Genomic DNA, 57,671 nt, shown 5'->3' on the forward strand with positions numbered 1-57,671 from the left:
ATAACAATGCACAAATTACTATAGTATTATTTGTCGGTTTTATAAATGGATTGAATAAATCTACCATTAAATTTCCACCAGCCCATAACAACATTATACAAGCTAAAAAAAAATATTTCTTTTCTTTGCTACTCTCAATAATGTCTAATGTTATAGAAGTGAAATATGAAAATGTTCCAAAATTAATTAAAATAAAATTAATTTTAATTAGAGTATAATTATTTAATATAATGAGGTTTATTGTACAAATCATTAATAAAGATAAGCTAAGTAAAATAATTTTTTTATTACTTAACTTATTAATTAACTGTGTTAAGGCAAAGCCTGCGATTATCGAACCTATAAATTTAGTTTGATTTATATGATTTATTTGTTCTCCGCATAGATTTTTATTTATCAGTAAAAAGATTTTAAAATTATAAAAATTGATAGCATTGATACAGGAAAAAATCAATATTCCCAAAAGCGAGCAAAAAATAGTTTTATAATCGTTTTTTAAAGTCATAAATTAAGTGTTTGCTAAACATAAATACATGGTATATAACTCATAATTATAATGATCAAGATTATTATCTTAAAAATTAAAGAGATTTGTAATTCCATTATTTAAGTACATGTGGATAGTTATTAGATTATCAGCTTTTAATCAAGTATGGTAGTCTTAATTTATAATTTGTATATAATTTATTGTTTAATTTACAAAAAAATTAATGAATTAAATAATATGAAAATATTTTAATGTAAGAAAAATAATAATATATTTTTAGTATTTTAAAGAGGTGTTATTTGAAATTTATCTAGAATGTACACTTTTGCTCTTTAATCATAGATAAATTATCTATTTAAATAAATTAATACAAGATAAACAATGATTGTTCTTAAGATACAGGCATTATATTAATTATTTGTTCTTCAAGTTAGTGAGCAAGATAAATGAATAAAAAGATTATAATTGATGCTAATTTTCCAAGTGAAACAAGAGTAGTTTTATTAGGACAAAGCAACAATATAGAAGATATTGAATTTCAAACAACCGTAAGACAACAAAACAAAGGTAACATTTATTTAGCAAAAGTTACAAGAATAGAGCCATCGTTACAAGCTGTTTTTATAGAGTATGGAATGGAAAAAAGCGGTTTCTTACCGTTTAGTGAAATCCATCCTAACTATTACAATTTGCCTACCTCGGAGAGAAATTTTCCGGTTAATGCTTTTCCTGAAATAGCTCTTTCAAATATTACGGTTGAGGATGATAAAGAGAAACCGGCTGTTATATATGATTCTTTCGTTGATAGTGAAGAAATTGACCTAAAAACTATAGAAGATTTAGTAGAGAGTAAATTCCAGTCAGAACTTAATTTAGAAGCGGCTGATGATATTGAAATTATTCAAAGCGGTACCACTGAGTCAAATATTCCGCAATATAAACAATATAAAGTGCAAGAAGTAATCAGAAAAACCCAAATATTATTAGTACAGGTTACTAAGGAAGAACGAGGAAATAAGTGTGCCGCTTTTACTACGTATATATCTTTAGCCGGCAAATATTGTGTTTTAATGCCTAATAAAGGTTTGCAAAACGGCATATCACGTAAAATATCAAACGGGGAAGAAAGAAAAAGACTGAAAGATATTTTAAATAAAATAGTAAGTGGTGACAAAAATACTTATAGTGTGATTGTTAGAACTGCAGGTAGAGGAAGTAGTACCTTAGATTTGAAGAAAGACTATAATTATTTAGCAAGGTTATGGAATAAAATTCGTAAAAGTACTATTAAATTTCCAGCTCCGTGTTTTATCCATGAAGAAGATAGTATAATACGTAAAACCATACGTGATATGTGTGATCACAATGTTAAAGAAGTAGTGATTCAAGGACAAGAAGCCTATGAAGATGCTTCAAGATTTATGCAGGATTTATTACCTTCAGAGCTTGCAAAGCTGAAAGAGCATAAAAATAAAATTCCTATATTTACTAAGTTTCAAGTAGAAGAGCAATTAGTTAAATTGTATCAGCCTGTCGTAACACTACCTTCAGGGGGATATATCGTTATTAATCCTACGGAAGCTCTTATTTCAATTGATGTAAATTCCGGTAAATCAACTTCTGAAAAAAATATCGAAGAAACGGCACTAAAAACTAATTTAGAAGCAGCAAAAGAAGTAGCAAAGCAAGTAAAGCTTAGAGATCTATCAGGTTTGATAGTTGTTGATTTTATAGATATGAGCGAAGCTAAGAATCGTAAAATTATTGAACGATCCTTTAAAGAGTTTTTAAGTCGTGATCGTGCTCGTATACAAACCGGTAATATTAGTCAGTTTGGGCTCCTTGAATTCTCAAGGCAGCGATTACGTTCTTCTTTCTTAGAAACTAATTCGGCTATTTGTTCTCATTGTAACGGTAAAGGAGTCATTAGGGCGAGTGATGCTAATGCTATGTTAATTTTACGTACTATAGAGAATGAAATTTTTGAAGAAAGAATTGATGTAATAAATGTTTTTACCAATATCGTTTCAGTTCTTTATCTACTTAATAATAAACGTGCTGAGATAAAATTTATTGAAGAAAAATATAATATAAAGCTTAATTTTTATTCCGATCCTAATGCTACATCAGATAGTTATTCAATTGAAAAAGTAAAGCTGTTGAAGCAAAACAACAATAATGTTAATCCTGTTAAGCCGGTCATTCAGAATCATAGTGCTGATTATACTGAAGAAGAGCCGAAAACAGAACAGTTGCGCAAAAATAAACATAAATGGAAGACAGCTAATAATAGTAATAATGTTGCTAATGAAGTAAAAGATAAGAGTTTAGAGGCAGCGGAATCGGTAGAGCACACTGTAAGTGTTGTGGAAGAGCTGAAAGTTGTAGAAAGTAATGCTGGTTTAGAAGAAGCACAAGTTGCTCCAAAAAAGATAAAACGTAGATATCGTAATAAAAAATCAAATAAAACATGTCCTCCTAATATCGCCGAAGATACGGAACAGAATGTAGAGTCTTGATTAGGAAGGGCTGCTTCGTCAAAACTTATAGTTTTTCCTCGCAATGACGACTTGCAGTATCCATGCGACAAGATCTTTGCAGGAATGACAAGATAAAAAATATAAACTTAAAATAAAAGTGCGGAAAAGCTTAATTACAAAATGGTTGTTTGTAAGCTGTATAATGGTCATAGCGATGGTTGTTATAGGGGGTATCACAAGGCTTACAGGTGCTGGTTTATCTATAGTTGAGTGGCGTCCTGTAACCGGTATTTTGCCGCCTTTTAGCTTTGAAAGCTGGCAAGCGGAATTTGCGAAATATAAAGCTTTTCCTGAATATAACTCCGTTAATTACGGAATGACTTTATCAGAGTTTAAGTGTATTTATCTGTTAGAGTTTATACATCGATTACTCGGTAGAATGACAGTGTTAATATATATTGTACCTTTAATATATTTTTATTTTAAAGATGTTATAAAAAATTGTGACATGCTACCTTATATAATTGCTTTGTTGTTATTTTGTGTACAAGGTTTTATGGGGTGGTATATGGTTAAAAGCGGCTTGTTGAATAGCCCGTCTGTTAGTCATTTTCGACTTGCTTTTCATTTAATTATCGCCGTAATTATTTATCACATACTTTTTTATCAATTAATAAAAAATCGTTGTGATATTTTGTTAATCCCGTCACAAACAGATTTAAAATTACCACTAATATTTTCCGGTATTGCTATTACTGTAATATATGTGCAAATTTTTTTAGGGGCGCTGGTTGCAGGGCTTGATGCAGGGCTGATATATAATAGTTTTCCGCTAATGGGGGATCATTGTATCCCGATGGAGATAAAAGATAATTTCTTTAATCTTGCAAATTTGCATGATCCAGTTTTTATACAATTTATACATCGTTTAGGCAGCTATAGCGTATTTTTGGTTGTTGTTGTTTTAGTAATTTGCTTGTTAACAATAGAACATCCGAAATTAAATAAGATAGCGTATTTTCTAATGATTGCATTATTGATGCAGATATCTACCGGAATAATTACTCTTTTATATTCTGTCCCTATAATCATTGCATCTATACATCAGCTTTTTGCTATAATCCTTTTATCTATAATAATTTGGTGCTATTTTTTAATAAACAGTAGTTAAAATATTACTATGGTTAAGTCAGCATTGTTGCGTTGATACCAAGTTGTAATTGCAAGGAGCGAAGCAACGCAGCAATCCAGTGATACAAATTCTGTAAATCAGAATTTGTATCACTGGATTGCTTAGTCAAAATTTTCAATTTTTCCTCGCAATGACAAAAAAACTAATACATACAACAACACAATAAAAAGCTCTAAATGAACATTGATGTCAATACTCCTATTTCTTCTAGATTAGATAAATATTTAAAACGTCTATATCCGTTATTGACTCAAGGAGTAATAGAGAAAGCATTACGTCAAAAACAAATTACCGTTAATGCTCAGAAAGCAGAAGCGAGTTTAAGAGTAAATGCCGGCGATAAAATTTTTATTAAAGATAAGTTTAATTTACCTGTTAAGTCACCCGAAAAATTAGTTTTTACCGATGCTGAAATTAAACTAGCGCAGAAAATTACTATCGATTATCTGATATATGAAGATGATAATTTAATAGCTATAAATAAACCTGCAGGTCTTGCTACTCAAGGTGGCAGTAAAATAAATTTATCTATTGACTCTGCATTAAAATATTTGAATTATAAAGGTGCTGATTTTAAGCTAGTACATAGGTTAGATAAAGAAACAAGCGGTTTGCTCTTAATAGCTAAAAATTATTTAAGTAGTGTAAAACTGCATGATGCTTTTAAAGAAAAATTAATTGTAAAAACATATTGTGCTATAACCTATGGAAAGCCAATTAAAAATGTAGGAGAAGTTAGAAGTAATATAGAGAAGAGTAAAGGAAGTACACCTAAAATTACTGATATTGATAGTGAAAATGCTAAACTTGCCATTACTTATTATAAATTACTTAAATCACTTGATAATAACTTATTTTTAATTGAGTTTACGCCGGTTACAGGTAGAATGCATCAATTAAGGTTGCATTCTAAATTATTAGGTTGTCCGATAGTTGGAGATAATAAGTATGGTAATAAAGAAATAATGCCGTATAGCAAATATATGTTCTTGCATTCTAATAATATGTGTTTATCTGAAAAGATTTTTGGTCAAGAGATTAAGTTAGAAGCAAAATTACCGTTTTATTTTACTATACGTCTTACATAGCTTGCTGCTAAAGGTAATTGGTACGTCGAGCCTAGACTTGAATCCTCACGTATGCTTGTGTACGCTGCGGTTCGAAGTGCAGTGTCTCTGTCACATCCCTATTTGTTAGCAAACGTTTGTAAGACGTCTACTGATCAGTTTATGGAGTGTGGAAGTTATGATTCGTAGATATTTTGTATTGCTGCTTTTTTTAATTACTAATAGTATTGGTTGTTTTGCAGATATACAGCAAAGAATCAATGCAGCAGAAAAAGAATATATGAGTAATAGATTTTTAAATGCTGTTTTTATGTTTGCCGATGATTATAAACCTTTATTCACCGGTGCTAAAGGAATTTTTGCTTTAAACGGTGAGCAATTAAAAGCAAATGAAATGATGCCCATTGCTTCTGCTACAAAACCTTTTACAGCAGCAGGAATTTTAAAATTACAAGAACAGGAATTATTAAATATTAATGATAAAATCTATAAATATCTTGATCCGGACATGTGGGGTGGAAAAGTACCAGATTGGGCATATAAAATATCTATTCATAATTTATTAACGCATAGTAGCGGTATTGCTGAATATTTTAGTTTTGTTAAACTTGATTTAAATATGCCTCAGAAAGAGATTCACAAGAAAATATTACAATTTGTTTCTTCTAAACCTTTAGAAATATCTATAGGGACAAAATTTAAATATAGTAATACTAATTTTGTTATACTCGGTATGATTATCGAAAAAGTAGCTAAAAAAGATTTAGGTGACTTTTTTTATGATGAATTTTTTAAACCTCTTGGCATGAAATCTACTAGTTTTGCTTCATATAGTGATGCTGCTAGAATTCAGAAAAATGTTGTTAGTGCTAATTATCCGGTAAGATATTTTTTAACGCCTAATAATAGTAATAAACCTATATTTACTCCTGTAATTGCTGAGTTTTTAGCAGTTCCTTGTGGAGATGGAGGGATCATATCAACCCCAAACGATCTAGTTAAATGGTATAGGGCATTAAATGAGGGGACAATTCTTTCTAAGAAGTCGTATAAACTTATGACTACTAAATATTTTTTAGCAAAAGATACAGAAGGGCGTAAGTCTTATATGGGTTACGGTATTTTTCTTACGGATCTTGATTCTAAGCATTTAATGATTCATTATACGGGAAAAGCCCTTGGCATACAAAGTGAAGCAGGATATGTTTTGCCTGATAATCTTTATTTTGCTATACTTAGTAATACTATGATTAAAATTCCTGAAGAAGAAAAAGATAAAATTGACATGAAAAATCCTTTAAATCAACTTGGAATAATTTATTTCAGAGATGCAATAATAGAGGCAGCTATAAAAAATGATTAAATAAAAACATTAAATGAAGATAGTGACTTGGAATATTAATTCATTGCGTCTACGGATTGACTTATTAAGAAAATTAGTATATGAACATCAGCCGGATATTATTTTACTTCAAGAAACCAAGGTATCGGACTCATTATTTCCTCTTGAAGTTATTAAAAATATAGGCTATGAACATGTAATATATTCAGGGCAGAAGTCATATAATGGTGTTGCTATTATTTCAAAATTTCCTTTGAATAATGTTTTTTCATTAGAGTTATATAATAGTGATAAAAGGCATATAGCGGCTATAGTTAATGATATAGAAATACATAATTTTTATGTTCCTGCTGGTGGTGATATACCTGATATAGATGCAAACTTAAAATTTAAGCATAAGCTCGAATATGTAAGGTTAATGCAGGAATGGCTAACTACTAACCGTACTAGGAACGATAAAATTATCATTGTTGGGGACTTGAATATTGCTCCGCATGAACATGATGTATGGTCTAGTAAGCAGTTGAGAAATGTTATCAGCCATACCGATATTGAACGCTCGTTATTGGTAGAGCTACAAAATTCGTTAAGTTTTATCGATAGTAGCAGGTATTTTGTTCCACTCGACGAAAAGTTTTATACTTGGTGGAGCTATAGAAATATAGATTGGAAAAAATCTAACAGAGGTAGAAGGCTTGATCATATTTGGGTTAGCAATAATTTAAAAGATGCATTATTTTCTATGCATTTACTATCAGAAGCACGTGATTGGTTGCAGCCTTCAGACCATGTGCCGTATTTTGTGACTTTGGATGTCATTCCCGTGGAGGCGGGCATCCAAAAACAGATGTCATCCAGTGGCTCTTGACCACTGGATGAAAATATACTATAGGAGTATAGGAGTAATGAGTGGATATTAAGTTAGGAAAATATAAGCCGATCAAAGAGGAATATTTAAGAGCTTTTAAGGAAGTACTATTAGTGCGTCGTTTTGAAGAAAAATGCGGGCAGCTATACGGAGTGGGAGAAATAGGCGGTTTTTGTCATTTATATATAGGTCAGGAAGCAGGGATTGTTGCTGTAAATATGGTCAGGCAAAAAGGTGATAGTATGATTACTAGCTATCGTGACCATGCTCATATTATTTTAGCCGGAACTGAGCCTAAAGACGTTCTTGCCGAGCTTATGGGGCGCGCTACAGGCTGCTCAAAAGGCAAGGGCGGTTCGATGCATTTATTTGACGTACCGCGCAAATTCTACGGTGGACATGGTATAGTGGGAGCTCAAGTACCTATAGGCACAGGGCTTGCTTTTGCAGAGAAATATAACGGTACGAATAATATCTGTTTTACTTTTTTAGGTGACGGTGCGGTTAATCAAGGTCAGGTATATGAAGCTTTGAATATGGCTGCTTTATGGGGTTTACCTGTAGTTTATATTATTGAAAATAACGAATATTCGATGGGAACATCTGTAGCACGTTCTACCTTTATGTGTGATTTATATAAAAAAGGGGAATCGTTTGGGATTAAAGGATGTCAGTTAGACGGTATGGATTTTGAAGAAATGTATAACGGCTTTAAGCAAGCAGCCGAGTATGTTAGGGAAAATAGCTTCCCGTTGATATTAGAGGTAAAAACTTATCGTTATCGTGGGCATTCGATGTCTGACCCGGCAAAATATCGCAGTAAAGAAGAAGTTGAGAAATATAAAGAGCGTGACCCATTAGTAATAATAAGAAAAACGATACTTGACAATAAATATGCAACCGAAGCGGATTTAAAAGAGATAGAACAGTCAGTTAAGGAAATTGTGAAAGAAGCAGTAGAGTTTTCAGAAAATTCACCGTTGCCTGATGAGTCGGAGTTGTATACAAATGTATACGTTTAGTATTTTCTATGTCATTCCTGCAAAAGCAGGAATGACATAGATATCCACGCAACAATACCATAGGCACTATGTGAATGACACAAACTTTAATCAAATAAAAAAGAAAAATGCAAATAACGGTACGTGAAGCGTTGCGTGATGCGATGCGAGAAGAGATGATAAGAGACGATAAAGTTTTTGTCATGGGTGAGGAAGTTGCAGAGTATCAAGGAGCTTACAAGGTAACTCAAGGATTACTAGAGCAATTTGGTCCTAAGAGAGTAATTGATACGCCAATAACGGAATATGGTTTTGCAGGGCTTGCAGTCGGAGCAGCTTTTGCAGGACTGCGCCCGATCGTGGAGTTTATGACCTTTAACTTTGCTATGCAAGCATTCGATCATATAGTTAATTCAGCTGCAAAAACGCATTACATGTCAGGCGGGCAGGTCAAATGTCCGATAGTATTTAGAGGACCAAACGGAGCAGCAAGTAGAGTAGCCGCACAACATAGCCAAAATTATACAGCTTGTTATTCTCACATTCCAGGGTTAAAAGTAGTAGCTCCTTATGGTGCAGAAGATCATAAAGGGCTTATGCTTACAGCTATTAGGGACAATAATCCCGTTGTTTTTTTAGAAAATGAAATTTTATACGGTCATAGTTTTTACGTACCGGAAACAATCGAGCCTATACCCTATGGTCAGGCAAAAATTTTAAAAGAAGGTAGTAGCGTCACTATAGTCACTTTTTCGATTCAAGTAAAACTTGCCTTAGATGCCGCAAATGTTTTACATGGTGATAATATTGATTGTGAAGTTATTGATCTGCGCACTATTAAACCGCTTGATACGGATACAATAATAGAATCGGTGAAAAAAACTAATCGTTTAGTTGTAGTAGAAGAAGGGTGGTTTTTTGCAGGTGTTGGAGCAAGTATTGCTTCTATTGTTATGAAAGAAGCATTCGATTATTTAGATGCTCCGATAGAGATTGTAAGCGGTAAAGACGTACCACTTCCTTATGCCATTAATTTAGAAAAATTAGCTCTGCCGAGCGAGAGCGACGTAATAGAAGCAGTAAAGAAAGTTTGTTATTATAGTGTTTAGGGGTATTTAGGTTATTCCTGAGACATTGTGGTATGACCTGATGTCATGCCCGTGTAGGCGGGAATCCAGCAAAACCTATAACAACTAGTTTTTAGGTTTATTTTATCAAATATATAGTTCCACGCTTTCGCAGGAATGACAGTGGGATCGCTGCAACAAGGTTACATTTTTCACTAGTAATGTCTTGCTACTTCGCAGCTCTTTTACGGTCGTTAGGGTCAAGTAGAGCTTTACGTAAACGAATAGATTTTGGTGTTACTTCAACCCTTTCATCATCTTGTATATAGCTAATTGCCTGCTCTAGAGTTAAAAGCATTGGCGGCGTTAGTCTTATGGCTTCGTCTTTTCCGGAAGCTCTAACGTTGCTTAGTTGTCTTGCTTTTAGTGGGTTTACCTCTAAATCATTCTCACGGTTATGTTCTCCGATAATCATACCTCTATATACTTTATCGCTAGGGTTTATAAACATTTTCCCCCTTTCTTCTAGATTCCATAGAGCATATGCTACCGCCGCCCCGTCACCGTTAGAGATTAGCACGCCGTTACGTCTTCCCGCGATAGCTCCTTTATAATTAGCGTATCCGTGGAAAATACGGTTCATAATTCCCGTGCCTCGTGTTTCGGTTAAAAATTGGCTGTGATAACCGATTAACCCTCTAGACGGTCCGATAAACGTAACACGGCTTTTACCGCCGCCTGATGGTCTCATATCAGTCATGTCAGCTTTTCTAAGTGCTAAAGATTTTACGACCACTCCAACATAATCGTCATCAACGTCAACCTGGATTTCTTCCATAGGTTCTTGCTTGTTACCTTTCCCATCGGTTTGGAATAATACTTCGGGTCTACTTATAGATAACTCAAACCCTTCGCGACGCATAGTTTCGATTAAGATACCAAGCTGTAATTCTCCTCGTCCCGCAACTTGGAAAGCATTTTTTTCAGCTGCTTCGGTAACTTTTAGTGCCACGTTACTCTCAATCTCACGCATTAACCTCGCTCCAATCAAGCTTGATGTAACTTTTGTCCCTTCACTTCCTGCAAGCGGTGAGTCATTAACGCTAAAAGTCATGGATAAAGTTGGGGGGTCAATAGGTAGAGATGGTACAGCTTCGGTTACTTCAGGTGAGCAGATAGTATCGGCAACATTGGCGTTTTCCACCCCTGCTACGGCAATAATATCACCAGCTATAGCCTCATCTATAGCGATTCTCTCTAAGCCTCTAAAGGCTAATATTTTAGTGATACGTCCGGTTTCAAGTACTTTATTCTCACGATTTAATACTTTTATGTTTTGGTTGATTTTGACAGTGCCGTTTTGTACACGCCCTGTTAGAACTCTCCCAAAGAAAGAATTATATTCTCTAGTAGTAATAAGCATAGAAAACGGTGCTTTATCATCGGCTGCAGGCGTAGGTACATGTGTTACTATTAGGTCGAAAAGCGGAGCTAAATCATCTGCTAAATTATCTAAAGGATTTATTTTATCATCAAAGTTTAAAGATGCTCTGCCTGCTCTACCTGATGCATAGACTATAGGGAAATCAAGCTGGTCGTTATTTGCCTCGAGTGCAACAAATAGCTCGAATACTTCTTCGATAACTTCTTTAATTCTTTGGTCGTCTCTATCGATTTTATTAATAACAACGATAGGTTTTAAGTTGAGCTTTAAAGCTTTAGAAAGCACGAATTTTGTTTGCGGCATTGGTCCTTCAGAAGCGTCGACAAGTAGCACGACACCGTCAACCATACTTAATATGCGTTCTACTTCACCGCCAAAATCAGCATGCCCAGGTGTATCAACGATATTAATACGGATATCGTTCCACATAAGAGCAGTGCATTTGGCTAGTATTGTTATTCCACGCTCACGCTCAAGATCATTAGAGTCCATAGCACGCTCGGCTACTGCTTGGTTAGCCCTAAATGTCCCGCTTTGTTTAAGCATATTATCAACAAGGGTAGTTTTCCCATGATCAACGTGGGCAATAATTGCTATATTACGAATAGGTGTCATCTTTAAAAACTCTCACAAGTGTACAATAGTATTCCGTATTATACACTAAAATACCAAAAAATAGAATCAAGTTCTTGAAAAATAAATTGGTTTAACTGCAGAATAAAAATTACTGAGAATATTTAAACTTTAAAATAAGAGAAATTAATGAACTATAATATAGCACTATTTATATTTGATTTTGACGGTACTTGAGTTAATGGGGCATTCGCATAATTATATAGGGGAGAGGTTAGGAGGCTTAATAGCACGTAATATACAAAATCGCTTTTTTAGCGCATATGAGGACCGTGCTAAAGAAATAGCTAGGCTTGAACCAAAATTCATTATAGAGCTGATGGAGAAATTGCTAGATAGTGATTAATTTAGGTGCGAACAATGAAGAGCAATTAGTAAGTCTTTTTAAGAATATGATATTATCTGGTCATAAAATAGCTATAGCATCATTTAATGATTATCATCATGCTGTAAAATATGCATTAGAAACCTTACTGGGACAGGAAGATGCAGCAAAAATTTATATCAAATCAGCTTGACCTTCTAATAATTTTTAAGAAATACAAATTTTGTACTAAAAAAGAATATATAAGAAAAATAACTAATAATACTGGAGTAACTAATACAAAAAATGTATTTTTCATGGATGATGATATTAAATATGTCAATGCTGCAAAATACTATGGTATTACAGAAGTTTTGGTTGAGAATAAAGGAAAAGAGCATATTCATAAAGCTTTTAATTTTTTATATGAATTTAATGAACAGCATGAAATTTATGTTGAGTGAAATTATCTTGATACTTCATCTCTTCTTAGTGAAAAAGATTTAAAGCAAAAAATAATAGAAAGTATTGGATTTTAACATTATTCTAAGTGATTATTATTCGGAACATACACCACATGGAAATGATAAGGTACTAACGTTAGGTGACGATTAAGTTTTTAATGATAGACAAATCACCTGATGTGATTTATTCTTGGATTAATAGATGGGTTGCTCCAATGTTATTCCCGCGTAGACTGGAATCCAGCGTAAAGCGAGCTTTTAATTTCAAAAATTTGCTGCAGTGATACATTGTTTCTGGATCCACGCCTACGCGGGAATGACATCATTCAATATAGCGCTTAAGTCTAAATTATAGGACCAAAGATGATATACCGCATATTATGTTTATGCATATTCATAATAAATTTCTCAATGATTACGGAGGCACAAAATGTGCCGATTAAAGAAGATAATTTTAAAGTTAGAGTAGCTGTTGCTGATGTCCAATCTATATTGGAAGGTTCGATAGCTATAAAAGATTTACGTAATAAAATTGAAAAGCTTAATAATAAAATTCAAGAGGATATTGCAGCAAAAGAAGCAGAATTTAAACCGCTGGAAGAGAAGTTGCTAAATGAGCGTTCTAATTTAAGTGAAACCGAATTTGAGCATAAAGTAAACGAATTTAATGCAAAAGTTAGCCACGTTAGAAAAGAAATTCAGATTAAGAAAACAAAGCTTGAACAAGCACACGCTGAGGCTATGAGTATAGTCCATGAAACAACTATCACAATAATTAGTGAACTTGCCGAGAAATATAACCTTAATTTGGTAATTCCAAGTGCTCAAGTCTTATATGCCAAAAATAATTTGAATATAACTTCCGAAGTAACTTTTATGTTGAATGAAAGGTTAAAAGAAGTAATGATAAACTATTGATTGTATTGTATATGTCATTCTTGTCTACGCTGGGATAACATAGGACATAACAACACTATTATTTAACAAGAGTATTTAATATGGCAGAATTTACACCGATTACAATTGCATACGGGGACGGTATAGGTCCTGAAATAATGGAGGCAGTGCTTTATATATTACGTAAAGCTGAGGCTCGTATTCGCTTAGAAACCATTGAAGTAGGTGAAAAGCTTTACAAGAAGCATTATACTGCAGGCATAAGCGAAGAAAGTTGGGAATCAATACAACGTACCGGTATTATACTTAAAGCCCCGATTACTACCCCGCAAGGTGGAGGATATAAAAGTTTAAACGTCACGATTCGTAAAACATTACAGCTTTTTGCTAATATTCGTCCTTCTGTTTCGTTTCATCCTTTTACTAGAACTCTGCATCCAAATTTAAATCTAACTATTATACGTGAGAATGAGGAAGATTTATACGCAGGTATAGAATACCGCCAAACGCATAATATTTATGAATCAATAAAGTTGATAAGTCATACTGGTTGTGAAAAAATTATTAGATATGCTTTTGAATATGCAGTAAAAAATAACCGTAAAAAAGTCACGTGCTTAAGCAAAGATAATATTATGAAATTTTCCGATGGTGTCTTTCATAAAGTATTTAATGAGATTGCAAAAGAATATCCACAAATTAGTAACGAGCATTATATTATCGATATCGGAACTGCAAGGCTTTCTACCAAACCGGAAATATTTGACGTTATCGTGACTTCTAATCTATACGGTGATATCATATCCGATGTAGCTGCTGAAATTTCAGGCTCGGTAGGTTTAGCCGGTTCTGCAAATATTGGGCAGCATTATGCGATGTTTGAAGCAGTACATGGAAGTGCTCCCAATATTGCCGGTAAAGATATTGCAAATCCGTCAGGGCTGTTAAATGCTGCTATAATGATGCTAGTACATATAGGACAGGGTGATATCGCTACATTAATCGAAAATGCTTGGAAAAAAACTATAGAGGATGGAGTTCATACAGCCGATATATATAATCAGCAGAATTCTAGTAAAAAAGTTGGTACAAAAGAATTTGCTGAAGAAGTAACGAAAAGATTAGGAAAGATACCGACAAAGCTACCTAGAGCAGATTATCCGTTAATTGCCGAGAAACAAGAAAGTAATATAGACTATAAAATTGATACTAAAGAGGTTAAGAAATTGGTTGGTACAGATATATTTGTGAATATTAATGTATCTTCCGCTCACGATATAGCAGATACAGTTAATAAGCTTGAGCTTGGTAATGTTGAGTTAAAAACAATCTCGTCAAAAGGATTAAAATTGTGGCCCCGTGATACAAGGTTTGAAACTGTTTCCGATCATTGGTGTTGTCGTTTTATGAATAAAGACGGCACAGAAATAAAGCATTTAGATATAACAAGATTGCTTGAAGCTTTAAGCAAAGCAAATATCGATTTTATCAAAGTAGAGAATTTATTTGAGTTTGACGGGGTGGCAGGGTATAGTTTGGCTCAAGGTGAGTGATATACTCGATCAACTTCAAAAATTGGCTACGTAATCCTACAAGTACTGAGGTGCTCACGTGTTAAGTATATGCTCAGCTCCTCGTCTTGTGGATTCCTTGCTCTTTTTGAAGTTGATCGAGTATATCAATGCTAAATAATTAATAAGATTAACAAAAATGATATTATATTATATCGGAATTTTATTAGTAATGATTGGATTATTTGCTATATTTTCAGGGATAATCGGTTTTTTTAGATTTCCTGATTTTTATACTAAATTACATGCAGCAAGTGTTATTGAGAGTTTTGGAGTGCCTGTTTGCTTAATAGGTTTTGCGTGCATTGAATCAGATATTGTTAACTCTGGTAAATTAATTTTAGCGGCTTTGTTGATTTTTCTACTAAATCCAGTAGCAACCCATGCACTCGGTAAAGCATCGTTACTTTCGATGTCATTTCTGCGAAAGCAGGAATCCAGAAAAAAATTTAAAAAGACTGGATTCCCGCTTTCACTGGAATGACATTAGACTATACAGTTAACCCCTTATAAAACTAATGAAAACAGCTTTAAATTTTGATCTCGGCAATTATCTACTTAACTTAATTGCTTTTTTATTGATTTTAATATCCATAAAAATAATTTTTGCTAAAGATTTACTAAACTCAGTGATTGCTACTTCTATATTTAGCTTATTAATCAGTGTATCTTATCTTATGATGGATGCTCCTGATGTCGCTATGACTGAAGCTGCAATAGGAAGTTGCTTATCAACATGCGTATATTTGAATTTGTTACGCAAATTACCTTCTGATTTAAAGAATATAGAGAGAACTAATGTTATTGCCACAAGTTTAATATGTTTATTATTTGTAGTAATTCTTACTTATATTGGGTTAGAATTACCGAGTTACGGTGATGATAATGCTCCTCTTCATATATATTCAAGTAAATATTATATAGAAAATACCTCTAGAGATATAGGAATACCTTCCCTTGTTGCAGCTATTCTTGCAAGCTATCGTGGATATGATACTTTATGTGAAACTAGCGTAATTTTAATTGCAGGAATTGCTGTGCTGTTAGTATCCTCACAGGAGGGTGTCATCCCGTGGCTTGACCACGGTATCTCAGGACACGGAATGAAATACAGGATTCTGCGATCAAGTCGCGTGATGACAAATCCGATAATAAAATATATAACTAGTTTTATAATACCTTATATAATTTTATATAGTATATATATTCAGCTTAACGGTGAGTCTTCGCCTGGTGGTGGGTTTCAAGCAGGTGTTATATTTGCATCTAGCCTTATTGCGTATGATTTAGTTTACGGTCATCGAAAATTAAGCAGATATTTTCCTCCTAACGTGCTAATTTGTATTGCTGTTTTAGGTGTAGCAATATATGCAATTGTAGGAACAATATCGCTATTTTTTAACGATAATTATTTAAATTATGATTCGTTAACAAATTTTATCAATGATCAGTTACTTGCTCATCATATCGCTATAGTTATTGTTGAAATTGGTATCGGTTTAACTGTCGCAGCTATTATGTATTTAATTTACAACGTATTTAACTGTATACTTGATGAACTTTAAGGATTGGCTACGTCGTTTTATAATCATCAATGATGTTCACTAGTTATACGCTCCGCTCATTGACTTATCAACTCCTTGCTCTTTTTAAAGTTGATCTTCGTCTACTAAATAGAGAGTAGAATATGTTTTTATTAATTAAGCGTGAATTTATAGTGCAGAATCGTATTAATAATATAATTAAATATATAGTTATATTTTGTTTATTTTGCATAATTAGTACTGTTTTAATTAACAGCGAGAAAGATATTAACAAATTCGGTTTAATTTTTTCAGTAATTTGTTTATTAATTTCATTAATAGGTTTTTCTGCGGTGATCTTTAAATATGATTTGGAAGACGGGAGCTTAGAGTTATTATTATCAATTGTTAGTTATGAAAAAATTATATTAGCTAAATTTTGTGCTATATTTATCAGTAGTACGGTAGGGCTGCTTTTTGTTTTACCAATTATTTATGTTTTTTTTGATCAAACTTTGCTTGAGATAATATTTTTCTTTATTAGCGTATGGATTATGTTAGTTTTATCAAGTAGTTTAGTAGTTTTATCCGGTAGTGTGCAATGTTATTTTAGGAAGAATGCTAACTTTGTCGGTACGTTTGTCATGCCGTTATTAATGCCGAATATTATAATGACAGGCTTAATATTACAAGATAATAACTTACAATTAATTTTTATTATGATAGGAATTAATTTAGTATTTTTACCGATTTCATTCTTCTTGAGTGCCTATTTAATTAAAAATATTTATAATATTACGTGATTTTGCTTTATTTTTACTAATGTAGTGATATAAAATAAAGATGAATATGATTAATAAATTTTTTTGAGAAAAATATATGTGGTATGCTTTACGAAGGTTAATTGCAGCAAATCCTATGGGATTTTTTCTGTGGTCTATTATCACTAAATGGTATTTAATTATATCCGTTGCTTCCTTAATTACTTTATATTATACAGTATTGGGCTTAAAAAAAATTGGATTTATAGATTATTTTACTGAAACTACAGTTGAGATATTAGATACAACTAAAGCAGTTGCTCAAAATTGTACTACAAAACTCGGTCCTAATTGGAATTATTTAGTTAGTTTTTGGAATTGCTTAAGTAATCCTGTAGAATATAAGCATGAAGAAGGTACAGGAGCAAAGGTGCTAGAAAATGAAATAAATAAGCTTACACCAAGACAAGCAGATAGTGCTGCAGACGCTGAACGTCCTATAATAAATCCTTATGAAGAACTAGAAAATCCAAATAATCTTAATAATACCCAAAGTGGTAGTAATAATAATCGTTAATTTATGTCACTTTAATATTATATGTCGGATACTGAAGATAATACAAACAAACAAACAACACGTCGTGATTTTATGGTTCTAACTGCTAGTAGTGTTGCAGCAGTTGGGGCTGTTTGTACACTTTGGCCTCTAATGGACTCCTTAAACCCTTCCGCAGACGTGCTTGCTTTATCATCAATTGAGGTTGATCTATCAAATATTGCGGTAGGGCAAACAGTTACTGTTAAATGGCAAGGTAAACCGGTTTTTATCACTAACCGTACTCCTGATAAAATAGCCGAAGCAAGAGCTGTAAAGATGTCGGAGCTTATTGATCCTGAAACAGATGAAGCACGTGTGAAAGCAGGTCATGATAATTGGCTTGTGACGATTGGGATCTGTACTCATCTAGGTTGTGTGCCGCTTGCTGATCAAGGTGAATATGATGGATGGTTCTGTCCGTGTCATGGTTCACAATATGATTCTTCAGGTAGGGTTAGAAGAGGTCCTGCTCCTTTAAATTTAGCGGTGCCGCCTTATAGTTTTATTAGCGATAAAAAAATTAGAATCGGGTAGTTATTTATGAATGAAGATATTACCCCTAAAAAGCCTAATGCTACTAGAGTTCTTTCAAAATTAGCTTATAGAGGAGCATTTGAAGGAAACACAGAACACGGAACCGCAGGGTACAAAAGCGTACGTGAGGATGTGAGTGCCGGATTGACGCATAAATTACCTATAGCAGTAGAGTTTGGGAAGAACTCTATTGTTGAGTGGATAGATTATCGCCTACCGATTTTCTCTTTTCTAAAGCATTTTAGTCATTATCAAACTCCAAAAAATCTTAGCTATTTGTGGAATTTAGGCTCTATTGCCGGTATTGCGTTAGTAATTCAGATCATTACTGGTGTGGTGCTTGCTATGCACTATACGCCGCATGTTGATCATGCTTTCGATAGTGTTGAGAGAATCATGCGTAATGTTAATTACGGCTGGTTACTGCGTTATACTCATGCGGTAGGTGCATCGATGTTTTTTGCTGCCGTATACTTACACATAGCAAGAGGTTTGTATTACGGCTCTTATAAAGCTCCTAGGGAACTGATTTGGCATATCGGTATTATTATTTTTCTAACCATGATGGCTACTGCCTTTATGGGTTACGTGCTTCCTTGGGGGCAGATGAGCTACTGGGGTGCTACGGTAATTACTAATTTATTCTCGGCTATTCCTCTAATAGGGAAATCAATAGTTACGTGGTTATGGGGTGGCTTTTCCGTTGATAATCCAACATTAAATAGATTCTTCTCGCTGCATTATTTATTGCCGTTTATTATGGTCGCTCTTGTGATGCTGCATTTAGTAGCTCTGCATCAGCATGGTTCAAATAACCCAAAAGGTATAGATGTTAAAAGCCCTAAAGATACTATTCCGTTCCACCCTTATTATACCGTAAAGGATTTTGTCGGTTTCGGAGTTTATTTCATAATATTTGCCTATTTTATTTTTTACGAACCGAATTATTTAGGACATCCCGATAATTACGTTCCGGCAAATCCGTTAGTTACGCCTGCCCATATTGTTCCTGAATGGTATTTTCTACCGTTTTATGCGATCCTTAGAGCCGTACCGTCTAAGCTTGGTGGAGTGTTATTAATGTTCGGAAGTATATTCGTGTTATTCTTACTACCGTGGCTTGATATTTCAAAAATCAGAAGTAGCAATTATAGACCGATATATAGAATTGCTTTTTGGATCTTTATTGCAGATTGTTTATTGCTTGGTTATTTAGGCAGACAGCCGGCAGAAGAGCCGTATATTACAATTAGCCGCTTTGCTGCTTGTTATTACTTTGTCCATTTCTTAGTAGCACTCCCGCTGATAGGTAGATATGAGAAGCCACTGCCGCTACCGGAGGGGTTGTAATACTGTTATGATAATCGTCATTGCGAGGAGCGAAGCGACGCGGCAATTCAGAAAAAATAATAAAAAAATTCTGTAAATCAGACTTTTTTACTGGATTGCTTCGTCAATTACTTCGTAATTTTTCTTGCAATGACGGTTTGGATATCCGTGCAGATAATGTTATGCAGTAATGACATCGTCGCTAAGATATAAGAAAAATTTATGCAAACAAAACTACTTATCTCTATCATCATACTACTAACTTCGTGCTTAAGTTTAGCCAACGAAGAAGCATTACATCCTAAAAAGATGCAATGGTCGTTTGATGGCGTATTTGGCACAGTTAATCGTGCAGCAGCACAAAGAGGTTTTCAGGTCTATAAAGAAGTTTGTAGTATTTGCCACGGTTTAAACAATCTATATTACCGTAATCTTAAAGATATCGGCTTTTCAGATGATGAAATAAAAGAGATTGCCAAGGGCTATACGATAAAAGACGGACCTAATGATGATGGTGAGATGTTTGACCGTCACGCTCTTCCATCTGATCGTTTTGTACCTCCTTACCCTAATGAGCAAGCAGCAAGGGCAGCTAATAACGGAGCACATCCGCCTGATTTATCGCTGATAATAAAAGCACGTCATGACGGAGCTAATTATATATATTCTCTGCTTACTGGTTATACCGAACCGCCGGCAGATTTTAAGCTAATGCAAGGGGCTCATTATAATCCGTATTTCCCTAGCGAGCAAATAGCAATGCCGCCGCCGCTTAGAGATGGGCAGGTAACCTATATAGACGGTACTAACGCAAGCGTAGAGCAGATGTCGCATGATGTTGCAGTATTTCTACAATGGGCAGCTGAGCCGGAAATGGAACATCGTAAATCTATGGGTCTTAAAGTTATGATGTTTTTGGTAGTGTTTACTATCTTTTTCTATATTGCTAAAAATCGCATTTGGTCTAATCTGAAGTAGTTATTTAGTGGATCAATTTTCCTATTATTGGCGTTATTGCATGGATCATTAAACATGTTCGATGTCATTCCTTCAAAAGCAGGAATCCAATAATAATTGTCATACCGCTACTTGTGAGCTAGATCCAGTCGTTGTTAGTTTTTTTCTGGACCCACGTGGCCAAGCTACGTGGCGATGCCTAATGTGCTTTTGTCTGGATGTCTGCTTTTAGCTAAGAATGACATAGCCCATGCTGCCATTTTCTTTACTCTGTCTTAGTGCGGTAATTAATTTTTGCTATACTTATAATAAAATTTATAAAGATAGGTATTTATGATTACTTTACTTGCAGTAATAACAGGATTTATTAGTTCAATAATTCCTGAAATTTTAAAAATGTACAAAGATATTAACGACAAAAAACACGAGATAAATATTTTAGATCGTCAAATTACTAACAATAAACTAAATCAATCTAAAACTTGTACAGAGCTTCCCATATCGTAAGAAATGTCAGAGCGATATTCTCTTTATTCAACATATAGATCGGGTCTAAGTTGTGTTGATGCTTTAAACGGTTCGGTAAGACCCGTGCTTGCTTATAGCTTTGTTGCAATGTATGTAGGAGTTAACTATGTTCAATATAATCGGCCATGCTAGTTGAGTATTTAGATATATTATGGAATATTGAAGACCAAACTATTTTTGCATGGATTATTAGCTTTTATTTTGGGCAGCGTACTTTTAGCAAATTATTGAAGTATAAGACTTGAATTTTAAATAGATAATGTTATATATTTAAATATATAACTAATAAATGTGGAGATAGTACTATGTTAAAATATATTCCGGCTATAGGAGCTGTTATTTTATCTAGTAATATTGCAATCGCTAATAAGAATTATGATTCCAGTAGTGCAATGCCGCTGCGTCAGGTAGCAGATTTAATAGATAATCACATTACAAATATTGATCATTTATTTAAAAATAGATTACCGTTTTATGAGTCTAATAGTATAAAAAGCAATTTGATTACTAAAGATAAGCAGTATATTATTATTATGGAAGTACCTGGCTTTGATAAAAGTCAAATTAAGGTTAAAGTGAACGGCAATAGATTATTTATTACAGGGAATATAGAAGCAAAAAATAAAACTGATTATTCAGATAATTATATGAATAAAAATTTTAATTATGTAATATCATTATATGAAGATGTAGATCAGAAAAATATCTCTTCAAACCTTAAGAATGGAATACTTACTATTATTCTACCTCGTACTGAGATTAAAGAACAAGAAGCAAGAGAGATACCGATTAATTAATTGGCATTTAATTTTTCTGAAACAAACCCTTTCTCTACATGGTTAGGTAATTTGAGCAATGCTTGTTTTAAGTCGTTATAAGTGCCTGGGGTTTCAAATTTCCAATCAACTAAAATATTATAGGTTTGGTGTTATGAATAAAGAATAAGTCAAAATACCTGTGAACACGCGGAAAATGATAAGTATGGGCAACAATTGCAATTTCAGCGTTATTTAACTCGATGTTACCGTTTTCATGCTCTTTATATAGAGTTTTAGATTCTCCGGATGTATTAACCTACTCCTCATGTAAAGTGAATATATAAAAATTTTCTTTTAGATAATGGGTAATAATATTTTTAGCAGAAGATTCTTTGAGTCAGCGATTATCATAAGCCCCGCCGTTAAATAAAATTATCGGTCCGTATTTTTGTAATTTTTCATATTATCTATCAATTTATTTTCTAAATCTCATTCTATTATTTTACCTTGAATATCTAAAAATTCTAAATTATATCGGTCTTTTATAATTAATCTTGCTAAATCAGACTGTAATTCAGGTAAAGTATTAGAAAAGTGATTTATACCTTTTTCTCTGACCTTTCATGTAAATTACTTTTAATTTGCAAAGATAATACATTCCTTGACCAACCATTTTCAATGGTTTGTTGTGCATACCCAAATATTTTTTAGTTTTGAAAAAATAACAATATTATGCCCCCAAGGAAATTCTCCAACAGACTTGGAGAATTTGTTCATCGTTATATTCTTCAGCCAATTGCCTCATATAAGAAATATTTTGATATTATAATCCTTTCATTTTAGAAAATGCTTTACGCAAATCATCAGAAATATTTTGAATAACTTTTGCCCCCCATTTCTCTTTATTCTGATGTTCTAAAATTAGTTTTCCTATATTCCAATAAAGAACTATTAATTCTTTATTAACTGCTAAATGGGCTCTAATACTAGCTTTACTGATTTCTTGTTTAAAATTTTTAATTAAGTCAGTATATGATTCATTAATTGCTCATTGATTGTCACTAACTCTTACCGCCCGCATTCATAGCAAGGTTTGCTGAGACGAATTCTTCAAGGTCACCGTCAAGCACTCCTTTAGTGTCGGAAGTTTCGTAATCGGTGCGTAAATCTTTCACCATTTGGTAAGGATGTAGGATGTATGATCTAATTTGATATCCCCAGCTACTATCAGTTTTAGCAGCATTTTGCTCGTTAACGCTGTCTGTGCGTTTTTGCATTTCAAGCTCATAGAGTTTTGCTTGAAGCATCTTCATAGCTTGAGCTTTATTTTTATGTTGCGATCTATCGCTTTGACATTGTGTTACCGTACCGGTCGGTATATGGGTGATACGTACGGCAGAATCAGTAGTATTAACGTGCTGTCCGCCTGCTCCCGATGCTCTAAAAGTATCGATCCTTAAATCTTTATCCTCAATAGTAATTGCTATATTATCGTCAATTGCAGGGTATACCCAGCTACTTGCAAAGCTAGTCATTCTTTTACCTGCAGCATTAAACGGGGAAATACGTACCAGCCTATGAACTCCTGCTTCGGTTTTAAACCAGCCGTAAGCCCTCTTGCCTATTATCCTAATCGTGCATGATTTAATGCCTACTTCTTCGCCGTTAAGCATATTGATTATTTCGGTTTTAAAGCCGAGTCTTTCTGCAAAACGCAAATACATACGCATCATAATAGATGCCCAGTCGTGGCTTTCAGTTCCTCCTGCGCCAGCATTAATCTCTAAAAAACAGTTATTACCGTCCGCTTCACCTGAAAATAAACATTCGGTTTCAAATTTGGCAGCAAGGATGCTTAAATTTTTTAAGTCCTGTTCAATTTGTGAAAGTGTTTCTAAATCGTTTTCGGATGCAGCCATTTCTTCAAGTTCTAAAGCATCTTTTAAATTGGATTTGAGTTTATTAAAAGCATTTAGTTTTTCTTCTAGATTACTTTTTTCTCGCAGTAATGTTTGTGCGTTAGCCTGATCGTTCCATAAACTTGGATCGGCTGTTAATTCTTCTAGTTCTCTTAGTCTTTCAGTTGATGCTTCGACGTCAAAGTGACCTCCAAAGTAGTTCTAAAGATTGCTCAATTTTTTTTACGTAATTTTCTATTTCGGCTCTCATTATTTTTTACTGTTATAAATTTGGAGTTTGTTATATATTATCGTGGTTTAGTGTCATACCGTGGCTTGATCACGATATCTTGTATCACAGTTTGTGTCCTGAGATTCCACGATCAAGTTGTGGGACGGTACCGCTCCAACAAGCAAACGCAAATTATATCACAATAATTATGAAGAATCAAAAATATATACGGAATTTCTCAATAATTGCCCATATCGATCATGGTAAATCTACGTTAGCTGATAGGTTAATTGAGCATTGCGGTGGGCTTCAGGCTAGAGAAATGAGAACGCAAGTGCTAGATTCTATGGATATCGAAAAAGAGCGAGGTATAACTATTAAAGCACAAACCGTGCGGCTTGTATATAAAGCTAAAGACGGTAATACCTATTATTTGAATCTAATGGACACTCCTGGGCATGTCGATTTTGCTTATGAGGTCAGCAGGTCGCTTGCTGCTTGCGAAGGCTCATTGTTGGTAGTTGATAGTACGCAAGGAGTAGAAGCCCAAACGCTTGCCAATGTTTATCAAGCAATTGAGCATGATCATGAAATTGTACCGGTGCTTAACAAGATTGATTTGCCAGCGTCAGAACCTGAGCAGGTTAAGCAGCAAATAGAGGATATAATCGGAATTGATGCAAGTGAAGCTGTGCTAATCTCTGCCAAAAGCGGTATAGGAATTGATTTAGTTCTAGAAGCAATAGTCAATAAATTACATCCACCAAAAGAAAGTAGCACAGATATCTTAAAAGCGTTACTTGTCGATAGTTGGTATGATCCTTATCTTGGGGTAGTTATTTTAGTACGTATTATTGATGGGACTTTACGTAAAAACATGCGGATTAAAATGATGGCTACCAATTCTGTTTATACCGTTGAGAATGTCGGCTTTTTTACTCCGAAAAAACATATTTCGGATGTTTTATATGCAGGTGAAATCGGTTTTGTTACTGCTTCTATAAAGCAAGTAGCTGATTGTAAAGTCGGGGATACTATCACTGATGAGAAGAAACCTTGTGAGCAAGCACTTCCCGGCTTTAAGCCGAACCTACCTGTAGTGTTTTGTGGGCTTTATCCGACAGATAGTTCAGAGTTTGAACATCTAAAGGATTCGCTAGCTAAATTACGTCTTAATGATGCTAGTTTTGAGTATGAAATGGAAAGCTCTTCAGCTCTTGGAGTAGGTTTTAGGTGCGGTTTTTTAGGGCTATTACATTTAGAGATAATCCAAGAACGTTTAAGTAGGGAATTCGATTTAGATTTAATCACTACTGCTCCAAGCGTGGTATATAAAATTCATATGAGGTATGGTGAGAGCTTGGAGATTCATAACCCCGCAGATTTACCTGATTTGCAAAAAATCGAATCGATGGAAGAGCCATGGATTAAGGCAACTATAATGGTGCCTGATGAGTTTTTAGGTGCAGTATTATCGCTTTGTACAGAAAAAAGAGGTGTGCAACTTGATCATAGCTATATAGCGAATAGAGCTAAAATAGTTTATAAATTACCGCTAAATGAGATAGTTTACGATTTTTACGATCGTTTAAAAAGCTGCTCTAAAGGTTATGCAAGTTTTGAATGGCAAATAGATGTTTATGAACCTTCTGAGCTTGTTAAGCTTGGTATCCTGGTTAACGGCGAGGTAATTGATGCATTATCGACAATCGTACACCGCTCACGTGCCGAGCAAAGGGGTAAGGTGTTATGCGTAAGGTTAAAGGATTTAATACCAAGACAGCAGATCGATATAGCCATTCAGGCAAGTATCGGTAGCCGTATTATTGCTCGTGAGACTATTAAAGCACTACGTAAAGATGTTTTATCAAAATGTTACGGCGGTGATATAAGCCGTAAACGTAAACTACTTGAGAAGCAAAAAGCAGGTAAAAAGAGAATGAGACAGTACGGTAATATAGAAATCCCGCAATCTGCATTTATCGCCGCTTTAAAAATAGGTGATGAATAGATGGAAACTATATTTTTAGAAGTAATTTGTACGTCGCTCTGTTACTCGAATGCTCATATACATTTGAGTACGTTGCAGTTCGAAGTGAAGTGTCGGTGTAGGTATTCTTCTCTAAATCTTCGTTTTTGCAGATGTAATAAACTTTTTTTATTTTGTATAAAGAAAACGCTAGACGTTATAGAAAAGATTTGTTATAAGGAGTTGTCTGAAATTTTTTAGATATTTTCACTTATTCCTTATTCCTCGGTAGCTCAGTGGTAGAGCAAACGGCTGTTAACCGTTTGGTCGCTGGTTCGAGTCCGGCCCGGGGAGCCATTCCTCGATTTAAGACAAATTTACGAATGAATCAAACGGCAAATGCAGCACAAAGTTAAGCTTTCTGCCTGTTAATTTAACTATCGAAAACACAGTTGGTACAGCCAAATTTATTTGGGAGAGCTATAGTAGAGAGTCAGGGTTCGGCTATTTAAGCGGCTACAAAGTCGGTACGACTCACCAAATGCCAGTGGATACATTATTATTCGGTAATTTTGCTGATTTAATTATCGGACAATGTGGCGTATTAGACGTACTAGTTGACCATTATGCTCTTGGCACAAGTGGTGGCATAAGAATAAAACTTATGCAAGATACCGACATTGCCATCATACACACTGAATCCTTTGCGGTTGCTCAGAGATAACTAACTTGCTATGCCTAGTTACTGCCATTGTACGAATACGATTTTTAATATGAGGTCATTCGTTACGTTGTGCTAATTTTAAATCATATCTTGCTTGTAAATTGATCAATAACTGAGCTGAAGTTTAAAAATATTGTCTGAGTCTAAGTGCAATATCAGCCGTAATGGTTCGTTTGCCATGCACTATAGCGTGAATACGGCTAGGCGGTACATCAATATCACGAGCTAAATTTAAACTTGTTTGTGCTTTCTCATAGTCGATTATAAATTCTTTATACACAATTAAAGTGTAAAGGAATGTATACTATTAAAATAAAAGTCAATTTGTGCAGTATTGAAAATGCAGTAGCTCAAGAATATTATTGCAAGAATTTACTTATTTGAGAAAGCAGTATTGGGGCAATCATTTTTGGGCTAGAGGTTATATGGCAGTTAATTTAGGTAATATTACTGATGAAATGATACAGCAGTATATTGATGAGCAAGAAGGTGAAACTATTAATGATGACCTATTTCTAATCGATTACACTTCTATTTATAACATCTCAGCTTATAGCTGAGAGTTGTTTAGTTTATGTTATCAATATAATTGAACTAGTTTAAAGTGGTATGTCCGTGTACCTGAGCATTCATCACAAGTCCAAAGCCTATTAGTATGGATGCGATCATTGTGCCGCCGTAAGAAATAAACGGTAAGGGTACACCTACTACAGGAAGCAAGCCCATAACCATAGCTATATTAATAAATACGTGACTAAATAAAATCGAATTAATACCTATTACCATTAATTTACTAAAAATCTCTCGGCAATTTGCGGCAATTAATAAAGAAATAGTTATAAGTGCAAAATATAATACTAATAAAAATATTCCTCCTATAAATCCGAACTCTTCGGCAAAGGTAGCAAAGATAAAGTCTGTTTGATGTTCGGGAAGAAAATTTAAATGACTTTGACTGCCATGATTTAAACCGCGTCCAAATAGGCCACCTGAACCTATAGCGATTTTAGACTGAATAATATTATAACTAGCACCGCGCGGATCATGTTCTGGATCTAAGAAAACCATCACTCGTTTTTTTTGATAATCATACATCATATTCCAAGCAATAGGCAGGCTAATAAGAGCAGCGAGAGCTATTATTATAAAATATTTTATTCTAAAACCTGCAGCAAAAAATATAACGGCCGCAACAATTAAAACAATCATTCCCGTACCTAAATCAGGTTCTCTAATTATTAAAAAAGCCGGTATTAAAACTCCTATAATTGGTATGATAACTTTATGGAATTTTCTTAGATCATCAATTGTTAGTGAATGGAAATACCTTGCAAGCATTAGTACAACGGCAATTTTTATCGGTTCGGAAGGCTGAAGCTTAACGATACCGATATCGATCCATCTTTTTCCGCCCATGGCAGTTGAGCCAAAAAGCTCCACGGCTACTAGTAAAGCGAGTACGCAAAAATAAAAGATATACGATAGCCTAAATATTATTCGCAAATCAAGTAATGCAATAATAATGGCTAAAGGCAAGAATATACAAAAATTTATAATTTGTTTGTAAGCCCAAGGCTGCAAATGGCTATTCGCTGCAGAATAAAGTACAATGAAACTAATACAGCAAATTAAGATGATTAGTAAAATTAAAGTGAGTGGTAATTTTTGTAATTGTTCTAGATAGTTTTTATTCATTGTTTTTTATATTTATTCTGTCATACTGTGGCTTGTCAACGGTATCAAGTCTTGTTTATGTTTTTTTGGATCCCGCGATCAAGTCGCGGGATTACAATAAAATCTTTAAACCTTCACATCAAAGATCTTAAAAATAAATACTAATTCGTCAGTTATCTCTTTCAAATAATCAAAGCGACCGACGGAACCTTTATGCCCTGTATCCATATTTGTTTTTAATAATAAAGGATTATTGTCAGTTTTTAGATCCCGTAATTTTGCTACCCATTTAGCCGGTTCCCAGTAACCGACTCGTGGGTCGGATATACCACAAGTAATGAATATAGCAGGGTAGTCTTGTACTTTTACGTTATCATAAGGGGAATATGATTTAATATATTCAAAATATTCTTTCTCTTTCGGATTACCCCATTCATTATATTCCAAGAGAGTTAACGGTAAGCGTTCATCAAGCATGGTACTCAAAACATCAACAAATGGTACATGAGCGACTGCCGCTCTATAAATTTCTGGTTTTTCGTTTAGTACGTAACCGATTAACATACCGCCGGCACTACAGCCCATTATTACTATATTGTTGTTACTTGTATATTTTTCTTTAATTAAAGCTCTACTACACGCTATAAAATCTTCAAAGGTTCTTTTTTTAGTTAAAAACTTAGCTGATTCATACCAATCATGACCTAAATCATCGCCGCCTCTAATATGCACAACCGCATAAATAAAACCACGATTTGCAAGCGTTACTGCCATGTTGCTAAAATTAACAGGCATGCTAATCCCGTAAGCTCCGTAACCCATTAAATATAAAGGATTTGAGCCATCTTTTTTAAATAAAGATTTTTTATAAAACAAGGTGATAGGTACTTTTACATCTTCATTATCTGCAAATATTCTCTCTACTTTATATTCTTTCGTATTAAATCCTGAAGGTATTTCTTGGGTCTTTAATATCACTAATGCATTGTTATCAAAATCGTAGCTATAAGTGGTATTTGGTATTGCTAGAGAAGAGTAGTCTACTCTGATATCGTCTTCCTCAAAGTTTGTAGAAAAACTATTTGCTTGGAAACTCTCGTCATGAAAGTGAATTATTTTTTCTTGTAAATTGTTAAATTGCTTTATTTTAATTAGCGGTAAACCTTGGTCACGATAATTTAAGATTAAATAATTATTTGTAACATCAAAGCTTTTTAAATATTTGTCCTGTTCTTCTTTAATATAAATATCATCCCAGCTAGTATTTTCAAAATTATTTATCGGCAGTTTTACAGCATGGAAATTTTTAGCTTTATAATTAGTTTTAATATAAAAATAATCGCCATTATGTTCTATGTCATAGAATATTTTATTTTCTGCGGCTCGTACTAATTTAGGCGTAAAACTATCATCCTGCATAGAAATTACGTAAATTTCATTTTCATTATGATCGCCTGAATTTATAAAAATATATTCATGACTTGCTGATTTCTTGCAGCTGATAAAATGAAGAGGGTTTTTTACCTCGAATATTAATTTGTCCTGAGTAATATCTTCCCCTAAACGATGGAACATTATCTTATCCCAGCGTTGATTCTCATTAATAGTAATATAGAAAAAGCCGTTTAGTTGTTCATGCCAAATCACAGTAGGAGCAACATCCTGTACTTCATCAGGTAAGTATTTTTGTTCTTTAAGATTGTATATTTTGATATTGTATTGCTCATTACCTGTAAAATCAACGCTATAAGATATTAAAGTTTGATCAGGTGACATTGCAATCTTAGCAACATCGGTAAAACCACTATTTGAAGCAAGAAGGTTAACATCTAATATTACTTCTTCTTCTGCTTCCATACTATTATGCTTCCGGCAATATATAGGATAATTTTTATTCCATACTACTCTATGGTAATAGTAATAATCTTTTTTCTTAATGTATACCGATTCATCGTCTAATTTGACTCGTCCTCTTAATTCTTCAAAAATCTTTTCCTTATCCTTTTGTAGATCGGAAAAGAAATTTTCGGTATATTTATTCTCGGCTTTTAAGTAATCTAAAATTTTAGAGTCTGCTACATTTGGCCATTTAGGATCACGCAGCCATTGATAATAATCGTTTATTGTTTGTCCGTGGGCTTTAAAGCTGTAATTTTGTTTATTTGCTATGGGTGGTTTCATGTTTTTTATTGTTTTGAGTGTCATACCGTGGTCAAGCCATAGTATGACAGAGTGTTAAAATCAAACCAATTAATAGAAATAATACAATAAATATAGCAGTTTGCTGATTATGCCAAGCAGGTATTTTGCTTGAAATATTATTCCAAATAACCTTAAAATTAAGATATTTTTCTCCATCTTCGTTACTGTCTGTTGTGTATTTATATTTATCGATACTGAAATAGATCATTTTTTCGATATATTGGTATAAGTCAAGATTGATATTTTCTGTTGAAATGCGTGGTATTTGTCTAAAAATTAAAGCCAATAATATTGAGATTGCAAGGATAACTAGTTTAAAATTAGCAGTATGTGATATTTGAACAGGGTAGAATAAACATACAGATAAAGTTATGATGCACGAGGAGAGGTAGGTTATTGGTGTAATACCGCGACTTGATCGCGTTATCCATAAATATTTATTATCATTGTTTATTTTTTTTCTGGATCCATCGACTTGATCGCGGTATGACAAATTGTATAAACTCTCCATCAACAACCCAAATAACACGGTACAAGTTGCTATCTTGGAAAATATAATAATATTATTTGTCTCTAAAAGATTGGCAATTCCGTCTTTGATATAAGAAGAATTAATAGGCAGTATAGATGTATATATTAATATGCTAACTACAAACCCACCTAATAAAATCAAATTAATTTGAGTATTCTGAAGATCTTGGTAATTTTTAATACTGTATTCATCTTCTATATAAGTAAAATATAAAGCAAATAACCCATTATATAGTATATGTATGAATATAAAGCTTGTAATAAGATAAGCTATGTTTGGAGAATTTATACTAATAGCTGCTAATATAAAACCAAGCTGCGAAACTGTAAGATAGCATATTAATCGTTTAAGGTTTTTCTCAATTAGAGAAAATACTAACCCGTAAATAATCATTAATATTCCAAAAAACTTAAGTATCTCAAGACCGCTAAATAATTTTAAAATGATAATTAAAGTAACTTTAGTAGTAAAACTAATTAAATATACAACACCGCTACTTGAAGCTGCAGTATAGCAATTAACCACCCAACCGTTTACAAAGATAATCGAAGCATTGATCACACAACCTGCAAGTATAAATATCGCCGGTAACTCAAAATTATTTACTGATTCAGTTAAAGAAGTAAAGGCAATATTACCTGTTGTTTGGATTAGAAGAGTCATACCGATTAAGATTAGCCCACTGCTGAATAAATGAGTGAGAAAATATTGACGAGCCGGTTTTATCTTTAATTGGTTACAAAAAACAATTATGCAAGCAAAAACCGTCATGAATTCAAGCGAGATTATCATAGAAATAAAATCAGCCGCAAATACGCATATAATAGAGGATAAACAGTATAAACTACCTATTAGCGTCTCAAATTTTCTATTTTGGGAAATTGTATAAAGATTTAAGATAGCAGTGACAATGAGAAATGCTAAGGCTATTAGCTGATTTTGTGGGTTAAAATCAAACATCAGCTCAAAATTAGTAATCGGAAATGTAAATCTGGTATTTTGAATAAACATTTTAATCTTTAGAAGAAACTGTTAAAACCTCTATTCCTTGAACCTTTTTAAAGTCTTTGACATTTAGAGTGAACAAAGGATAACAATGCGTTATTGCCGTTGTATCAATTATCATGTCATTAGTATCGATAGTTATTTTTTCTTTACGTAAATTGTCTATAATTTTTGCATATATACGGGCTTCTTCAGTCTTCAAATGTAATATTATAAGTGAATTGATTATATATGCGATAAAAACTAAACGTTTAATACGTTTATTTTCATTATCGGCTCTATCTGCACCTATTAATAATTCCGTTAAAATATAGGACTAATATAGCATTGTTCATATTCTCCTAGTACCTTATAGGCTAATCTACCTCTCTCTAAATCCACTAATATAGAGGTATCAATCACTACTTCCATGTATCATCTTTTTTAAAATCACACTTTTGACGTGCTTCACACACGACTTTTTTAAATTGTGTGGCATCATCATGATCTAATATAGGCGCATGCTTAAAAAACTCTTTTAACGTTTTTTGTGGTTTGTCAGCTGCATGTACAGCTGTAATTCTTGATACGATATTGTTCCATTTTTAAACATCAAAACTCTCACCTTTATATTAAATTCTGTTCATAATATCTGAAAAAGATCGTACAAATTCTGCTGCTCTAATAATTTGTGCCATATTTATCCTAAAAAAATTGCATACTATGTTATTATATGTCAATACATCAATTATGTAAATACATATTTATGTAATGTAAGCTAAAAATTCTCTAATTAAGATTTGAATAAAATAGAAGAGAGTTACAGCACAGCAGCAAATTATTATACTGATTTGCATAGAGTATGGGAGTTGTTTTGTTACGCTAGATTCTACCAAAGAAGGTTTATAAATAGAGCTTAATATTTTGAGAAGGTAAATGCTTGAGAGTATACTACTAGCTATTACGACAATCATAACGATAATTTGATTTTGTTCGCTTGCGGCAAGTAAGATTGAGAATTTGCTAATAAATCCGCTAAAGATAGGTATACCGATTATCGATAATGAAGAGATCAATATCACAAAAGAAATTAAAGGCAATTCTTTGGATGTGCCATGTAAATTCTGTACTTGATCGGTTTTCTTTAAACTGTAAATACTTCCCATACTATAAAATAAGCAGATTTTTGTAAAAGAATGTGAAACTAAATGTAGTATTGCGGCTCCAAGTGCCTTAGGTGTGAGCATGAAAGCACTAAGTAAGGCAAGGCTTAATTGGTTCATAGTGGAGTAGGCGAGTATTTTTTTAATATTATCCGTGCCTAGTGCTTTGAGTGAGCTATAAAATATGCTGACTATTGGTATGAAAATTAACCAGTTAAACTCGGCAAATATCGTTTGTAAATACGATAAACCGAATATATATAATAGGATTTTGTAAACACAAAATAATCCGGTTTTTACCACTATTACAGCATGCAGTAAGCTACTAACGGGGTAATGTGCAACCATTGCGGCAGGAAGCCATGAATGCACCGGAAAAATTGCAGTTTTGGCAATACCGAAAATAAACATTAATAATAAAATAATTGACTGGTTTTTGGAAAAATAATTTTCTATTAAGCTGCCGCTTGCAAAATCCCCATTACCGGTTTTAGTATAAATAATTATCACTGCCGGTAAAAATAATATTGTGGCATAAATCATCAGAATTTTTATATATTTATATAACCCGCTAAGTATTATTTTATTTCTAGTGTGTCCTATTAAAAAAGCTGTAGAAATAGTTAAAAGCTCGTAGCAAATAAACATCGTGAATAAATTGCTAGATAAAGCAATTAAAACACCGATTAGAATAGTTAAGTTAAAGAAAAATAAGAATCTCGAAGAGTGTTCTATATTATTAACAGCAAGATATTTTGGAGTATAAAGTACAGCACAAATCCATAAAAAGCCTATTAAGCTCAAGAATATGAGCCCTGAGGGTTCAAGATGAAATCCTATAGAGTAATTACCGAATATATTAAATTCAAAGCCTGCTCTAATACCTTGTAAAAACAACAAGTCTATAATTAAAATATTACCGAAGAAAAAAATAGCGATAATAATAAGCAAAAAATTACGTATAAAACTATCTTTTTTAGTGGCATACGGACTGGTTAAGTTTAATGCACAAACTAGCAAAGTTGATAGAATCAAAAGACTCGGAGTAGTAAATTGTGTAATCATGTTTTTCCTTGTTACCTAGTTTGCTTGACCTTATAGTATCGGGCAGTTTTGAAAATCCCTGTCATTGCGAGGAAAAACTGTAAGTTTTGACAAAGCAATCAAGTACACAATTCTGTAAATCAGAATTTTATTGTTGTTCTGGATTGATGCAGCAACTTTGTGGCTTCGCAATGGCTGCCTATAGTATCCACTCAACAACTTCTCCTCGCAATAAGGTTAATTAATTTTTCCAAAAAGTAACTTTCACCATTTTATAATGATAAAATAGTGATCCTACGGAGCTGAGTAAGATTAGAACAAAATCTAATAATAGTTTTTGTCTAAATAATAATTCGAGAATATTTATTTTGATAAAAAATAATGGGCTGATAGGTAACCCGCAGCTGCAAATAATAATAATTATAGTTAAAACTTTGTGAGAATTCTTTTTATAGCTTTCATTATAAGCATCTATCAAAAAAAGAGCTATTTTATTTATACTGTCTGCAAGTAATAAACTTGGTAAAATTATTATACCGCACTCAGTAACATATAATAGAAATACATAACCTATTTGAGTGAAACATGAATAAATGATAATATTCTTGAAGCCTTCTGCTCGGTAAGCAAAATACGGAGCTATAATAAGAGTAGCTAAAGCAATAGGTTTTATAAAATTTGTAATAGAAGTTTTAATCGTCTCATAGCCTATAATAATATAAGTAAATTTGTATATTATATATATTCCTATTATAGTGGAAATCCCTGCTAAATATACTAAAATAACTGAAGCCGTGTTATTATAAGCTCTCATCATCCAAAAGTGCATAGGGAAAAAAGCAGTTTTTAAAATAGCTCCTGTTAAGAAAAAACCGATAGCTATAGTGATTATGCGGGAATTAGTATGTTCCTGTAAATAAGCTGCAACATCATACATATTTAAGCTACCCGTAATGCTTAGTAAAAATCCTATGGCTATAAGAATAAGAGTTGCACTAATACTACCCATTATCAAGTAATCAAAAGCTCCAATTAAAGATTTTGGATTATTACCTGAGGCTATCAATACATAGCTACTAAGTGCCGAAATTTCTATAAACACATATAAATTAAAGAAATCATTAGTAGCAATCATTCCTAAATAGCCCGTATGAGCGAATAATAGTATACCGTAAAATAAAGATTTTCTATTATTGTTGATATATTTTAAGATTGTTCTATTAGTAATCTTATGACAACAAACTAAAAAGAATAATAAAACCAAGTTAAGATAAATAATAATCGCTTGGTTTAGTGAATTTAGCCGATATTCTATTCCTACTTTTGAAGTCCATCCTCCCATAGTGTAAGATAATTCCGTATTTTGTACAATACTATATCCATAAACACTGACCAAAATGCTAGATAAAATGCAAATCGTAGTAATTACTCGTGCAAAGGTAATAAAGCGAAAAGATATTATTGAGAGTAAAGCCCCAAATAAAGGGAATAATATTTGTATGATAGGGAAATGGTTAGCTATGATCATTTATCAAAATTAATTTCATTGTCTGATATTGTACCAAAATGTTTATAAATTTGATATATTAAACTTAAAGCTACGCTAAGAGTAGCAAACCCAACTACTATAGCAGTTAGCATTAATACATGAGGCAACGGGCTATTATAAGTAGTTAGCCCATCTTGTAAAATAGGTACACCGCCTGTTTTAATTTTTCCGATACTTAAATAAAATACTAATACCGAACTTTGAAAAATTCCAAGCCCGATAATTTTATGAATATAATTACGGCTTGTAAGCATTATAAATAAGCCGCTAGTTAGTAAAATCAAAGTAAGAAAGTATATTAAATGCGACATAATTATATTGTTATTGTAAGAAAAGCATTGTTACGTGAATCAGTTTCATCGTCATTGCGCGAAGAAATTGTAAGTTTCGACAAAGCAATCCAGTAAAAAATTTTGTACATCAGAATTTTTTTTAATTATTTTTTGGATTGCTTCGTCGCTTCAATCCTCGCAATGACGTTGGTAGACATTAATATGCTTTGAAAGACTGATTAAATACACATGTGATTTTCTTCCCCTTACGTATAGCGAGCTTAGGAAAAACCTGTTCAAGTATCACCATATTAGGATTATCTTGAGCAAGGCGATAATTTACTAAAGATTCTCGCAGTGAATCATCTACAGCAAAAATACCAGAAATTTCAGCGTTTTTATCTCTAAACTGTAGATAAGTAAATTCGCCGTCATCAAAAATTTTAACAGGCGCTATTTCTTCATTGCCGCTAATATAGTAATTAAAGTTATATTTTTCAGGATGAGTAAGATCGGGACTTGCTAGGGAAGTAGAAAAAGTTTGCATATGACCGCTCATGTTGTCATTTTCGTCATCCGGATAAAGAAATTTTACGTTAAAGACCATTTCAGGATCACGCATATCAAGAGTTTCAGCGGCGTATAGTTCAAAGAAATAAGTCCGTTTATTAGTAATTAAAGTCATATTAGTAGTAGCATCCGGTTCCATCGGTTTAATAAAAATCCTATGACCGGCAGGTACTATTTGCCATGAAGTAGTATCTCCCATAGAAATACTGACTATTTCCTCATCTCTTGCTAGTTCTATACTTGCTTGATAGCCGTAATATCCTGTGAATTTGAAAACATCGTCAGGGTTATAAGTCATAACTCTTAGACGCGGGTCTCGACCTAGAGGTCGTGATATAGTAAGAGCAAATACATCTAATGTCAGTATTATAAAAGTACAAAATATTATTAGTGGCTTCATATTATTTCTGATTTTTATTCCTTAATAACTTTAGCTTGTAACTAGTAACGGTAAAATTGAATGGCATATCAGGTGATGTACTTGCACTGATAGAATCCATTATAAATCCGATTCTTGCTTCCCATACCATATTTTCTAAAATTTCACCCGTACTATTTTGGGCCAATGATTCAAAAGTAACAACTGCCTCGGTATCGTTTATATTGTTAATTGATAATACATTAATTGAGCGTCTATATAATTTTTGATATCTTATGACCGGTGATAATGAGTTATCAATATTCATAAAATTAGCAAATTGCATATAAACAATACTCGTAGAAGCATTTTTGATAAAGGTAAATTGTTCTTTTAATATATCGTAATTGTATTCTTCTCGTTGTTTTACATAATTCTGAAGCATAATATTTGCGACAGAAATATAAGGATTGGCGAGTGTTGAATGTTTAGTATTAGTAACGGTAGCGTGTTTTTCGGCATCATCTTTTATTAAATAACTTACTTTTTTATTTATTGGTAACAATATGTTAATATTTATACAAATTAAGATTAATAATAAGGTAAAAAGCGTGCATATTAAAATCAGAAGACTTCTATGACTTAATGGTAAGATATACTTAAAATTATACCATTTTCTTGCATCAATAAAATATTCGCCGGATTTTATATATTCTTGTATTGCGTTGGTTAATGGGTCCATAATTACTAGATTAATATCTAATTTTATTCTGTTCTAACTCTATCATAATTATTATAATATGATTATGATTTGTTAATTTAATGTTATTTACGCCATAAAATAAGCTTATATTGTTGCTACAATACCAAATATTGTTTAACTTTAAAATTAAAATAAATAAATTATAAATTAAAATTATACAATAACAATTATTGATGGTAGTTATTATGCTATACTAGTCCCACTTGAAAAATTGGCGACAATATCTTTAATAAGTTCGCAGATAGACACGTATTAAGATACGCTCTGCTCCCAAGTGGCACTTCGTATAACTACTCTTTATTTACTGCAGAGTATAATAGTTTACAGTCTTTTTAATATTTTTTTCTATTTATAAATAGATTTTTTTAAAAAATGCTTGTGAACTATTGTATAGTAAGGTAATTTTAAAATAGTAACAAGAGAATTTAATAATGTATTTAGAATGTTAAAATCATTAAAGTTTCTATTAGTATTAACTATGCTTGCTCAATTACTGTCATGTACCCCTTCCGCTCCTTATGAAATTAAAAGTCCGTGTGTTTCTGCTGATATAGATGATGGATCGAGTTTAAGCGTAAATCCTTGTATAAGAAGACCGGTTAATTCAGTAAATATGGCATAATAAGTAATAGTTTTATACAGTCACAATGTAATAATAAAAATACCTTTGATATGAATAATATATTTGGCTTCTTTAAATCAAGTAACAACTCGAAAAGCGGTTCAGGAGATACACAAAATCAAGAAAGTATTAAATCGGCTAATCCTTTAAAAATTACTCAGAATTGGTATGAAGAGCGATCTGATAAGTTAATGGTTCAACGTAACTTACTTATCATATTAGTAATACTACTAACCATTTTTATGGTTGTGGCAACTTTAGTAATAGCATTTGTAGTAAAATCTAAACAGTTTGACCCTTTTGTTATTCAGCTTAATAGTAATACGGGGCATGCTTCGGTGGTAGAACCTATTTCATCGCCGGTATTAACGGCGGATGAGTCTCTTACAAGGTATTTTATAAAGAAATACATAACGGCGCGGGAAACATATAATCCGGTTGATTTTACGACGATAGCGCGTACGATAATAAGATTATTTTCAACAAGTGGTGTTTATTATAATTATCTTGGCTATATAAGAAATAAAGATTTTGATCCTACGATAAAATATAAAGAAGATAACACTACATTTTTAGTAATAAAATCATGGTCAAAAATCGCAGCAGATAAATATATAGTTAGATTTTCTGTAAATGAAACATCAGGAAGCCAATTAGTTTATAATAAAATAGCGGTAGTAAGTTATGCTTATGTGCCTATGCAATTAACAGATTCAGAACTTGACATAAATCCGGTAGGGTTTCAAGTTAACGGATATAGGGTAGACGATGACAATAGTTAGATTTTATTTTTTAGTTTTTGTATTATTAAGCGGTTTTACAGTACAACGAGAATGTACGCTTGTAGATGATCCATGTAATAATAGTAGCAATAATTATATAGATGATTTATCTATAACTAAGGATAATAGGATAAAAACTTATATATATAATCCAAATGAAGTTTATTTATTAGTTTTGCATTTTGGTTTTCAGTCGCATATAGAATTTGCTAAAAATGAAGAAATTCAAAATATAATTCTTGGGGATGCTTATGCTTGGAAAATAACTCCTTTGGCAAATAGATTATTTATTAAGCCTCTTGAAAAAGATATTCGTACAAATATGACTATTATAACTAATAAAAGAACATATGAATTTGATATTGCTTCTACGGAACTTATGATGGGTAACGAAAGGGATTTAGTATATGTAATTAAATTTTACTATCCTAAGAAAAATAGTAATTACATGGCAAGGTTTTAATTGATGTGATTGCTGTGTGAGTGGGACTTGTCCGCACTGCTCGTCTTATGTCATTCCCGCGTAGGCGGGAATGACATCTGGTAGTTTGCGATCCACGCGGGCAATGACAATAAAAACACTTTAACTAATATAATTTAGATAGATATGGCTGAAGAGCAAAATAATAACGATAATAATAATAGCGGTTCTTTATCAGGAGCAGATGCTCCTGAAGTACAAAGAGAATTATCAAAAGTTTCGGTTGGCTTTAATAAGAGTATTGCGATAGTAGTCGTAATTTGCGGTATTTTTATCTATATTTTTTATACTCTTTTTTTCGCTACTACAAAAGAAGAAATCCCAGAGACTCAAGTGCCGACTAATATTGTAAAACCTGTTACTGATGTTGATGATAATATTCCGGAGATTCCAAAGTTACCTGATCCGCCTAAGCTTGAGACGCCTACTGCTCCTCCACCACCACCTCCTCCGGTAGTAGAAGTTCCGCCGGTCTTGCCTCCGACTACTCCTGTGGAAGGTAAGACAGACAAAACGCTTCCATTGCCGCCGGTTTCGTTGCCTTCCACTTCAGGAACATTAGTTGAGAGTGATGCAGAGAAGAAACGTCGTGAAGCAAAAAGAAAATCAGCTATAGTGTTAGTTGCTGGTGTAGAGCCTAAAAAAACACCGGAACAGATTACAGCAGAAGCGACATTTAAAGATCGCGGTGATATGTCTTTGGTTCTCGGACGCGGTAAATTAATTGATGCAGTACTTGAGACGGCAATAAATAGTGATCTCGGCGGTGAAATAAGAGCCATTATTAGTAGAGACGTATTTTCTGAGCAAGATAAAGTTATATTGATACCGAAAGGATCAAAAATATTCGGTAAATATGCAACCTCAACGTCGTCAGACAGTTACGGTAGAGTTTCTGTAATATGGGATAGAATTGATTTAACTAACGGTTATACTATAGAATTCGACTCACCTGCAGTTGATAATTTAGGTAGACCAGGACTACAAGGGAGAGTTGATAATAAATATAAAGAACAATTTGCAAATGCCGTATTACAATCCGGCTTTAATATAGGTCTTGCTAAAGTCCTTGATAGGTTAGTGCCGCCTCCTATAGATTCGCAGGCAGCAGCTACCAATACTGCTACGGCAACGCAATTGTTAAATACTACTCAAACTATTGCGTCTAATACCGCTATGGATGCAAATACTAGGATAGTTACAATTTGTACTAATATACTTGCTGCTATTACCGATAAGACTTCGACTGCTTATACTACTATGACTCAAGCATGTACAACAGCACAGAATGCTTCTTCAGCGAATACTGCTGAGCAGAGACTTCAAACCTTAGTACAGGCAGTTAATACGGCGGCTTCAAGTTTGCTTACTACTACCTCTATAGCATCAACTCCGACGCAAGCACAACAAGCTTCCACTCAAGCTTTTGCGGATGTGACGAATGTTGTACAAAATATGATAACTCAGCAGCAGTTCAAGCCGACGACAACGGTTAATCAAGGTACGCCGGTTAGAATATACGTTAATAAGGATTATAAATTTCCAAAAGCCGTTTTATTAAAATCGAAGGTAATGCAATGAATGAAGAATTTGCAGCTTTAGAGACGTTTTTACTTCCTTTTAAAAATTTATTTGCTGAAGACGGTATTAACGAGATTATGGTTAATAAGCCTGGAGAAGTATGGGTTGAAAAAAAAGGCGATATATATTCTAAGCAAATACCGGAATTGGATAGTGAGCATCTACTTTCATTAGGGCGTTTAGTTGCTCAATCTACCGAACAGATGATTTCGGAAGAAAAGCCTTTACTTTCTGCAACTTTGCCTAACGGTTACCGTATTCAAATAGTATTTCCTCCTGCTTGTGAGATAGGACAAATCATTTATTCTATAAGAAAGCCTAGCGGTATGACTCTAACTTTAGATGAGTACGCTAAAATGGGGGTATTTGATGATACTGCAACAGAGAGTTTAGTAGATGAAGATGTAGTAATGTTAAATAATTTCTTAGCTGAAAAAAAGATTAAAGAATTTATTAGATATGCAGTTGTTTCAAAGAAAAATATCATAATTAGTGGTGGTACTTCAACCGGTAAAACTACTTTTACTAATACAGCACTTACTGAAATACCTGCAAGAGAAAGATTAATTACTGTAGAAGATGCTCGTGAGGTTGTGCTATCAAGCCATCCTAACAGAGTGCATTTACTTGCTTCCAAAGGAGGACAGGGGCGTGCAAATGTTACTACTCAAGATTTAATAGAGGCATGTTTGCGTTTAAGACCGGATAGAATTATAGTAGGTGAGCTTCGAGGTAAGGAAGCTTTTAGTTTTTTGCGTGCTATTAATACAGGTCATCCCGGTTCAATATCAACACTGCATGCCGATAGCCCTGCTATGGCTATTGAGCAGTTAAAGCTTATGGTTATGCAAGCAGATCTTGGTATGCCGCCTGAAGAAGTAAAGAAGTATATTTTAACCGTTGTAGATATAGTTGTGCAGTTAAAACGCGGTAGCGATGGGAAAAGATATGTTTCGGAAGTGTATTATAAGAATAATAAGAACGCTGAAGGTATGGTGTAGCGTACTTACTGTCATCCCCTGATCAAGGCCACGGGATCCATAAAAAAATAAAAAAAGTTGGATTCCGCGATCAAGTTTTGGGATGACACTGGGAAAGTCACTTCACGCAAAAACCCTTCACACAAAAACTAACATATAAGTAAAAACTAGGAAGCTCAGTTCATGGAATGGCATAAGATACTTAAAGTTACTAGAAATATATTTGGTCATGCTATAATTCATCCGGTTGTTATTTTTTGTACCATTTGGCTAAGTGGTGCATTTGTTGCAATTTTTACTAATGAGGTTGGAGCTTTAGGTGGAGATATAAATGCTATAAATATTGCTTATAAGTGGGCTTACTGGCTTATTAACGTTTGGGGGCAGTTAAAAATTGCCGACTATAATTATTTAAAATTGAAGCTACTTGCATCTCTTCTTGGTCCCGCTATTGTTGTAATAATATTTTACATTAAAAATTTTGCACGAATAAAATCATTACAATTTTTTGAGCAACCGGAAAAAGTATATGGAGATGCTAGCTGGGCTAATCCGTCAGATATAGAGGCTGCTGGTCTTAGATCCAAAAAAGGTATGTTAATAGGTGTAGATGCCGGTGGATATTTTGTTGCAGATGGGTTCCAGCATGCTTTATTATTTGCTCCTACAGGTTCAGGTAAAGGTGTGGGTTTTGTGATACCTAACCTGTTATTTTGGAGTGATTCAGTAGTAGTACATGACATAAAGCTCGAAAATCACGGTTTGACGAGCGGTTGGCGTGAAAAACAAGGTCAGAAAGTTTTTGTTTGGGAGCCTTCTAATCCCGACGGTATTACGCATTGTTATAATCCGATTGATTGGGTTAGTACTAAGCCCGGGCAGATGGTTGATGACGTTCAAAAAATTTCAAATCTTATAATGCCGGAAAAGGATTTTTGGAATAATGAAGCACGAAGTTTATTCTTAGGTGTAACTTTATATTTAATAGCTGATCCTACTAAAACTAAATCTTTCGGTGAAGTAGTGCGTACCATGAGAAGTGATGACGTAGTTTATAATCTAGCGGTCGTACTCGATACGCTTGGCGGTGTAATACATCCTGTTGCATATATGAATATTGCTGCGTTTTTGCAAAAAGCTGATAAAGAGCGTTCGGGCGTAATATCTACAATGAACTCATCGCTTGAATTATGGGCAAACCCGCTTATTGATTCGGCTACTGCATCTTCTGATTTCAACATACAAGAATTTAAAAAAGTAAAAACAACCGTATATGTAGGATTAACACCCGATAATATACAGCGTTTGCAAAAATTAATGCAGGTGTTTTATCAGCAGGCGACAGAATTTTTAAGCCGTAAAATGCCGAATTTAAAGGAAGAGCCGTATGGTGTAATGTTCTTACTTGATGAGTTCCCGACGCTTGGAAAGATGGATACTTTTAAAGCCGGTATAGCTTATTTTAGAGGTTATAGAGTTCGGTTATTCTTGATTATTCAAGATACGCAGCAGTTAAAAGGCACATATGAAGATGCAGGGATGAATTCCTTCTTATCTAATGCAACATACCGTATTACTTTTGCTGCTAATAACTATGAAACGGCAAATTTAATATCGCAGCTTGTCGGTAATAAGACGGTAGAACAAAGATCATTTAGTAAACCTTTATTTTTTGACCTTAATATTTCTACTAGAACCCAAAACGTTTCTCAAGTTCAAAGAGCTTTACTTTTACCTCAAGAAGTAATACAGTTACCTAGAGATGAGCAAATTGTTTTAATAGAATCCTTTCCGCCTATAAAATCTCGTAAAATTAAGTATTACGAAGATAAATTTTTTACTAGTAGATTATTACCACCGACTTTTGTACCTACTCAAGTACCTTTTGATCCTAGGGCAAATAATAATGAGGCTTCTGAAGAGACTGAAATAACAACTGCTCCGGAAAATAATGAGTAAGATCCAAAAATGCGTTCAGCTATTATTGATATCGGTTCAAATGCTTTAAGAGCTGTGGTTTATGAAAGTGATGAGCTTGGAGCTCCGGAAATTTTTAATTATAAATTTAGAAATTATCTTACAAATTTACTTAATTTAGATAATTTAGACGTAAAACATCAAACATATTTATCTCTACAATATCTTATCCATGTTTTTACCAAACTGTCCGTTACTAATATTAGATGTGTTGCAACAGCTATACTTAGGGGGCATCCTAAAGCAGATGAATTCAAAGCTATAATTAGAAAGAGATTCAATATTGATATTGAAATTATCTCAGGTGAGCGTGAAGCTTATTTAACAGCTGCCGGATTAATTTCTGGTATTAGTGATGCTTTCGGTATTGTAGCCGATCTTGGCGGCGGAAGTCTTGAGCTTGCACAGATTGGAAATAAAAAAGTAGGTAAATTAAAATCATTGCCGCTCGGTACAAAAATTATTGCTAGTAGCAATTTTGGTGATGTTGGACTGATTACTAAAATGCTAGAGGAAGAATTTGGAGCTGCACATCATCCTAATTTATATTTAATTGGCGGTGCATTACGTCTAATGAGCCGTATATATATGGAGTCTATAAATTATCCCCTTAAGAATTTACATAATTTTGAAATAAATCGTGTAGAGTTCGAGTTATATTTAGAGAAATTATCACAGATTGATAAATTAAAGCTGAGTTATTATGAGCAGAAAGCCATAAATTATAATGCAGTTCTAGTAATAAAAGCAATGATTAAGGTATTTTCACCGGAAAAGATTATTATCTCAAATTATGGTTTAAAAGAAGGAGTAAGATTTGACTCATTGCCGTCTCATGAAACAGAAAAAGATATTATTTATGAGAGAGTGAAGAGATTAGTAAAATTTGATAGAAATATATGTAATATTGAAAAATATATTAAAGCAGTACAATATCTTTTAATTAATTCCGATGCCACGACTCTTATTATTATTGAACTCGCTATAATGTTAGCACAATATAATAAAAATATTGATAAAACGCTCAGAGCAAATTTTGTTTCAGAATTTATATTATCTTCAGACATTCCTTTCAGTCATAGACAGCGTCTAATGCTCGGCATTGCTCTTACTGTTACTTATACTGCTAAAACTGATATGCAGATTAATAAAATAGCTAAGAAAATGATTAGTAAAAGTGATTATTACAACAGTCATATAATCGGTTATTATATAAAAATTGCTAGAGAAATTGATGGACCAGAATTCCAAGAACCTTCTTTTTCGATTAAATTAAAAGACGATAAATTTTTACAAATTAATGCTTCAAATATCTTGCCTAAACAAGTTTTTGAAAAGGTTTGTGAACGTTTAAAAGATATAAGTGCTGCTAGAAAAAATATTAGTTATAATTTTAGTGATTAATTGTTTTTTGGGTACCGTGGTCAAGCCACGGGATGACATCGAGTGCGTGTTCCGGTCTACACAATAAGACATTCCTGCTTTTGCAGGAATGACATCGAAATCTTTTTAAAAAATGTCCGGTACTTATTTTAAGATCTCTTAGTCTATCTCCCAAATCATTATATAATCCTGAAAACAACAAATATATTAGGATATATGATCAAAAATTATTGGAAAAAGTTTTGGAAGAATAGCACTACCAAATCACAAAATTTTATTGAACTAAATGACATTTCATACGGGAACTTAAAAAGAGTTAAGGTAGGCATAGAAGCTTATCGTGAAAATGTTCTAGTATATAAATGTATTAATTTAATTGCTCAATCGGCGGGACATGTGCAGTGGAAAGTGCTTAACAGTAGAACCGGAGAAGTAATATCAGACCATCCGGTACATTATTGACTAAAAAGCCCGAATCCTGAAAAAGACCGAGCAGATTTTTTTAGTGAGCTAATTTCAAGCAAATTATTATTCGGTAATAGCTATTTTTATCAACTCTAGATTCGTATCCTAATAGATTTATTTATTATCGGCAATATGTTATAGAACATAACAATTTAGTTGCTTATAAATATAAAAGTAACAAAGGCGATAGGATTTATAAGATTGATCCTATAGCTAAGATGAGTAGAGTCTTGCATTTAAAAGACTATCATACTTTAGATCAGCATTACTGGTTATCTTGTTTAGAAGTTTCCTCTCTTCCTATAGATTTACATCAGCAATCTTCTTATTGGAATCATTCATTATTACAAAATGGGGCAGAGATCTTCCGGGGCATTAATAGTACAGGATAGTAACGGTTATCTTAGCGATGAACAGTTTGAAAGATTGCAAGCTCAATTATCAGAGAAATTTCGCGGTAATAGTAATGCCGGTAAGCTGCTATTGCTTGAAGGAGGGGCTTGGTTTGCAAGAAATGATCATCAACCCGAAAGATATGGATTTTATCGAATCTAAAAACTCGGCAGCAATGGAAATAGCTTTAGCATTTGGAGTGCCAGCCGCAGCCACTTGGTATTAACGGTGATAATACTTGTAGCAATATGCAGGAAGCACACTTAGAGTTATGGGAAGAAACTCTAATACCTTTACTTGATAAAATTGTGGATAGTATGAGTAATTGGTTTTCATATCTTTTTAAGGAAGACATTATTATTGCTTTTGATTGTGATTCTATATCTGTATTAACCGAAAAGCGTGAAAATTTGTGGGTTCAAATCTCTAATGCTCATTTCATGACTTTAAATGAAAAAAGAGCTTTTGGTGGACTTCCACCGATTACAAACGGTGATAAATTATGACTAAAGATATTAGTGATACTTTAAATAATTTATATGATCTTATAGCAAGACTCATTATTCTGCTCGAAGATTAGTTAGTACGTTAAATAAATTATCTAATAGTCGTACAAGCTCAGAAAATTCAAAAATAGATGAAAAAGATAATAGATAATTTTTTAGAAAATTATAATTAAAAAAATCTTTGTTAAAATATTAAATTAATTAGAAATGTTCACAGCACCTAATATCTTATCTAATTCTAACCTCCTGATTAATATATTAATAGTATAAAAACTGATGTTGTAAAAACACCTCATCAATTCAATCAATATATCATTACTTTATATAAAAATTAATAAATTAAAGGGTTTGAATATTAAGTTATAGTTAATAAAATCAACTATAAGGTTAAGAGTTACGAGGAAACAATTTAGAATATTAAAAAGTTTTCTAGCAACCGTGTCAATATTAGGTATGTCATTGAACATACCGGTAAATGAAATATATACAGCAGCTGTTTGTCAAATGGTTGTGGAGGTTAATCTTAATAATCTGAATACTAATTTTAATCCACAATTTGTTGACGGTAATACTATTGAAGTGATTAATTACGGTAATATAACTGTATCAAATAGCGGTACTCACAATATAGGTGTGCTATACGAGCTAATCAAGAAGTAAATGCAATATTGGTCGGTAGCGGTCGCACGGATCTAGCTATAAATCTTACAATTGGTTCAATGTCCAGTGTTGTAAAGGGTTTGAATATTACAAGATTTGATAATGCTACTAATATAAATATTATTTTAAATGGTAGTGCAGTGGATGGCAATATTCCCACAGTAAATGATTATAGTGCATTACCACAGGTATCATTTATGCAGATGGGTGGCTGGGATAGTGTTTAATTGGTATTAATTTGAATATTAATGCCCCAATGACTCTAAATAGAACCTTTTACACTAGTGTATTCTCAGAAACGATAAATGTAAATGACGATGTTATAATAACTCAGCCTACTAAAGCTAGTGGTGCCGGAAATATGAATTTTAATATTGCTGTAGATAAATCGCTTACTTTATCTGCTCCAAATTCGATTCAAGATGGAACAGGTGCATGGAGAGTAAGCTTTACTTTTACAGGTGCAAATTCTGTCCTAAATATAGATGGTACTAATACTACAATCAGATGGGCAATAACTAACGGAGCAAATGGAACATTAAACGTAAATGCCGGAGTTACTACGGCTACTGATTCAACTGTTACTCCTCTTCAAAAGACGAATATCACCGATAACACTACTTTTAATATTGATAGTGTTAATAGTAACATGAATTTATTAAATAATAGAACAAGTATAGCGTTTAAAGGAGCAAGTTCAGAGTTAGATTTAATAAATACTGGTAATGCGGATAAGCAGTTTACGTTATATTCCAACTTAAATCCATAAGATGCAGAAGATGAATACGGTATAGTACGAGTAGAGGCAACTACAAACAATCTTACTATAGCAAATACTGAAGGACCTTATACGGTATGGCAGGACAATACCCATCGTCTTAAAGAATTTGAAGTTAAAGGAGCAGGTAATGTTATAGTTGATAAGTGGGTGTTTACAAAGCGATTTAACATGAATAGTACCGGACAAGTAATCTCGTAATCAAGTATTAGATTTAGGAGTGGATGGAGAGGTAATATATAATCAGCCTGGTACATTAAATGTTAGCGGTGATAATCCTATTATAGGGAAGGTTAACTTTCAAAATGTTGATGATATTCTTAAGGTAAGTATAGGTTCTAATCAAGTTTTCGGAGCTAATATAGATAATATAAATAATGCAGATAATAATGGTTCAGTTATTATATCGCAAGGAGGAAGTAATATAGCACAACTTTGACTATACAAGCTGGGAATGTTACCGGTACGATCGGTACTAATGAGAAAAGTTTAAAATGAGTAAATATCTGAGCAAATCCTATTACGTTCTCATCTAATGTATTTGCTCCTGTTGCTTTAACTGATCAAAATTCACAATTAACATTAGCAGGCGGTATTGTAGTTACCGACAAAAAACAATACAATAGGAGTATTATCGCGTGGAGTCGGAAGTAGCATAATGAACGGAATAGGAGCAAAGAACTGCAGCTTAGAAAGAGTAGAGCTAAGAGCGAGAGTGATCAGTCTTAGCTGTAATATATATCTGGAGCGGTGAAGCTTATGGCCGATACTTCAGTCTTAACGCTGGAGGATAATGCAAAGGTTTATGGCAGTGTAACAACGACGACGGATACAAAAGGTGTATTAGTACTTGGTCGGAATAACAGCTATAAAACGTATGAAAGAAGAGAAGATAAAGCAGCAGCAAGCAGAAGCTGCTAATCAAGCTTCACAAAATACTCCAACTATGTCTAGTGGTACTATACCGGTACCGCCTCCAATGCCTGGGAGTGGTATTCCTGTTCCACCTCCTCCTCCGTCAATTCCAAATATTGTAAAAAAAGAGGCGCAAGATATTGGTAAACAAATACCTCAGGAAGGAGATAAGCATAAAGAAGGATTGGTAAAAGCTATGGAAGCACAAAGAAAAAAAATAGAAAAGCAAAACTCAGGAAGAGGAATGTAATTATTATAGTATCATAATGGAAATTTCATTATAAAATAAACTATTAACGAATTAGAATGATTTTACAATATGTGGGTACCAAAGTATAGCAAGAGTGTATTAACGTGAAAGGTAGCGAAGAGAGATCTAGAGATTTATTTAGGAGTATTTGTATAGAACATGAAGTACAGATAATTTTAGGCAAAGTAGCTTGTGATCATGTTCATATGTTTATCTAGTATAGACCGCAAATAACACCTAGCAAACTTGTGCAGTATTGAAAATGCAGTAGCTCAAGAATATTATTGCAAGAATTTGCTTATTTGAGAAAGCAGTATTGGGGCAATCATTTTTGGGCTAGAGGTTATATGGCAGTTAATTTGGGTAATATTACTGATGAAATGATACAGCAGTATATTGATGAGCAAGAAGGTGAAACTATTAATGATGACCTATTTCTAATCGATTACACTTCTATTTATAACATCTCAGCTTATAGCTGAGAGTTGTTTAGTGAACGGTAACGTACATTATGAAGAAGATGGTACATTAGCACCTGAAGGTATAATAGGAGATATAGACTTTAAAGGAACTAACGGAACGTTTAATGTAGATGAAGGTCGTGCAATTGATGGAGTTGTACCTAGTACGGGTGGGATTGGCGGTATTTTGAATTTTCAAGGTAACGGTACTGTAAGTAAAAGTATAGGGACGGATGCTTGAAATAGCCATGCTATTATAAATATCCAAGGAGATGATACAACAAAATGTATCTCTAGCAAATGATGTATTTGTAGGTGGTGTTAATTTTACAAATGGTGGGAAACTACAACTTAGTAAGAGTCTCTCGGCAAAGAATGTTGATTTTGGAGCAAAATGCGGTACTTTAGAGTTTAATGGTAATGATCGATATATTGTTCAATGCTATTATAGCAAACGGGCAAACCTGTATATTAAACGTTTTCAATACCTTAACGGCTAATGGGTGCAAGCGTTGGTACGCTTAAAACAATAAATATAGGAGATGCTAATACATGGCAGAGTTTTTTAATTGAAGTAAGTAATGCTAACTTAGCTCTAATCACTAGTTCAAATAGCAGTATTAATTTTGGTAATGCAAATTCACAATTAACTGCTCCTATAGATCAAACTATTACGTTTGCTAATAATTTTAAAGGTGGTGGTATTGTTATTTTAAATGGTAATGGTCATAATTTAATTATAGACGGTATTAAGGGAGTAACGCTCGGTACGGCAGGCAAAGAGTTAGCTGAACTAAATATTAAGGGGGACGTTACTATTACCAATAATTTAGACATCCATAATAGTAATAAGTTAAATATTCAAAAAGGAGCATATTGTCCCGATCAAAGCTTAACTTTTGCTAAGATTGCAGAGATCAATATAGTTGAAGTAGCAGGAGCTGTTAGTTATGCTTTAGATGCCGTAAACGATGATTTTAAGTTAAATACCGGCGGTATGAAGTTTATACATGCAGATTCAGTATTAAATCTTAATAATAGTGCAAAGGCTTATGATCATACTATAAATTTAACCGGACCTTTGTATTCGGGACATGATAAGTTCGGTATAATAAAGTTAACTACAGGCGATAAAAATTTAATAATAGATAATAATGGTAATGATGATAATACACTAGGTATGGAATGGCATAGATTAAAAGGATTAGATTTTGTCAGCACTGGTAACGATACTATAAATTTACAAGCAGGAATAGATGTTGAGAGTATAGTATTAGAGATTCATGCTATTACGTTTAATAAAGTAAATGCAAATATTAGATTTGAAGATGATACGATATATACCGCAACAGGAAATATAAAAGGTGATGTTATAGATTTTTAAGGTAAAGCAGGTTTAATTAATATTGCTGATAATGTAAAAATTGATAGTAGCGTTATAAGTACTGGTGATATGAATGGTGAATTGAATTTTGAATGAGCATGTGAGATTACTAAATTAAGTACTAATATAAAAATGTTAAAAGCAGGTAGCGTTAATGTATCATTATAAGTGAGTGGGTTTTTACCGCTAAATTTACTGTACTTTTTATTTTGCATTGTTCAAGAAAAGCTTTAGGAATCCGTAGGCATCTAGAATTACCGATTTTAATAATTTCTCCATACATATTTATTACTGGTATATATTAATGTCTTAATATTGTAATTATTTTATATATACATATTAAGTAATTTTTATAACTTTAATTTTTTTTTAAATATAGATTGCAATTTTAGATTATTAGATTTTTCTGCTGTTGTACGAATATACTACTGTAAATAACGTTATGTCAGAACAAATAAAGCATTATAAGTTTTTTCAAAAAGCTTTAGAAAATCCTTTCGTCGCTAGATAATTTTTTAATATGCATTTACCGTCGAATATAAAAATTTTATTTGCCCCTGCTACTTAACGTTGGAAAATGATAGCTTTATAGAGCTAAGTTTTAAAGAATCTATCACGGATATTTTATTTTCTGTTAAAATTAATAATAGCGAAAGTTATTTATATCTACTACTGGAACATCAAAGTGGCTACGATCACTTAATGGCTTTTCGCTTGTTTAAGTATATGTTAAATATCGCTGAGCTGCACTCGAATTTTTATCCTAACTCCAAGAAATTTCCGTTTATATATCCCTTAGTATTTTTTAATGATAATCACAAATATACTGCTCATTTAAATTTATGGGATCTTATGAGAAATTAAAAGAAAATCCTTGGTTAGCTGTTTTACAGATTCTAATGAAATATATTAACGAACCTAATTTATTTGATAAATGGCAAGAAATATCCTAGTTATTTGACAATAATTGCTAATGCTAATACCGGTGTTGATTAGATAAAAAGTGCTTTGAGTTACTCTTTGACTCAAATAGATCAAACTGATAAAATAGAGTTAGAAAATATACTTAAATCATGTTTAAATCCAAAAGTAGAAGAGGAAATGATAGGCAGTATTGCACATCATTGGCTTCAAGAAGGTATGGAACAAGGTATACAAATCCAAAAAGCTCAAGATATGGAAATGGTAAAAGCAGAAAAAATTACCTTAGCTAAAAAAATGCTATCTATAAAAGAACCTATAAACAAGATTATAGATTTTACAGGTTTAACCAAAAGAGAGATTGAGAAATTAAAATAACTGCCCTCATTCTTTCAATTTGATACAGCCTCTAATCCCGCTTTGTTTTGGAAAGTAATGTCTATAGTTGATATATTACCGACTTTAAAATACATTTTTTACCTTTTAATTTTCTAGCTACGGGCATGATATTAAAATTCTTTTTAAGTAAAATAAAATCTTCGTGTTAAAGATGAGAGCAAACTAAGTTTTGAGTTGTAAATTCTCCTCTAACTATTTCGCTTATTTTATAAGTATCAATATCTAATTTTCCAATCTTTTGAATTTTATAATTTCTAGACCGAAAGCTGCCAAATTCCAATCATCATTAACTAGCGTTTCAAAATTTTGATAGTTGATAGTCAGAGAGTCTGAATCAAAACTAACAAGGCTTCCTATAAAAGTTCGGTGAGTTAAATTTGCTATTTTTGCGTAATCTCAAGTCAAGTCAAGTATAATACATTGAACTTGTTCATTTATGGTTTTCTCAAAACTGGACCAGATATTTGCAGCATGTAAATAATAAGAAGATAAATTATCTATAACGCATGAAACATAATAAGTTAGAGAAAGTAGTTGTATATTTACTATTCTCATTTGGTATTTAAGTTTGTTATAATGAGGTATCAAGCAATCCCCCTGGCTTAAACTCATGAAAAATTATCGGTATTAAGAATTTAATTACCTTACTTGTCATTACTTATACGTAACAGTAGGAATGATCATCATTATTAAACCTGTCGATAAAATTAATACTAAGCTTGCTAATAATATGTTCGTCAGGTATTTCTGTTTGCTTTAAATAGCTATTATCGCTCAACTTTATTAAGCTCTCACTGCTTAGATATAAATTACCTTTTCCTCGTTTCAGAAATGTAATTTTTTCACAATCGCTTGCTATTATATCAAAAAAGTAAAATCTTCTTAAAGCATTGATAACATCTATTATAGATAAAACTTTATTCAAAATAGAGCCATTTACCACTTCGTCAATAGTAGAAATATCGATTTTTTGTAGGTCAATACCGCTGTTGGCAGATAGCTGAAGGATTATCTAAGCAAAACTACAAGAGCCTAATTTGCCGTTAACTCAATGCCATTTTTCCCATAAATGATTATCGCTCCAAATATTCCCGTGCAGGCCATGCATGGTAGGGGCATGCGTCCCAAGTTCATAAAAACATTTCTTCTATATATTCTTGGGTTTGCTAATATGCTATAAATCCTTTAATAGCCGTACGTTGCAGTGAGCAATCCGTGCCCGCCGAGGAATATTTAGGAGTACCGCCGTTCGTGCATTTAGGATCAAAGAACACGTTTGGTTTATTTGGAGCTTTATCTATTGACGGACAGCTAAACTCGGTAAACCATATTTTTTTTATTTTTGGCTCCCAAGCCGTTCGCTTTCCATCAGGATTATAGTGATGGTTTTTCCACCAATAATCTACGTTTTTCCAAGCATAAGCAGCAGAATAGAGGTTGTTTATTACCAAATAACAATCATATTCTTCGCCGGTGTGGCCACCTTTCATAATTTCTTCTTTAGTTATCTGAGAACTTAAAGAACTAATTAAAGGGAAATAAACATATATACCTACACAATCGATATAAGTGGAGGCAAATAACGGATCTAAATTATACCACCCGCCGCTAGTATGATGATATTCCGAACAATCAGCGGCATAAGTCACTTGTACATTACTTCCTAATATTTCTTTTACTAAACGCGCAAGATTGATAAGTTCTAGCACTGCCAGAAAATTATTTGCTGAATCTTTTATAGAAGTTATACCGATTAGTTCTAAGCCGATTATAAAAGCATCAACGTAACCTTTAACAAGCCTTGCATAGTGCAGAATGACGTTATTATAACCGTCCGCTTTATGAAAAAAATTACTTGCTGCATTTGCAGAACCTGTTACATGCCCACGCCATGGTTGACCTGATAGATTCATGCAAAACATTGGATAAAACATAATTGTTAAATTATGTCTTTTAATCTCTATTAGGTAACGCACTACACTAGCATCATTAACCGTGCCGCCGTAATTAGGGTTGTTATGTTCATCTTTAGAGATAATGTTAGCATTCTCTCTATTATAACGACCTACTTGCCAAGTACATGAATATGAGGTTATGTGGTTGTTAAACTCTATAGCCGGTTTCATACGGCAGTGCCCTATGTTTAAACTATCGCCGAACCAAGAAAATACCGGTGCCATCCATTTAATATTAGGTCAGGTATTTTGTAGTTGATTAAGACTACATAAACTATCTGCAATATTATAATGATAATGGGAATTAATAGCCTCATGGCTTATAACACCGCTGTAAAAACTTGCTTGAGTTTTATATTGTACTTCCGTATTATAAACAAATTCACCTGAGCCGGGTATCATGTTAATTGGTACTGATTAAATTTTCAAGCTTTGTATAATTATTAGGCAGATAAATATTGGGTTTTCTTGTTGCTTCAAATGAAAAATTTGGAATAATATTGCTGCAATCTTCTAGAAGTAGTTCCTCAAATACTATATAGCTAAGAGATCTCAAAGCAGGCGTTTTGTCGCTGCTGAGATAGTTTTCAATTAAAGGATTGGGTGATTGTGTTTCTGAGCTTTTATATAATCTCAAATTATACTTACCTAAATTTATTACCTCATCACATACTAATACTCTGTTAATTTCGGTAATGTATCCCTTGCAAATACTAACTGCAAAAGAAAAGAAAGAGCTATATTCAGTGAAATTAGTAACGGATTTTAAGTTATGAAAATAAGAAAAATATTCTTTATGCGGAGTATTATGTTCTATCTATTTAATTTGATCTGCTCAAATTATTTTTTCGTTAACTCTTGCAGTACCGAAAATTAACGGTATAGCTGCACCGTAATTAGCTGTTACATATTTAAAACTTTCTTTGAAATTTTTAATATTGTCATATTCTATCGGTGCGTGATTTAATTGATCTAAATACTCACCAAGCATTTTACCGGCAAATCTACCTACGCTTGAAAATATACCACCGTCCAATGCATTTCCTATGACGCCGCAAAGCGAACTAAAAAAACTTCTGAACATATTTATCGTATTATAGTTTAATATGGATTGATATTAGCATTATGATGTGGTAACACTAATATATACTCGTTTAATTTGAAAAATTGGCAACGTCGTCCTATAAGTTTTGTGGTGCTCACGTGTTAGGTATACACTCCGCTCATCGCTTTGTAGACTCATTGCTCTGTTCCAAATTACACTTCGTCTATCCTATACAATAATAAAATTTTAAAAATTATGATGATATTCAAAAAATCTTTATTTATCTTTCTATTATTTATTACTTCCTTAGTTAAAGCAGAGATTATCGAAGTAGATAACTTAGATAAAATAAAACAAGATTTTAAAGACAATTACAATAAAAATTATGTACCTCAGGATTTATTAGTAGTAACAGTTTTAGATAAATTTTTGTTTAAGTCTTTAGTGCCTATAGGTGAACAAATTGACAAAGATATTTATCTTACACTAACTCCTCTTGTGCGTAATATTAATAAAAATCCAAAAGCTATTTATATAGACCAATTAATTTTAACTAATGATAGTTATAAGAAAGAACTACAAGAATCTGATTTTCCAAATTTTGTAAATGAAATGAGTAATAGTAAAATCCCTATAATAGCAGTAAATCATGGATTTACCGGTAATTTTAATAATATTCCTAAATTTGAAATATGGTTTGCCGATTATTTAAAGAAAAATTTTGATATTGATTTTTCAAATAGTTTTCCAAACAATAATTATGTTATTTTTAACAATTTAGACAGTTTTTCTAATACTTATCCGGTATTTTATAAGGGTATATTGACGAATAATAATATATCGGAAGCAGAAATGATGCTCAATTTCCTTATTTACATGGGCTTTATGCCTAAAGCTTTTATAATAATTAGCAGTAACATAGAATTATTAAAATCAATGGAGTTTCAACTTAATAGTTATAGTTCTAATATATTATTTATTGGTTATTATTATAATAATAACAATACCCCGAAAAATAAAGATGCTGCATATTATACTAAAATCATTACTGATTTAATACCTCAAATAAATAAGATAAAAAGAAATAATCCGACTCTAAAAACTAACAAGATAAAAGATAAAAATCCTTATGATAAAAATCAATAAAGTGTTATTGAGCTTACTTTGCTTAGTTATTTCGTGTGTAAGTTATGGTCAAATTATTCCTACTTACTCTGTAGATTCGGTAACAATGAAAAATTTATTACCGAAGATAGATGCAGATACGCTGGTACTTATAAATATAGATAATACTATCATAACACCGAAATCCAAATTATTTCGATATCAGGATAATTCTTATATAAATTTTACTAAATATTTATATAGTCTTGCAGCGGATAATGCATCAGTGAATAAAACTATTGCAAAATTGATAGTGCAGCGTCAAATGATTCTTGTTGAATCTAAATGGGTAGATTTAATTAATAAGATGAAACAGCAAGGTGCAACAGTTTTAGGTATTCAAGAAATAACTGCTCCATATAATTTAATTGAAAATTATGAAGGATGGTTATATACCGTACTTTACGGTCTCAATATTAATTTTACTAATAAAGTTAATGATAAAGATGTATTTCGATTTAACCCAAGTGATGCTGGTGCCCCTATTTTTTATTTAGGTATAATATTTACCGGTAATATAAATAAAGTAAAAACGCTTATAGAGTTCTTAAAAATTATACCGAAACAACCTACAAAAATAGTAATTTTTGCGAATAATAAAAAAGATTTAGAAAATATGGACTCTTATTTAAGCATGGTTGACATAGGATATTATGGAATTGAATATTTGGGGTGGCAAATGTTACCTGGATCACCTGATAATCGAATCGCTGAGTTGCAGCAATCTACGTTTTTAAATACCGGTCAGTGGTTAGAAGATGATGTAGCTAGCGAGATGTTAAACATTCCCGATAGCAAATTACATAAGTAATATTTTATTGAGAAATCGT

General features: G+C 32.9%; 60 protein-coding genes, 1 tRNA gene and 6 pseudogenes (1 of these 67 only partly in view). 46 read left to right on the forward strand and 21 right to left on the reverse strand.

Annotation, left to right across the window (positions count from 1 at the left end; genetic code table 11):
• Positions 1-505 carry the start of a hypothetical protein gene (locus A1C_RS01680; protein WP_012149316.1) on the reverse strand. Its footprint begins 644 nt before the window's first position, so the window shows 505 of its 1,149 coding nt (coding positions 1-505); the start codon lies at positions 503-505; the stop codon falls past the left edge of the window.
• A 428-nt stretch (positions 506-933) separates the two neighbouring features.
• Here A1C_RS01680 and A1C_RS01685 point away from each other — a divergent pair, with 428 nt between their 5' ends.
• The 7 genes from A1C_RS01685 to A1C_RS01715 all read left to right on the forward strand — a co-directional run bounded on the left by A1C_RS01685 (position 934) and on the right by A1C_RS01715 (position 9,546).
• On the forward strand, positions 934-3,006 hold the full coding sequence (locus A1C_RS01685; protein WP_012149317.1) for an Rne/Rng family ribonuclease: 2,073 nt from the start codon (positions 934-936) through the stop codon (positions 3,004-3,006).
• 118 nt (positions 3,007-3,124) lie between these two features.
• Positions 3,125-4,138 (forward strand): COX15/CtaA family protein, encoded by a 1,014-nt coding sequence (locus A1C_RS01690; protein WP_041816747.1) that lies wholly within the window; start codon positions 3,125-3,127, stop codon positions 4,136-4,138.
• 197 nt (positions 4,139-4,335) lie between these two features.
• Positions 4,336-5,247 (forward strand): RluA family pseudouridine synthase, encoded by a 912-nt coding sequence (locus A1C_RS01695; RefSeq protein WP_012149319.1) that lies wholly within the window; start codon positions 4,336-4,338, stop codon positions 5,245-5,247.
• A 157-nt stretch (positions 5,248-5,404) separates the two neighbouring features.
• Entirely contained in the window at positions 5,405-6,589 is a 1,185-nt protein-coding gene (locus A1C_RS01700) for a serine hydrolase domain-containing protein (RefSeq protein ID WP_041816748.1), read from the forward strand.
• A gap of 13 nt (positions 6,590-6,602) precedes the next feature.
• Positions 6,603-7,436, forward strand: coding sequence for an exodeoxyribonuclease III (gene xth, locus A1C_RS01705; RefSeq protein ID WP_012149321.1), 834 nt, complete (start codon positions 6,603-6,605; stop codon positions 7,434-7,436).
• Positions 7,437-7,477: 41 nt separating this feature from the next.
• A complete protein-coding gene (gene pdhA, locus A1C_RS01710) occupies positions 7,478-8,458 on the forward strand; it encodes a pyruvate dehydrogenase (acetyl-transferring) E1 component subunit alpha (RefSeq protein ID WP_012149322.1) in 981 nt (326 codons plus the stop codon).
• Positions 8,459-8,565: 107 nt separating this feature from the next.
• On the forward strand, positions 8,566-9,546 hold the full coding sequence (locus A1C_RS01715; protein ID WP_012149323.1) for a pyruvate dehydrogenase complex E1 component subunit beta: 981 nt from the start codon (positions 8,566-8,568) through the stop codon (positions 9,544-9,546).
• 187 nt (positions 9,547-9,733) lie between these two features.
• Here A1C_RS01715 and typA read toward each other — a convergent pair whose 3' ends face one another.
• Positions 9,734-11,563 (reverse strand): translational GTPase TypA, encoded by a 1,830-nt coding sequence (gene typA, locus A1C_RS01720; RefSeq protein WP_012149324.1) that lies wholly within the window; start codon positions 11,561-11,563, stop codon positions 9,734-9,736.
• Positions 11,564-11,744: 181 nt separating this feature from the next.
• On the opposite strand from typA, the gene A1C_RS01725 reads away from it, so the two are divergent.
• The 15 genes and pseudogenes from A1C_RS01725 (at position 11,745) to A1C_RS01790 (ending at position 21,844) form a co-directional block, all read left to right on the forward strand.
• A complete protein-coding gene (locus A1C_RS01725) occupies positions 11,745-11,927 on the forward strand; it encodes a hypothetical protein (protein WP_232279060.1) in 183 nt (60 codons plus the stop codon).
• The gene (locus A1C_RS08400; protein ID WP_012149326.1) at positions 11,920-12,099 is read left to right on the forward strand and encodes a hypothetical protein; all 180 of its coding nucleotides are present in this window, start codon (positions 11,920-11,922) and stop codon (positions 12,097-12,099) included. The genes A1C_RS01725 and A1C_RS08400 overlap by 8 nt, the downstream gene beginning before the upstream one ends.
• Entirely contained in the window at positions 12,068-12,349 is a 282-nt protein-coding gene (locus A1C_RS08025) for a hypothetical protein (protein WP_012149327.1), read from the forward strand. Before A1C_RS08400 ends, A1C_RS08025 begins: the two co-directional genes overlap by 32 nt.
• 363 nt (positions 12,350-12,712) lie before the next feature.
• Positions 12,713-13,267: an OmpH family outer membrane protein gene (locus A1C_RS01740; RefSeq protein WP_041816749.1), complete on the forward strand. Its 555-nt coding sequence runs from the start codon at positions 12,713-12,715 to the stop codon at positions 13,265-13,267.
• A gap of 80 nt (positions 13,268-13,347) precedes the next feature.
• Positions 13,348-14,799: an NADP-dependent isocitrate dehydrogenase gene (locus tag A1C_RS01745; protein ID WP_012149329.1), complete on the forward strand. Its 1,452-nt coding sequence runs from the start codon at positions 13,348-13,350 to the stop codon at positions 14,797-14,799.
• A gap of 157 nt (positions 14,800-14,956) precedes the next feature.
• Positions 14,957-15,301 (forward strand): Na+/H+ antiporter subunit G, encoded by a 345-nt coding sequence (locus A1C_RS01750; protein ID WP_012149330.1) that lies wholly within the window; start codon positions 14,957-14,959, stop codon positions 15,299-15,301.
• 34 nt (positions 15,302-15,335) lie between these two features.
• Positions 15,336-16,382 (forward strand): DUF4040 domain-containing protein, encoded by a 1,047-nt coding sequence (locus A1C_RS01755; protein ID WP_012149331.1) that lies wholly within the window; start codon positions 15,336-15,338, stop codon positions 16,380-16,382.
• Between the two features lie 122 nt (positions 16,383-16,504).
• Positions 16,505-17,143 (forward strand): heme exporter protein CcmB, encoded by a 639-nt coding sequence (locus A1C_RS01760; protein WP_012149332.1) that lies wholly within the window; start codon positions 16,505-16,507, stop codon positions 17,141-17,143.
• A gap of 76 nt (positions 17,144-17,219) precedes the next feature.
• Positions 17,220-17,678 carry a DUF2670 domain-containing protein gene (locus A1C_RS01765; RefSeq protein WP_012149333.1) on the forward strand — a complete coding sequence of 153 codons (459 nt, stop codon included), beginning with the start codon at positions 17,220-17,222 and terminating at the stop codon, positions 17,676-17,678.
• A gap of 21 nt (positions 17,679-17,699) precedes the next feature.
• Positions 17,700-18,233 carry a ubiquinol-cytochrome c reductase iron-sulfur subunit gene (gene petA / locus A1C_RS01770; protein ID WP_012149334.1) on the forward strand — a complete coding sequence of 178 codons (534 nt, stop codon included), beginning with the start codon at positions 17,700-17,702 and terminating at the stop codon, positions 18,231-18,233.
• 144 nt (positions 18,234-18,377) lie between these two features.
• Positions 18,378-19,583 carry a cytochrome b/b6 gene (locus tag A1C_RS01775; RefSeq protein ID WP_052290662.1) on the forward strand — a complete coding sequence of 402 codons (1,206 nt, stop codon included), beginning with the start codon at positions 18,378-18,380 and terminating at the stop codon, positions 19,581-19,583.
• 12 nt (positions 19,584-19,595) lie between these two features.
• Positions 19,596-19,717 (forward strand): annotated as a pseudogene (locus A1C_RS09395) (lytic transglycosylase domain-containing protein); the annotation flags it as partial.
• A gap of 67 nt (positions 19,718-19,784) precedes the next feature.
• On the forward strand, positions 19,785-20,540 hold the full coding sequence (locus A1C_RS01780) for a cytochrome c1 (protein WP_012149336.1): 756 nt from the start codon (positions 19,785-19,787) through the stop codon (positions 20,538-20,540).
• Positions 20,541-20,852: 312 nt separating this feature from the next.
• Positions 20,853-21,026 carry a hypothetical protein gene (locus tag A1C_RS08030; protein ID WP_012149337.1) on the forward strand — a complete coding sequence of 58 codons (174 nt, stop codon included), beginning with the start codon at positions 20,853-20,855 and terminating at the stop codon, positions 21,024-21,026.
• A 326-nt stretch (positions 21,027-21,352) separates the two neighbouring features.
• The gene (locus tag A1C_RS01790) at positions 21,353-21,844 is read left to right on the forward strand and encodes an Hsp20/alpha crystallin family protein (protein WP_012149338.1); all 492 of its coding nucleotides are present in this window, start codon (positions 21,353-21,355) and stop codon (positions 21,842-21,844) included.
• Positions 21,845-22,297: 453 nt separating this feature from the next.
• Here A1C_RS01790 and A1C_RS09210 read toward each other — a convergent pair.
• The 3 genes and pseudogenes from A1C_RS09210 to prfB form a co-directional block, all read right to left on the reverse strand.
• Positions 22,298-22,452 (reverse strand): annotated as a pseudogene (locus tag A1C_RS09210) (PDDEXK nuclease domain-containing protein); the annotation flags it as partial.
• A gap of 176 nt (positions 22,453-22,628) precedes the next feature.
• Positions 22,629-22,850, reverse strand: coding sequence for a DUF1016 N-terminal domain-containing protein (locus A1C_RS09215; RefSeq protein ID WP_332239167.1), 222 nt, complete (start codon positions 22,848-22,850; stop codon positions 22,629-22,631).
• A gap of 16 nt (positions 22,851-22,866) precedes the next feature.
• Positions 22,867-23,974, reverse strand: a protein-coding gene (prfB, locus tag A1C_RS01795; protein ID WP_157211888.1) for a peptide chain release factor 2 whose coding sequence is annotated in 2 segments (ribosomal slippage) — positions 22,867-23,904 and positions 23,906-23,974 — 1,107 coding nt in all. Because the reading frame shifts where the segments join, the coding sequence is not laid out codon by codon here.
• 169 nt (positions 23,975-24,143) lie between these two features.
• Between prfB and lepA the strand changes: the two genes are divergently transcribed.
• From lepA to A1C_RS06610, 3 genes are all read left to right on the forward strand, one after another.
• Positions 24,144-25,946 carry a translation elongation factor 4 gene (lepA, locus tag A1C_RS01800; protein WP_012149340.1) on the forward strand — a complete coding sequence of 601 codons (1,803 nt, stop codon included), beginning with the start codon at positions 24,144-24,146 and terminating at the stop codon, positions 25,944-25,946.
• A gap of 240 nt (positions 25,947-26,186) precedes the next feature.
• Positions 26,187-26,261, forward strand: a tRNA-Asn gene (locus A1C_RS01805).
• Positions 26,262-26,373: 112 nt separating this feature from the next.
• The gene (locus A1C_RS06610; protein ID WP_232279126.1) at positions 26,374-26,628 is read left to right on the forward strand and encodes a phage major capsid family protein; all 255 of its coding nucleotides are present in this window, start codon (positions 26,374-26,376) and stop codon (positions 26,626-26,628) included.
• A 124-nt stretch (positions 26,629-26,752) separates the two neighbouring features.
• Here the strand turns inward: A1C_RS06610 and A1C_RS08040 are convergent, their stop codons facing one another.
• A complete protein-coding gene (locus A1C_RS08040; RefSeq protein ID WP_012149342.1) occupies positions 26,753-26,908 on the reverse strand; it encodes a helix-turn-helix transcriptional regulator in 156 nt (51 codons plus the stop codon).
• A 58-nt stretch (positions 26,909-26,966) separates the two neighbouring features.
• On the opposite strand from A1C_RS08040, the pseudogene A1C_RS01820 reads away from it, so the two are divergent.
• Positions 26,967-27,188: pseudogene (locus A1C_RS01820) on the forward strand (transposase); the annotation flags it as partial.
• 34 nt (positions 27,189-27,222) lie between these two features.
• Here the strand turns inward: A1C_RS01820 and rodA are convergent.
• The 10 genes and pseudogenes from rodA to A1C_RS01865 form a co-directional block, all read right to left on the reverse strand.
• The gene (rodA, locus tag A1C_RS01825; protein ID WP_012149344.1) at positions 27,223-28,323 is read right to left on the reverse strand and encodes a rod shape-determining protein RodA; all 1,101 of its coding nucleotides are present in this window, start codon (positions 28,321-28,323) and stop codon (positions 27,223-27,225) included.
• Positions 28,324-28,428: 105 nt separating this feature from the next.
• Positions 28,429-30,483, reverse strand: a complete 2,055-nt coding sequence (locus A1C_RS01830; RefSeq protein ID WP_012149345.1) for a S9 family peptidase — start codon at positions 30,481-30,483, stop codon at positions 28,429-28,431.
• 31 nt (positions 30,484-30,514) lie between these two features.
• A complete protein-coding gene (locus A1C_RS01835) occupies positions 30,515-32,047 on the reverse strand; it encodes a proton-conducting transporter transmembrane domain-containing protein (protein ID WP_012149346.1) in 1,533 nt (510 codons plus the stop codon).
• A 1-nt stretch (position 32,048) separates the two neighbouring features.
• Entirely contained in the window at positions 32,049-32,351 is a 303-nt protein-coding gene (locus A1C_RS08410; RefSeq protein WP_332239168.1) for a PIN domain-containing protein, read from the reverse strand.
• Positions 32,352-32,442: 91 nt separating this feature from the next.
• Positions 32,443-32,718, reverse strand: a pseudogene (locus A1C_RS08415) (antitoxin).
• Between the two features lie 66 nt (positions 32,719-32,784).
• Positions 32,785-34,248 (reverse strand): proton-conducting transporter transmembrane domain-containing protein, encoded by a 1,464-nt coding sequence (locus A1C_RS01845; protein ID WP_012149348.1) that lies wholly within the window; start codon positions 34,246-34,248, stop codon positions 32,785-32,787.
• 220 nt (positions 34,249-34,468) lie between these two features.
• A complete protein-coding gene (locus A1C_RS01850; RefSeq protein ID WP_041816752.1) occupies positions 34,469-35,755 on the reverse strand; it encodes a proton-conducting transporter transmembrane domain-containing protein in 1,287 nt (428 codons plus the stop codon).
• Entirely contained in the window at positions 35,752-36,087 is a 336-nt protein-coding gene (locus A1C_RS01855; RefSeq protein ID WP_012149352.1) for a Na+/H+ antiporter subunit C, read from the reverse strand. The genes A1C_RS01850 and A1C_RS01855 overlap by 4 nt, the downstream gene beginning before the upstream one ends.
• 178 nt (positions 36,088-36,265) lie before the next feature.
• Complete coding sequence (gene virB9 / locus A1C_RS01860; RefSeq protein ID WP_012149353.1) at positions 36,266-37,018, reverse strand: P-type conjugative transfer protein VirB9; 753 nt, start codon at positions 37,016-37,018, stop codon at positions 36,266-36,268.
• Position 37,019: 1 nt separating this feature from the next.
• Entirely contained in the window at positions 37,020-37,718 is a 699-nt protein-coding gene (locus A1C_RS01865) for a VirB8 family type IV secretion system protein (protein ID WP_012149354.1), read from the reverse strand.
• 463 nt (positions 37,719-38,181) lie between these two features.
• Between A1C_RS01865 and A1C_RS01870 the strand changes: the two genes are divergently transcribed.
• The 16 genes and pseudogenes from A1C_RS01870 (at position 38,182) to A1C_RS08045 (ending at position 51,357) form a co-directional block, all read left to right on the forward strand.
• Complete coding sequence (locus tag A1C_RS01870; RefSeq protein ID WP_012149355.1) at positions 38,182-38,361, forward strand: DUF2706 domain-containing protein; 180 nt, start codon at positions 38,182-38,184, stop codon at positions 38,359-38,361.
• Positions 38,362-38,411: 50 nt separating this feature from the next.
• Positions 38,412-39,143, forward strand: a complete 732-nt coding sequence (locus tag A1C_RS01875) for a VirB8 family type IV secretion system protein (protein WP_012149356.1) — start codon at positions 38,412-38,414, stop codon at positions 39,141-39,143.
• Positions 39,130-39,606: a TrbG/VirB9 family P-type conjugative transfer protein gene (locus A1C_RS01880; protein ID WP_012149357.1), complete on the forward strand. Its 477-nt coding sequence runs from the start codon at positions 39,130-39,132 to the stop codon at positions 39,604-39,606. Before A1C_RS01875 ends, A1C_RS01880 begins: the two co-directional genes overlap by 14 nt.
• Before the next feature lie 144 nt (positions 39,607-39,750).
• Positions 39,751-41,205, forward strand: coding sequence for a TraB/TrbI/VirB10 family type IV secretion system protein (locus tag A1C_RS01885; RefSeq protein WP_012149358.1), 1,455 nt, complete (start codon positions 39,751-39,753; stop codon positions 41,203-41,205).
• The gene (gene virB11 / locus A1C_RS01890; protein WP_012149359.1) at positions 41,202-42,206 is read left to right on the forward strand and encodes a P-type DNA transfer ATPase VirB11; all 1,005 of its coding nucleotides are present in this window, start codon (positions 41,202-41,204) and stop codon (positions 42,204-42,206) included. Before A1C_RS01885 ends, virB11 begins: the two co-directional genes overlap by 4 nt.
• Before the next feature lie 162 nt (positions 42,207-42,368).
• Complete coding sequence (locus A1C_RS01895) at positions 42,369-44,144, forward strand: type IV secretory system conjugative DNA transfer family protein (protein ID WP_012149360.1); 1,776 nt, start codon at positions 42,369-42,371, stop codon at positions 44,142-44,144.
• A gap of 9 nt (positions 44,145-44,153) precedes the next feature.
• A complete protein-coding gene (locus tag A1C_RS01900) occupies positions 44,154-45,566 on the forward strand; it encodes a Ppx/GppA phosphatase family protein (protein WP_012149361.1) in 1,413 nt (470 codons plus the stop codon).
• Positions 45,567-45,761: 195 nt separating this feature from the next.
• Positions 45,762-46,909: pseudogene (locus tag A1C_RS06175) on the forward strand (phage portal protein).
• A gap of 453 nt (positions 46,910-47,362) precedes the next feature.
• Complete coding sequence (locus A1C_RS01915) at positions 47,363-47,569, forward strand: hypothetical protein (RefSeq protein WP_232279061.1); 207 nt, start codon at positions 47,363-47,365, stop codon at positions 47,567-47,569.
• Positions 47,570-47,577: 8 nt separating this feature from the next.
• Complete coding sequence (locus A1C_RS01920) at positions 47,578-47,796, forward strand: hypothetical protein (protein WP_012149363.1); 219 nt, start codon at positions 47,578-47,580, stop codon at positions 47,794-47,796.
• A gap of 29 nt (positions 47,797-47,825) precedes the next feature.
• Positions 47,826-48,338: a hypothetical protein gene (locus tag A1C_RS01925; protein ID WP_041816753.1), complete on the forward strand. Its 513-nt coding sequence runs from the start codon at positions 47,826-47,828 to the stop codon at positions 48,336-48,338.
• Positions 48,339-48,567: 229 nt separating this feature from the next.
• A complete protein-coding gene (locus A1C_RS01930) occupies positions 48,568-48,786 on the forward strand; it encodes a hypothetical protein (RefSeq protein ID WP_012149365.1) in 219 nt (72 codons plus the stop codon).
• A gap of 411 nt (positions 48,787-49,197) precedes the next feature.
• Positions 49,198-49,512: a hypothetical protein gene (locus A1C_RS01935; RefSeq protein ID WP_012149367.1), complete on the forward strand. Its 315-nt coding sequence runs from the start codon at positions 49,198-49,200 to the stop codon at positions 49,510-49,512.
• A 69-nt stretch (positions 49,513-49,581) separates the two neighbouring features.
• Positions 49,582-49,994: pseudogene (gene tnpA, locus A1C_RS09665) on the forward strand (IS200/IS605 family transposase).
• Positions 49,995-50,004: 10 nt separating this feature from the next.
• Positions 50,005-50,214, forward strand: coding sequence for a hypothetical protein (locus A1C_RS01945; RefSeq protein ID WP_012149369.1), 210 nt, complete (start codon positions 50,005-50,007; stop codon positions 50,212-50,214).
• A gap of 258 nt (positions 50,215-50,472) precedes the next feature.
• Complete coding sequence (locus tag A1C_RS08045) at positions 50,473-51,357, forward strand: hypothetical protein (RefSeq protein WP_012149371.1); 885 nt, start codon at positions 50,473-50,475, stop codon at positions 51,355-51,357.
• Here the strand turns inward: A1C_RS08045 and A1C_RS01960 are convergent.
• Positions 51,354-51,572, reverse strand: a complete 219-nt coding sequence (locus A1C_RS01960) for a hypothetical protein (RefSeq protein WP_012149372.1) — start codon at positions 51,570-51,572, stop codon at positions 51,354-51,356. The genes A1C_RS08045 and A1C_RS01960 overlap by 4 nt on opposite strands.
• Positions 51,573-51,927: 355 nt before the next feature.
• On the opposite strand from A1C_RS01960, the gene A1C_RS08425 reads away from it, so the two are divergent.
• Both A1C_RS08425 and A1C_RS08430 read left to right on the forward strand, forming a co-directional pair.
• A complete protein-coding gene (locus A1C_RS08425; protein ID WP_232279062.1) occupies positions 51,928-52,221 on the forward strand; it encodes an Rpn family recombination-promoting nuclease/putative transposase in 294 nt (97 codons plus the stop codon).
• A gap of 156 nt (positions 52,222-52,377) precedes the next feature.
• A complete protein-coding gene (locus A1C_RS08430; RefSeq protein WP_012149374.1) occupies positions 52,378-52,656 on the forward strand; it encodes an RpnC/YadD family protein in 279 nt (92 codons plus the stop codon).
• A gap of 679 nt (positions 52,657-53,335) precedes the next feature.
• Here A1C_RS08430 and A1C_RS01975 read toward each other — a convergent pair.
• The 4 genes from A1C_RS01975 to A1C_RS01990 form a co-directional block, all read right to left on the reverse strand.
• Positions 53,336-53,602, reverse strand: a complete 267-nt coding sequence (locus A1C_RS01975) for a phage tail protein (RefSeq protein ID WP_232279063.1) — start codon at positions 53,600-53,602, stop codon at positions 53,336-53,338.
• Between the two features lie 241 nt (positions 53,603-53,843).
• The gene (locus tag A1C_RS01980) at positions 53,844-54,857 is read right to left on the reverse strand and encodes a baseplate megatron protein TIM-barrel domain-containing protein (RefSeq protein ID WP_041816755.1); all 1,014 of its coding nucleotides are present in this window, start codon (positions 54,855-54,857) and stop codon (positions 53,844-53,846) included.
• Positions 54,858-54,872: 15 nt separating this feature from the next.
• Complete coding sequence (locus tag A1C_RS07620) at positions 54,873-55,034, reverse strand: hypothetical protein (protein ID WP_012149375.1); 162 nt, start codon at positions 55,032-55,034, stop codon at positions 54,873-54,875.
• Positions 55,035-55,467: 433 nt separating this feature from the next.
• Positions 55,468-55,716: a hypothetical protein gene (locus A1C_RS01990; RefSeq protein WP_012149377.1), complete on the reverse strand. Its 249-nt coding sequence runs from the start codon at positions 55,714-55,716 to the stop codon at positions 55,468-55,470.
• 222 nt (positions 55,717-55,938) lie between these two features.
• Here A1C_RS01990 and A1C_RS01995 point away from each other — a divergent pair, with 222 nt between their 5' ends.
• Positions 55,939-56,823: a DUF2608 domain-containing protein gene (locus A1C_RS01995; protein WP_041816820.1), complete on the forward strand. Its 885-nt coding sequence runs from the start codon at positions 55,939-55,941 to the stop codon at positions 56,821-56,823.
• On the forward strand, positions 56,807-57,652 hold the full coding sequence (locus A1C_RS02000; protein ID WP_012149379.1) for a DUF2608 domain-containing protein: 846 nt from the start codon (positions 56,807-56,809) through the stop codon (positions 57,650-57,652). The genes A1C_RS01995 and A1C_RS02000 overlap by 17 nt, the downstream gene beginning before the upstream one ends.
• The last annotated feature ends 19 nt before the right edge of the window (positions 57,653-57,671 follow it).

The organism is Rickettsia akari str. Hartford (assembly GCF_000018205.1).
GTDB classification, from domain to species: Bacteria; Pseudomonadota; Alphaproteobacteria; order Rickettsiales; family Rickettsiaceae; genus Rickettsia; species Rickettsia akari.

Coding starts and splice junctions, on each gene's coding strand:
- A1C_RS01685 (WP_012149317.1), top strand. CDS start 934: ATGAATAAAAAGATTATAATTGATGCTAATTTTCCAAGTGAAACAAGA.
- A1C_RS01695 (WP_012149319.1), top strand. CDS start 4,336: ATGAACATTGATGTCAATACTCCTATTTCTTCTAGATTAGATAAATAT.
- A1C_RS01700 (WP_041816748.1), top strand. CDS start 5,405: ATGATTCGTAGATATTTTGTATTGCTGCTTTTTTTAATTACTAATAGT.
- xth (WP_012149321.1), top strand. CDS start 6,603: ATGAAGATAGTGACTTGGAATATTAATTCATTGCGTCTACGGATTGAC.
- A1C_RS01715 (WP_012149323.1), top strand. CDS start 8,566: ATGCAAATAACGGTACGTGAAGCGTTGCGTGATGCGATGCGAGAAGAG.
- typA (WP_012149324.1), bottom strand. CDS start 11,563: ATGACACCTATTCGTAATATAGCAATTATTGCCCACGTTGATCATGGG.
- A1C_RS08025 (WP_012149327.1), top strand. CDS start 12,068: ATGCAGCAAAAATTTATATCAAATCAGCTTGACCTTCTAATAATTTTT.
- A1C_RS01740 (WP_041816749.1), top strand. CDS start 12,713: ATGATATACCGCATATTATGTTTATGCATATTCATAATAAATTTCTCA.
- A1C_RS01745 (WP_012149329.1), top strand. CDS start 13,348: ATGGCAGAATTTACACCGATTACAATTGCATACGGGGACGGTATAGGT.
- A1C_RS01750 (WP_012149330.1), top strand. CDS start 14,957: ATGATATTATATTATATCGGAATTTTATTAGTAATGATTGGATTATTT.
- A1C_RS01755 (WP_012149331.1), top strand. CDS start 15,336: ATGAAAACAGCTTTAAATTTTGATCTCGGCAATTATCTACTTAACTTA.
- A1C_RS01760 (WP_012149332.1), top strand. CDS start 16,505: ATGTTTTTATTAATTAAGCGTGAATTTATAGTGCAGAATCGTATTAAT.
- A1C_RS01765 (WP_012149333.1), top strand. CDS start 17,220: ATGTGGTATGCTTTACGAAGGTTAATTGCAGCAAATCCTATGGGATTT.
- petA (WP_012149334.1), top strand. CDS start 17,700: ATGTCGGATACTGAAGATAATACAAACAAACAAACAACACGTCGTGAT.
- A1C_RS01780 (WP_012149336.1), top strand. CDS start 19,785: ATGCAAACAAAACTACTTATCTCTATCATCATACTACTAACTTCGTGC.
- A1C_RS08030 (WP_012149337.1), top strand. CDS start 20,853: ATGATTACTTTACTTGCAGTAATAACAGGATTTATTAGTTCAATAATT.
- A1C_RS01790 (WP_012149338.1), top strand. CDS start 21,353: ATGTTAAAATATATTCCGGCTATAGGAGCTGTTATTTTATCTAGTAAT.
- lepA (WP_012149340.1), top strand. CDS start 24,144: ATGAAGAATCAAAAATATATACGGAATTTCTCAATAATTGCCCATATC.
- rodA (WP_012149344.1), bottom strand. CDS start 28,323: ATGAATAAAAACTATCTAGAACAATTACAAAAATTACCACTCACTTTA.
- A1C_RS01830 (WP_012149345.1), bottom strand. CDS start 30,483: ATGAAACCACCCATAGCAAATAAACAAAATTACAGCTTTAAAGCCCAC.
- A1C_RS01835 (WP_012149346.1), bottom strand. CDS start 32,047: ATGTTTATTCAAAATACCAGATTTACATTTCCGATTACTAATTTTGAG.
- A1C_RS01845 (WP_012149348.1), bottom strand. CDS start 34,248: ATGATTACACAATTTACTACTCCGAGTCTTTTGATTCTATCAACTTTG.
- A1C_RS01850 (WP_041816752.1), bottom strand. CDS start 35,755: ATGATCATAGCTAACCATTTCCCTATCATACAAATATTATTCCCTTTA.
- A1C_RS01855 (WP_012149352.1), bottom strand. CDS start 36,087: ATGTCGCATTTAATATACTTTCTTACTTTGATTTTACTAACTAGCGGC.
- virB9 (WP_012149353.1), bottom strand. CDS start 37,018: ATGAAGCCACTAATAATATTTTGTACTTTTATAATACTGACATTAGAT.
- A1C_RS01865 (WP_012149354.1), bottom strand. CDS start 37,718: ATGGACCCATTAACCAACGCAATACAAGAATATATAAAATCCGGCGAA.
- A1C_RS01870 (WP_012149355.1), top strand. CDS start 38,182: ATGTTAAAATCATTAAAGTTTCTATTAGTATTAACTATGCTTGCTCAA.
- A1C_RS01875 (WP_012149356.1), top strand. CDS start 38,412: ATGAATAATATATTTGGCTTCTTTAAATCAAGTAACAACTCGAAAAGC.
- A1C_RS01880 (WP_012149357.1), top strand. CDS start 39,130: ATGACAATAGTTAGATTTTATTTTTTAGTTTTTGTATTATTAAGCGGT.
- A1C_RS01885 (WP_012149358.1), top strand. CDS start 39,751: ATGGCTGAAGAGCAAAATAATAACGATAATAATAATAGCGGTTCTTTA.
- virB11 (WP_012149359.1), top strand. CDS start 41,202: ATGAATGAAGAATTTGCAGCTTTAGAGACGTTTTTACTTCCTTTTAAA.
- A1C_RS01895 (WP_012149360.1), top strand. CDS start 42,369: ATGGAATGGCATAAGATACTTAAAGTTACTAGAAATATATTTGGTCAT.
- A1C_RS01900 (WP_012149361.1), top strand. CDS start 44,154: ATGCGTTCAGCTATTATTGATATCGGTTCAAATGCTTTAAGAGCTGTG.
- A1C_RS01915 (WP_232279061.1), top strand. CDS start 47,363: ATGTCATTGAACATACCGGTAAATGAAATATATACAGCAGCTGTTTGT.
- A1C_RS01925 (WP_041816753.1), top strand. CDS start 47,826: ATGACTCTAAATAGAACCTTTTACACTAGTGTATTCTCAGAAACGATA.
- A1C_RS08045 (WP_012149371.1), top strand. CDS start 50,473: ATGGGTGCAAGCGTTGGTACGCTTAAAACAATAAATATAGGAGATGCT.
- A1C_RS01960 (WP_012149372.1), bottom strand. CDS start 51,572: ATGCAAAATAAAAAGTACAGTAAATTTAGCGGTAAAAACCCACTCACT.
- A1C_RS01980 (WP_041816755.1), bottom strand. CDS start 54,857: ATGGCACCGGTATTTTCTTGGTTCGGCGATAGTTTAAACATAGGGCAC.
- A1C_RS07620 (WP_012149375.1), bottom strand. CDS start 55,034: ATGATACCCGGCTCAGGTGAATTTGTTTATAATACGGAAGTACAATAT.
- A1C_RS01990 (WP_012149377.1), bottom strand. CDS start 55,716: ATGTTCAGAAGTTTTTTTAGTTCGCTTTGCGGCGTCATAGGAAATGCA.
- A1C_RS02000 (WP_012149379.1), top strand. CDS start 56,807: ATGATAAAAATCAATAAAGTGTTATTGAGCTTACTTTGCTTAGTTATT.